Origin of the sequence: Streptococcus sp. 22.1, from assembly GCF_016648645.1 — a bacterium.
Lineage (GTDB): Bacteria > Bacillota > Bacilli > Lactobacillales > Streptococcaceae > Streptococcus.
The window spans coordinates 57,672-115,342 of sequence record NZ_JACLQK010000001.1 but is presented as its reverse complement, the minus strand read 5'-3'; the positions used below and the strand labels follow the sequence as shown (position 1 = coordinate 115,342).

The following is a 57,671-nucleotide window of genomic DNA, read 5'->3' as shown; positions in this document are numbered from 1 at the left end:
TTTTGGTCTGTAAAAAATGTCTTTTGGACTCCCCTCTTCGATGACATGACCACCATCCATGAAAACGACATGATTAGCTACATCTCGTGCAAACCCCATTTCATGAGTAACAACCACCATTGTTGTTCCTTCATGAGCAAGTTGTTTCATGACATCCAGAACATCCCCAACTAGTTCTGGATCAAGTGCCGATGTTGGTTCATCTAACAAGATAACCTCCGGCTTAACTGCTATAGCCCTGGCTAAACCAATACGTTGTTGTTGTCCACCTGAAAGTTGTGATGGGTAGTAATCTTTAAAATCCAGAAGACCAACTTTTTTAAGTGCTTCTTCAGCAATCTGTTGCGCTTCACTTTTAGGAACTTTCCTAGCAATCACTAAACCTTCCAAGATATTCTCGATGGCAGTCTTGTTTGCAAATAAATTGTAGTGTTGGAATACAAAAGCTGTCTTCTTTCGGATATCTAAAATATCTTTCTTTGATAACTTATCCAAAGAGTAGTCCTTACCCGAAATTGTTAATTGACCTCCATCTGCTTTCTCCAAGTGATTTAGGCAACGTAAGAAAGTTGTTTTTCCTGAACCTGATGGTCCCAAGATGACAACCACATCTCCCTGTTTCACTTGTAGATTAACATCAACAAGAACCTGACGATTTCCAAATGTTTTTGATATATGTTTAGCTTCTAGCATAGTGACTCCCTCTATGTAAATTGCAATTTTCTTTCTCCAAGGTTAAAGAGAACTTGAATGATACCACAAATGATTAAATATAAAATGAAGATGACAAAATAAGATTCAAAATATTGATATCCATATGCTGCTTCAACTCGTGCAATTGCGGTAATATCTTTTATCGTCATAACAAAGACAAGTGACGTTCCTTTCACAATATTGATAACTAAGTTACACAAATTGGGAAGAGCAGACTTAAGTGCCTGAGGAAAAACGATTCTCAGATAAGCTTGTCTTGTTGTTAAACCTATGGCTTGTGCAGCTTCTAGTTGACCTTTATCAACAGTTTGTAATGCTGATCGAATGATTTCCGATAAACTTCCTGTCGTCATCAAGCTATAGATAATAAAAGCATAGTAAAGCGGATTAACTTTGAAGACATCTATGTGACTCCCAATTCCTTTAAAAAATTGATTTAACAAACTAGGGAACAAACTATAAAAAAATAAAATTAACAGAATTGGAGGTGTTGCACGAATAAATGCAAGATAAACAATTGAAAAAGTCTTGACACCTCTCAACTTATAAATCTGCCCTAAAGCGAGAAATAAAGCAGGTAGAAAACTCAATAAAATTGCCACAACCATGATTCCCAGAGTTACCGGAACACCATATAAAGCCTTGATAAAGGTATCTATTATAAAAGTAATATTCATTATTTACCTCTCTTTTACACTCAATTGTTGTTCTGTTATCCTAGAAATCAACGATAGAATTAACGCTATTCCCCAATAAACAAGGGCAACAGCTGTATAAGTCTCCAAAGAATAATTTCCTAAATGGCGACTAATCAAAAGATTCCCTTTGCCCATAACATCAATAAAACCAATTGTATAAGCCAAAGCTGCATCGCGCATAAGATTAAGTATAGCTGTTGTAATATTTGGTAAAGCAACCTTAAATGCTTGAGGGGCAATAATTCTTACAAAGGTTTGTTCAGAAGTAAGCCCAATACTAAGCCCAGCTTCTAATTGACCTTTAGGAATTGCTTGATAAGCCGCTTTAAACACTTCTGATATCATTGCTGAGAATAGGAGAACCATGGTCACAAGAACGAATATCAATTTGGACCAATTATTAATATCTAATCCTAACCACCAATTAAGAAATTCTGGAACTCCGTAAAATACCAAGAATAATAGCACAATAGGTGGGGTACAGCGTAAGATAAAAACATATCCCTCAGCTAAATTCTCCAAAGCTTTATCCTTGGAAAGGCTTGCCCAAGCAATTAATCCTCCTAATAACGACCCAAGTAAAGTCGTTAATATGATAACCAATAATGTCATTGGTAAGCCCTTTATGACTTCAGGTAATGCTCCAAAAACTTTTGAAATGTCATAATTGACCATATTTTCTCCTAACTAAACTCACTTCAGAAGCTTATCAAAACATCATACTTTTACGACGTTACAATTTACTTATTTGTCTACGTATGAGAAGACATCCTCACCAAAGTATTTTTTAGATAACTTTTCAAGTGTACCGTCTTCTTTTAGTTCCTTGATAGCCTTAGTATATTCTTTTGAAAACTCTTCGTTCTTACTATCTCGATGGAAGAGTGGATAGGTTGGAATTCCTTTATAAGGGAACCAAGTCAATTTATCTGCATATTGATGATATGCACCATCTTTATCAGTTACAGCCTTTTCAAAAGATAATTTAATATCAAAGTAAGCATCATAACGATTTTCCAGAACCCATGCATAGGCATCTGAAACTTGGAAAGATTCCGCAGATGTTAACTCGATTGGTTGATCTTTATGCTCATCGTTGTAGTCTTTGATAACATTCCACTGAGCATTTTGTGGTGAGATTGGTACCAAGCGACCATTTTGTTTTGCAAAATCAGAGATATTTTTATATTTATCTTTATCATCCTTACGAATGGTAAATCCAATAATACTTGCTCCAATTGGATCTTTAGGAATAATAAATTTTTTAGCACGTTCATCTGTGTACCACGCACCCTTAGTACCAATGTCATATTTACCTGACTCTAAACCAATCAAAAGATCATCATCACTTGTTCCAGTATATTCAAATTTGTACTGTGGAAGCTTTTTATCAATTTCCTTTAATACAGCTACCTCATAGCCATCAGAATTACCATCCTTATCAACAAAATCATAAGGAACATAGTTTTGAGTATGGGCAACTTTTAATGTTGTTACCTTTCCAGAGTCTGATTTTGCTTTTTTATCTCCTGTTAAGCTACGTCCAATAACTGTAGCCCCAATAAGTGCTACAACAACAGCTCCACCAATAATCCATGTCTTTTTACTCATATTAATCTCTCCTTTTTCTTACAAAATTGCTGCTTCACGTACCCATTCAATACGCTCATGGTTAATATCACTTGGAATCGTGCAATCAGCACCAATGATTAACCCATGGATTCCAGTATCAGCAATAATCTCCCTAACCTTTTCTTGAATAGCTTTTTTAGTTCCAGTATATAGAAGACCGTCTTTTCCATTTTCAAATCCTCCAAGAACTGTGCGACCTCTAAAAATGTTAAGACCTTTTGCCAAACTAATTCCTTCAGGACCGACCGCCCAATTAACTACCTGAGCAGGATAATCTTTAAAGAGTTCGATGTTATTACGGGCTCCTTCGTAACCGCAAATATGTAGAATATTATGTCCTTTGGCTCCATTAGCTGCTTCTAAAACCTTTAATTCACTTGGAGCAATGATTTCTTTATAAATTTCAGCGCTAACTCGCTCATCTTGAATACTTTGAACACTTAGGTAAATACCATCAGCACCTGCTTCTTCAATCACCCTCTGACTAAGACTCGCAATGTCTTCGCCAATAACATCTAAAACATGCTTCAAAGCTTTTCGGTTTTCCACAATGTAATCTGCGATAAGATCATCGCCACCTGAAACTTTTCCAACTAACCATTTTAAATAAGTAACCGGAGCGAAGATATTGTAAATTGCAACAATATCTTCAGGAAAATCAGCAATCAGACTTTTTACAAGTTCGACTTGTGCAGAAATCCAAGGATGATTTGCACCTAAAGGTTCAATCGTTTGCAAATCACTGATTGACTTAAAATCTTTAAAAGCAGGTTGTGGGTATGCGAAGAAACCATCACTCATCAATTTAACAAAATCAGGTTTGACTTCTTCAATAAATTTTTTATGACCAGCTTTATTTTTATCAATAATTTCTGGATTTTCAAAACCATGTAACCACTCGTCTTCAGTAGTAAAATGATGCCAAAATCCTACTGGGACACGATCAACACTTTCTCCACGAAATGCTTTCAAAACTAACTCTCTTTTTTCTGACATAAGAAACTCCTTTTCTTTCATCCTAAAATCAACAACTCAATGAATTCACCTAAAATACTATAATCTCTTATTATCATTGGTTGCTTCAAAACTGAATGACATTATCTTATCAGAGATTATCACATCCGAAAAATAAAGAAATGTTATCCCTAGCCATAAATAAAATTTATGATATAGTAATCTAAATCACGTTAGATCCTATTGTTTCCTCTTTTAAGCATATATCCCTACATAGTATTATTGCCATCAGCTATAAGTAATTCTTAACACCAAGATAGAGAATTACTATCACAAACATAATTTAGTCTCTAGTCTTCCTGGAAAATCACTTCTCTGACTAACTTTGCTATAATAGTCTCAACTAAACCAAAGGAGATTTCCTATGACAACCTTATACGATTTTACAGTTTCAAATCAAGCTGACCAACCCGTGTCTCTCCAGGACTATAAGGGCAAGGTGTCTTAATCGTCAATACAGCAACAGGCTGTGGTTTGACGCCACAGTATCAGGGCTTGCAGGAACTCTATGATAAATACAAAGACCAAGGATTCGAGATTCTTGATTTTCCTTGTAATCAGTTTATGGGACAGGCACCTGGTAGTGCTGAAGAAATCAATACCTTCTGCACCCTCAATTATCATACAACCTTCCCTCGGTTTGCCAAAATCAAGGTCAATGGTAAGGAAGCAGAGCCACTTTTTGATTGGCTAAAACAAGAAAAATCTGGACCGCTTGGGGCTAGAATTGAATGGAACTTTGCTAAGTTTCTGATTAACCGTGAAGGTAAAGTCGTAGAACGCTTTTCTTCCAAAACTGATCCACTAAAAATGGAAGATGCTATCAAAGTTCTTCTTAATAACTAAAAATAAAACGAGAGTAAAACTAGAACGACAATCTCTGACTGTCGCTAGTTCTGCTCTCGTTTTCTGCGTTAAGAAAAATAGCATAAAAAGAAATTTCGCTTTATTTTAGAACAAAGCTGTCAATGCTGTAATCAATCCAAAGATGATACCTGGCGCATTTGCAGCAGCAAGGGGAAGGTCACGTTCTTTTTTAAAGAGACCATAGTAAACCCAAAGGCTACAGTTGATAGCCGCTACCAAAGGTTGGATAAAGTTTCCTTTATGACCAGACAAATTGTCCATGATTTGTGGTACGTAAGATACGTACATCATCACTGACATAAAGGTTGCTACCCAACCAAGGGTTTTCATTTGTTTATCTGACATTCGAGACTCCTCTTTTATAAATTTTTTCCTTGTACATCTTAAAAAATATTACAAGGCATGTTTTAATGCACTAGAATTAAAACAGTGTCTATCTTACGCTTTTACAATAGAGAATTCAAGAATTTTGGGGCAATGTTAATAAGATGTAAACTATCACAAGATTGTGATTGGTCATAATCTTGTGATAGTGAATTTAGTCTCTTATGTAGAGTTTTCATAATACTATCTTTTGCTCCTTAGAATAATTGACTCTTTATGATTGATAGTAACGAAATCATTCTGCTAAGAGTACTTCTTTGATGGTTTGTTTTTGGAGTTTTCTGTTGGATAGATAAAAGAGGCTTTCATAAACCACAGCAAAACCGAGCAGGGTCCAGAAGCAAACGTTCCAATCAAAGTTATGCTCAATCTTTTCAGGAACGGTGTCTTTGATCACACCAATCAAAATTTCCATGATGCCGTATTGATAAGCCGTCCCAAGGGCAAATCCTAGATAAGCCCAGAAACGATAAGGAGCGAGAATATGACCTTGGCATTCCCGATCAGTGTAGCCAAAAGCCTTCATAAGAGCCAAGGTTTCGCGACTTTCTGAGACCACAATTCCCAATGACAAAAAGAGAATGGAAAAAGACAAGATCAAGCCAATCATGATCATCATGGTTTGGATGATATCATCTGTGTAATCCCTTAGGCCAAAGGACAATTGAATCATGGCCGCAAAACACATGGAACCAAAGAACACAAAAAACAGGATCGATTTTCTTCCCCAAATCAGCGACGAGGACAGCTCTTTTAGGAAGGATTTCTCTTTCTTAGGAGCCCTTTTTCTCCTTTTGACTTTATTCGGTGTTGGAGATTTTTTCAATAAGCGAAGGGCCGGCGTTTGTAGTTGTCTTCTAGCATAGCCAATCGCAAGGACCATAAAGAAAGTCGTTGGCAGTATCACCAAAGCAACCAAGAGCTGCCAGTGAAAATGAATGGTAATGTCTGGCAAAATCCCCTTCTCATTGCGAAAGTCATAAAAATGACCCATCATAAGAAAAGAAGCGAAATAGCCAAGAAGTGCTCCAACTCCAAAACTGAGTCCAAAAGCCCAAAATCGTTTCGCCAACTGGCCATTGCTATAGCCCAAAGCCTTTAAAATCCCTAATTGTTCCTTGTGGTCATCGACAAATTGTTTGATATAAAAACACATGAGAAGGATCGACGTCAAGGACAAGACAACTCCACTGACCATGGCCACCATCCAAGATAGCGAAACCTGGGCATCATAGTAGGTCGTAATCATCGGATTGGTTTTAGAAATCTCCATCTGCTCGATATCCATGTAAAAATTCAAGAAGAGATTGGCCACAAAGACTGCACAAGCCCCAATGATACTGACGACAACTAATTTTCGAATATCTTTTACTGAAAACATGGCTTACCATCCAATCTCATAAGCAGTCTGAGGCTGATCATTGGTCACAACTTGGGTGATCTTGCCACTATTGACACGAATGATGGTTCTGGCCATATCCGCAATATTTTGGTTGTGCGTCACCATAATTAAGGTAAAGCCCAACTTTTCCTTTAACTTCCAGATATAGTCGAGAATCTTGCGCCCTGTTTCTTCATCCAGGGCTCCCGTCGGCTCATCTAAGAAAAGAATCTCTGGCTTTTTGGCCAAGGCACGAGCAATGGAGACTCTCTGCTGTTCTCCACCAGACAATTCACTTGGATACTTGTCCAGCTTATCGCCAAGCCCCAAATCCTCGATGATCTGCAAAAAATCATGATTGTTTGCTAGGTCAGCTCCCATCTTTACATTCTGTCTAACCGTCAGATTAGGCAATAGATAATACTGCTGGAAAATAAAGGCAATCTTCTCACGTCTAAAGGCCGTCAATTGAGCATCCATGAGTTGAGACAAATCCTTCCCTTGAATGAGGATATGCCCCTCGTCCACCTTCTCTAATCCGGATAATACGTTTAAGAGAGTGGACTTTCCTGATCCAGAAGGACCTAGGATAACCACATCATCCTGGTCTTGAATCTGCAAATCAATCCCTTTTAAAACCTTGGTTTGGCCATAACTTTTGTGAACATTTTCTAGTTGAATCATTTCTTTCCTACCATTTCTTTGATGAGAGATTGACAAACTTCTGTCAATAAACCAATCAGTTCTTCCATGCTGAACTGATAAATACCAGAAGCAACCATAGAGGCCATTCCGTGTGAGTAGATAAATAAATGCTGGTACAAGCGACTAGCCTCCTCTAACGTCAACGGATAGTCTGCGACAATCGACTCCAGAACCAATTGGTAGCTATGATCCTTCATGGGAAGAAAATCTTGAAAGCGACGAATCGGATCTTTGCTAGGATTTTGGAAAAGCAATTGAAAGAGTTGGGGCTCTTTTGAGGCGAAAAGGATATAAGCAACCCCGACAGATCGAAAAGGCTTCTCATCTTCTAAAGCCTTTCGTATATATTCCACCACTACCATTTCCGCAGCAACAATAACCTCTGCTTGTAACTCAGCCATATTTGCAAATTGCCCAAAAATGACCCTTGGCGTGGCTCCCAGTTTCTCCGCTAATGCTCGAGCCGTCAAACTAGCCATGCCCTCTTCTCTCACCAATTGTAAAGCTGTCCCAATCATAGCTTCTTTACTAAATTTAACCTTTGGTGGCATAAGACTCCTTTCGCGCAACGATTGTTGCGCAACAGTTGTTTCCTAAAATAGTACCATAATAAAGAAAGACTTGTCAAGAAAAATCTATAAAGCATAAAACAAAAAAAACAGCCCACTAATACAAGTGAGAGCTGGTCTACTAACAACTATTCTAAGGCAAATCATTACCTGCAGCCAAGTAGATTTGGTACCATTCCTTGCGCGTTAGGGTAACGGTTACTGCTTTCCCCGCTTCAAGGACATGCTGGAGTTTGGTCGTTCCGATGACGGCCTGCATCTTACCTGGATAACGGAGGACCCAAGCTAGGGCAATGGCTGTCGGAGTGACTTGGTATTTCTTCGCCAAGTCATTGAGGACCTGATTGAGGGCTACAAACTCTTCCTTGCCGACAAAGTTCCCTTTGAAATAGCCATGCTGAAGGACAGACCAGGCTTGAATCACCGTATCGGTTAAGCGACAATACTCAAAGACACTGCCATCTCGCACGGCTGCTTTTGGCCCTTCCATGTTGACATGAAAACCAGCTTCAAAGCTCGGTGTAAAGGCGGCACTCAACTGCAACTGGTTGACCTTGAGGGGTTGTTTGACAGCTGTTTTGAGCAATTCCATCATCATAGGATTTTGATTGGACACCCCAAAATGACGGACCTTGCCAGCTTGCTCCAAGTAATCAAAAGCTGCTGCCACTTCTTCAGGCTCCATGAGGGCATCCGGTCGGTGAAGGAGGAGACTATCTAAGCGCTCGATCTGGAGGCGCTCGAGGATGCCATCGACAGAGTCCAAAATATAGTCCTTAGAAAAATCAAAATAAGTAAAACCATCTTTGCGAATCCCACACTTGGACTGGATCCACATCTGATTCCGAAGATCCGGACGGCGCTTGAGAACCTTACCCAGCAGGACCTCACACTGGCCATCGCCATAGATATCTGCCAGATCAAAAGTGTTAATGCCAATTGACAAGGCTGCCTCCACCAAGGCCTCCACCTCATCTTCACTCATCTGACTGATCCGCATCATCCCAAGGACAATGGTTGATAAACGCTCATTTTCAGCAAAATCAATATACTTCATCTCTGCCTCCTTTTCTGTATCTCTATTGTAGTGAAAAGGGTTTCAAAAATCAATTGAGAAATAAAAGACCCTCAGCATCAACTGAGGGCTTAGATAATAAACGAAAGCTAAGGGAAAGTTTGATAATCTCCCATAATCCCTAAGATTCAAGACCGATAGTACACCCATTGATGGTAATGGAAGATAAGATATTCAATAAGAAGGGCTCTCTATCACTTCCAAAAGCTTTTACAGATTTCTAACATGGATGATACATTTACTCTTTATAATAACGTTTGGTAATCTTGTATTGTGAAATAAGGATATAAATATAGATGATGGATACAACAATCAAAGCTAAAAGGATATCCGTCTGGAAGGCAATTCCAATAATTAAGAGAACAAGGAGAAGGCTCGGCAAGATATAATTGCTTAACTTGACAACCACTTCGAAATTTTCCTCGTAGCTAATCTGCTTTTCTGCTTCATCCATCATACTCATCATGAATATACGCACTTCCTTGGCATTGGCATTGCGGGGAATTGGTTTTCCATAAAGCTGATGAAAGGTCTTTCGATAGAAGGAATCCACTAGGAAAAATAGGACAATCAAGGCAAGAAAAAGATAGAGCATGGTAAAGTCTCCAAAGATAAAAGCCAAGTTCCCTGTGCCAGGTCTATCCATAGACATCAATTGACAATAAAAGATGATGACTAAAAAATATGACAAGATCATGATGCCTTTAAAAATGGTCGCTAAACCATACAGTTTATTCTTTTGAATGTCATAGTGATAGGCCTCATCTTCGTCATCTATTTGGAGCATTTTTTGATGGACTTTTCTCGCATGAATCAACAAGGCCATCGTGAGTATAAATACGATCAGAAATAAAACTGCTGAGTCCAAAAAGAGTACTTCTTTACTAAAGAAGGTTTGGATTTCAAGTGGCTTTTCTGATCCAAACATGCCTGTCAAAACTCCGATGACTCCTCCGATCAAACCAGAAACTGTAATGATCCCTACATTTCTCCAAAAACGGTAACGTGGAGATCGTTCTTGTTGTTGCTTTTTCATAATCATTCCTCTTCCTCTACAAGACTAAAAACATTTTCCACAGGCTCTTTAAAAACCTGGGCGATGGTGATGGCAATAATTACAGAAGGGGTATATTCCCCTCGCTCCAAGAGACTGATGGACTGACGTGAGACCCCTGCTAACTTGGCTAGCTCAGATTGGTTGAGCCCATCACGCGCCCTCAGCTCTTTCAGTCGATTTTTTAAGATCATTATGGCTACCTCAATTGTTGAATTAATTCAACATCTTCAATACGAACTAATTTTGTCACTCTATGTTGCTTAATCACACGGCTTAATTTGACCCAATCTTCATCAAAATCAACAATTTTCCAATTACTTCCAAAACCATTTAGTCTAACACTGACCGTTTGCCCTTTCAATTCTTCTAAAAGTCGAGACATTTCTTTATTTCCTTTCAATTGTTTTTCCAACCCTTTGATACGTCTGTTCAATCCTTTTATCTTCTTTTCTGAGCTTGCATAAAATATAACTATAAAAGGGATAAAAAGAATCCATATGGCTCCCATAAGAATACCTCTCCTTCTTTCGTCTAAAACTATTGTAACGCTTCTTTTTATTTTTGACAAGCATCTTTGTCAAAAATAAAAAGAATATTATCAAAATAATTGGAAATATGATATAAATAACACAACTTTTCTAACATCTTATATCACTTCTTCTTCAAAAAAATGACTTAGAATAATTGATGTGCAAGATGCCGTTACGCAAGCGCCCGAAACCAAATAGTTTCAGATACTCGGAAGTTGGGAGAATTGTCTTAGCCCGAGCCTAAAAATTTAAAATCGAGGATTCAAACTTTACTCATAGAATTTCTTAGAAGGCCGCTGACATTTGCTATCACCTAAGGGAAGTTTTAAAATTCAAGCTATAACTTTCCTTGGGTATTACTATTTTTAAGATAAAAAAATAACAGGATTTCTCAACCCTGCTACTTTTTTGTCTTATCATTATGATTTTGTTCAGTCATTGCCAAGCCGACTGACTAAATTAAAGTGATTATTTGTCGCCAAAAACTTTGAAACGACCTTCTGTTTGGATGTCTTTATCTCCTGCTGGTGCAACGATTTGACCAAATGGTGCTTGAGCACGGAGTTTCCAGTTAGCTGGAATGTCGTATTTTTCAGCCAATTGGGCATCAACAAGTGGATTGTAGTGTTGTACGTTCATGCCGATATTCTTCTCAGCCAAAGCCAACCACGTTGCATAAAGAGCGATTCCGTGACCTTGCTCTGACCAAATTGGGAAGTTTTCAACGTAAAGTGGGAATTGCTCTTGAAGGCCTTTCACTACATCTTGATCTTCGTAGAAGAGGATTGTTCCCTTAGCTTGGGCAAAACCTGCCAAACGTTCTTTTGTTGCCTCAAAAGCTTCTGCTGGCGTTACTTTTTCAAGCTCTGAATAAGCGATTTCATTCCAGAAAGCATCTGATTCTTCATCCAGCAAAATCACCACACGTGATGTTTGTGAGTTAAAGGCTGTCGGAGTGTTAAGAACAGCCCCTTGAACGGTTTCAATCAATTCTTGGTTAGAGAGCTCAAGGTCTTTTCCTAATGCGTAGATAGAACGGCGCTTTGTTTGTAAGTCTGTAAAGTAGGTCATAGTTATTCCCTCTTTCTTTGTGATGAATGTTAATTGTTAAAATTGTTAAGTTTATTTGTAACAACTTTGATTACAATAACCATTATAGACCTTTCAAATGTAATGTCAATAGTTACGACTTGAAAATCACTAATTATTAATATTTTTTCTCACTCGTGTCAAAATACCATCATTATCCTCGAAGATTAACGCATTAGAAGATAACCATTTGACCTCTGCTCCACGATTCTTAGCACGTTCTGCTATGGTAATCAAATCTTCTTTGTCTTCTACTTCAAGGACGTAGTAGGCAAGACCAATCATCCCTTTTTCACGTTTGGCTAAGTTTTTGCCACCCCATTCATTGACAGCCAAGTGGTGATGGTAATCACCTGAAGCAATCCAACTAGCACTTGGAATGGTATACTTATCTGCCAGCTCCAAAACATCCTGATAGAAAGCCGTTGCTAGCTGACTATCTTTGACCGATAAATGAATATGCCCCATACGAGTATCCTTAGCTATCACAAATGGCTCAACCTTGCGTCCCATCTCGTAAATTTCTTGAGCTGATAGTTCTTCTGTTACACCAACGATGCGACCATCCTCACGAATATCCCATTCAGCAACAGGCTTGTCTCTATAGAGCTCAATACCATTGCCTTCAAGGTCTTCCAAATAAAGGGCTTCACTATAACCGTGGTCAGCTGCACCGACAAATGGATAATCTAGCTCAGCAATATGTTTGAAAACATCTGCCAAATCCTCGCGAGATGGCAACAAAATTGCCATATGGTAGAGACCATAACTAGACTTGACCGCTTCCTCACGATTGGTTTCAATCAAGTGAACTAGCGGCTTGTTTCCAGCACCCAAAACAATTTCTGTTGCAGTTTGAGATAGGATTTCAAGTCCTATAACCTGTGTATAAAAGGCTGTCTGACGTGCCAAGTCCTTCACATTGAGTACCGTCTCCGCGAGGTAAATCTTACTATTGTAGTCGTATGTCATATGATTTTCTCCTGTGTTGTAATTATATGAATTACATTATAACTTTTTATATTGTCACGTCAATCATTACAACTTGGGAATTAAAAAAGAAACCGAAAAACTTTCGATTTCTTATAGTTTAAAATCTAAAAATCAAGCTCCAGCTTCTTTCCAGTTGGCCTTAGCATCCTTTAAAATACCAGCCAAAGTTTTCTTTTCGAGTTCCTTTTCCATTGCCATTTGAACGTCTTCTAGGCTCTGATCCAAAATCCCATGGATATTACGTCCTACTGGACACGCTGGATTAGGATTGTCATGAAAACTAAAGAGTTTGCCACTTGGACCGATGCTATCCACCGCACGATAAACCTGCAAAAGGTTAATCTCCTCTGGTACCTTGGCTAATGTGGCTCCTCCACTTCCCCTTTGAACTGAAATCAAGTCTGCTTTCTTCAGTTGCGACAAGGTTTTGCGGATAATAACTGGATTAACCCCCACACTACCTGCCATTAAATCACTGGTTAGCTTAGTTTCATTTCCCTTATTTTGTGCTATAAGGGTCAAAATATGAACAGCAATGGTAAAGCGACTTGGTATTTGCATATCAGAACCTCTCATTCATCTTTTTCTTTTCAATCAATTATAACAAAACCAACGTTGTAAAACAAGGGGTTACAACAACTTAAAGAGTCAGTCTTACACTAAAAAAATAGAGCCATCGTAGACTCTATTCTTTTGTATTTGATAATAACTAACTAGACTAATAATACATAGTATTATAGCCTATTGAGGTTCTAGATTGGTCTTTTGCTTCTTACGAACACCTTGTCCCTCGATATGTTGTTTGATTAGTTCCACTACTTCATCATTGGTTGGTAAATCCGAGTGTTGGGCATCTTCACCTGTAACAGTGATTTCAGTATAACTTTTTGCCTGATTCTGATAGATATATTTCCCAGCGGACACGCTAGCATCTGGAACCAGCTCGTCCGAATCATAGGTGATGGTTCCCGCTACCGAATAGACATGTAGGGTAGACGGAATATTCTCCTTAGCAGCTATAAAGTCTGCTAGCATGACCGATTTATTTTTAATATTGGTTTCAGTGAAATTATAGGGCGTTCCGATAGTCATCAAAGAATTTATCTTGACATTGTAGTCGCTAAGATAATTTTCAATAAAAGCCGTATAAATCAAGCCACCATTTGAATGCCCCAACCCTTTAAAATTATTGAAATTGTATTTATTCTGCAAGGCTTCAAATGCCTGATTCATCATCTTGGTTTGTTTCTTGATATTGTTATAGCCATCTTTGTTATTCTCAAATCCAATAACAATGACTGGCTCGTTATCCTTATCCTTGATTTTACCCTCAAAGGTAATCCGTCCATTGTTCCAGACCTTGACTTTGAGAAGGCTATGCTTGACACCACGACGGTCTTGATTGAGCTTACGTACTAGGCCGTCGAATCTATTTTCCGTAGCGGAGCTCCCTGGAATCATGATAATGGGAGACAATTTTGAATTATAGAAAGTCTCTATTTCCTTGACATTTTTCCTGGTCCAACTATAGGATGGGACGGCTAACCCAATGAGAAAGAAAGCAACAAGGATAAAGACCAACTTAGTTTTTTTATTTAGTTTCAATGCTTTCTCCTTCCTCTTTCAAACCGTGTTGCACCTTATTAGACAGACGCACAAATGGAATAAAGATAACAATGTCGACTGCAAAACAGAGCAGACTGACAGCAAGAGCTCGTAAACTACCCCCAGTTCCGATAAAGGCGAAAAGAAGACTTGGTGTACCATCTGGAACTGGATAAACCGCAGCTGGCATAAGATGAATAGCCAAGGCCACCGCAGCAATGCCCATATTGATTATAGGTGCCAGTAGGAAAGGAACCAAATAAACTAAATTAAGCAAGACTGGTATCCCCACCATAAATGGAGCACCATTGTTAAAGAGACTAGGAAAGACACTTAGAAGACTCACCTTCTTATCCTTATAACTGGTTGATGCTAAAAGCAGAGCCACCAAGAGGGCTAGCCCTGAGCCAATGCCAGCAACCAAGCCATAACTATGATAAAGATTTGTTAGTGTGTAAAGGTGGGGAAGCCCAGTCGTCGTATGATGGGAAACAGCATAGGTCAAATTTTCCAAGGCAAAACTATCCTCGGCAATTGAATTTAGGGCAAAAGCCTGACTATTTCCAATCCAAGCAGAAAAAGTGTTCAAAAGTCCCATCATAAAGGTTGAGAACAGGTGATTATCAGTTACAGTAAAGGTAGAGGTAACCTGCCTAATCGTCAGAAAAACATTATCTTGCTCTCCAATCACAAAGAGAATGTTAAGTCCAATAGCTAAAATGAGTGACAAAAAAATGGGACGGACGGTCTTTGGTTGATAAATATAGTCCTTGTCCACAATCTGATCATCACTAGCTCTTGAAAAGCGAAAAATCTGGCCAACCAGATAGCCCACAAAGATAGCCAACATAATGTTGATTGAAGCCGGTAAATTGATGCGAGTCAAAACACCATCGTTTAGCGGTGACAGCAACAGCTCCTGCGATCCTATAATTAAGCTAACCAAAAGGGATGTCACACCAGCTGTACCAGTACTTCTACCATAGTGACCAGCTGTGTATTTTCCTGCAAAGTAGGTTGATAAGGGCCCAGCTAAGCCACCAAGAAAGTTGGAAAGATTAATGAGCACCTGCCCAGTTATCTTAAAGGCCGGTAACCAGTCAGAAACTGAAAACAATTGATTAATATAACCAAGCTCCGAAAAGACAGATAGTGAAATCACCCGAATAATTCCTGAAAATAGGAAAAAGGGAAAGAGCGAAACCAAAGTTTTCTGCGTAATTTGGACGAAGCCTCGCTCACGAAACCAGAGAAACCTCTGGACCAAATAGTTTGTCATAAAAGACTCCTAGTAAAAGGCAAAATAAACTTTACATTCAACGTTTTTCTTCATTATAACACAAAGGAAAAGGACTTACCTTAATCATGGGTTAAAGCAACTACCTAATCTTACTAAAAACACTTAGCTATCTTTTAATACAAAAAACCGTAAGCCTCCACTTCCGAGACTTACGGTCAATTATTTATTAAGCAAAAGTCGTCACATCAGAAGCATCCAGACGAACAGACTCAAAGCCTTCTTCATTGGCTTTCCCAAGAGCAATGAGCAAAACTGGTACATGACGGTCTTCATCAAGTCCAAAGGCTTTGGCAAGCCCATCTTTTTTATAACCACCGATAGCGTTGGTATCATAACCATAAGAACGAGCGACCAACATCAACTGCATGGCAGCAAGGCTAGCATCGATGTGGACAATTTCATTCATCATTTCGCGAGGAGCATTTTCATACATTAGTACAATGCTTGACAGTTGCTTTTCTTTGACCTCTTCAGGCATTTTTCCTTGAGCAACAGCCTTACCGTAGATATCTTCAGCTCTTTCTTGGCTCTTCAAATCGGCAAAAATAAGGACCATGGCTGATGATGTTTCATTTTGCACACCATTGTAGCTGACAAAAGGTGTCAATTTTTCCTTACCCTCTTCGCTATCAACGACGACAAAACGCCAAGGTTGCATGTTGACTGATGATGGTGCTGTGACAGTTTTATCTAGGATTTCCAACAGTTCTTCTCGCGGAATCTTAACAGATGGATCAAAGTTACGAATGGAACGACGGTTATAAACGATATCCGAAAAATCATTGCTTACTACAGGCATCTTATGTCTCCTTTTTTTGATTAAATGAAAATAATATAATCAAAATTATAACACAAGACAATTGTTATCAAAAATATTTGCTACAGACGACTAAAGATTAGTTTCCTTGAGCCCTAGCCGTTTCACTTCAGATGAATAGTAAACCATGATGGTAATAAGACTGAGTGTGATTACCCAGATTGACTTAAGATGCACAAAATGCATCAGAACGGCTGAGACGATAGCACCAACGACAAAGCTCCCTACGATAAAGCTATAATTGACAGCCTGACGACGATATTCTCTCTGATCACAACTTCCCTGAATGGCATAATAGAGGGCCGTTAACATCCTTCGATAATTTCCTGAGGTCATAAATATCACGAAGGGATGATTCTCAATCTGACTGCCAGTAAAAGTCTTCATCATGATACCTGCAGAAAAAGCGATAATCGGGAGCTCAATCAAGGCATTTGAAGGTAGAAAAGGCAGGATAGCTGTCATCACACAAAGTGGAAGAAGACCATAAACTCGCCAATAGGCATTCTTACGCTGGTCTTTAAACCACATGCCAAAAAGAAAGCCTAAAGAAAAGAATAAGATTGAAAAGCAACGCAACAAGTTATAGTACATACTACTGTTCTGCCAGTCAGCGACCAAGAGAAGGATATTCCCAGTCTGTGTAGCAACCAAACTATGATAGTACATATGACAAAAGACATCCAAAGCCCCTCCTGAGAAACTCAACAAATTAGCCATCAGACGCGTATTTTGAGGAAGAAGGTTCCGCGATTCCATAACATAACTTCCCTTCTAATAGTAATTGATAGGATAACTTTATTATAGCAAATTCGGGAACACACAGTAGAAAAAAACAACCCTCACGAGTTGCTTCTATCCTATTAAAAATTAACGGAACCTAGGATATTCTATGTGTTGATGCTAATAGATATCACGTCTATGACCGACTTCGAGGGCAAGTATGATTAGTTCATTGTCCTGAATATTGACAATAACACGATAGGCACCAATACGATAGCGCCATTGTCCAGTGCGATTGGCAACAAAGGCCTTACCCTTGGCTCTTGGATTATCTGTGACACGATTGAGATAAGACTTAATTTGTTTTCTGACGAAAGAATCCAACTTTTTAAAATTTTTGGCAAATTTAGGGGTGGGTACTATCTTATAGGTCATCCCAATTTAGCACCTCCCCACCGTTTTCAAGATAGTCTTCATATTCTGCCAAAGCCAAATCGGCTACTCTAGCGTCGTATTCATCCTCAATAGCGTCTAAAGTCTTGGTACGAATTAATTCTGACAAGGATACGCCTTCGAATTTCGCAATTGCCTGCATGAACTTCTTATCTGCTTCTGAAACCTTCAATGTAATTGTTGTCATATCCTTAACCTCGTTCTCTTTTGTAACACCATTGTATTACCACTCCTCCTTTTTGTCAATTTTGATAATAGGTTCATACTTTTATTCGTAAAACAATAGAAAAAGCAACCCTTACGAGTTGCTTGCAGTCCTATTAAAAATTAACTGTATCAGGATCATCCTGAGTTTTAATGCCTTGAATCTTATCCAATACTGCCATATCTTCCTCTGACAAATCAAAGTCAAAGATATCCAAGTTGGCTTCGATATTTTTTGCTGTCACTGACTTAGGTAGTGGCAAGAAACCTTTTTGAAGGCTCCAACGTAAGGCAACTTGAGCAACAGATTTTCCGTTACGTTCAGCCACTGCTTCTACGTCTTCATTTCCAAAAATGCTACCAGTACCTAGTGGACTGTAGGCTTCAAGAAGAATGTCACGCTCTTGGCAATAGGCAACCAAATCTTCTTGGGCACAACCTGGAGCCAAGAGAATTTGGTTAACATGTGGCACAATTTCAGCCGTTTCAAGGAGAGCATCAAGGTGATGCTGCATAAAGTTAGACACACCGATAGCACGCACCTTACCATCTTTGTAGGCTTCTTCCATTGCCTTCCAAGCACCTGCATTGCCAACCTTCCAAGCATCATTCTCACGAAGAGCCTTTGGATTAGGCCAGTGGATGAGCAAAAGATCCAAATAATCCACACCTAGTCTTTCAAGAGACTCGTCGATAGAGGCCTTAGCCAAATCGTAATCGTGCTTGTCATTCCAGAGTTTAGTCGTTAGGAAAATATCCTCACGCGCCACATCACTATCTGCAATCGCCTTACCTACAGAAACCTCGTTACCGTAGATTTGCGCCGTATCAATATGTGTGTAACCCGCCTTAAGTGCTAAACTAACGCTGTTATAAGCTTCTTCCCCTTCTGGAATCTGCCAAGTCCCAAAACCAATTTTAGGAATCGTAACGCCATTTGAAAGTGTATATGTTTCCATCCTGTTCTCCTTTTCAAGTTGTAACAGAATTATCTTAAAGGATATCAGATAAAATTGCAAAGATTAGCTACGGCTTGTTTGATGAATAGTTCCTTACTTCTTTTTCCGCTTCTTTTTAAAGACAACACCATTTTCTTTAAGGATTTCCATGCTCACCTTTCCAACTCCTCTAATCGCTGCTACTTCCTCTTCCGTTTTCTTTTTAAAATCTTTAAATTCTATTAAGCCATGTTTACGAAGTATACGCTCCACACTTATTGAAAGACCTTGGAGGGCTTTGCTTGGTTCTATACTTTTCACCAATTCTCTAATTAGTTTGTGCAATTCTGGATTTTTCTTTTTCGCAACATGTCTTTGTGGACGTTTTGCACGATATTTTTCGATTAACCAAGTAAAATAATATTCTGACTGGGACAGATCAACGACTTGATTAAAAACCATCAAAAGACTTTGCATACTATTCGCTTCAAATAAGATAGGGTTGACTTTAAGCGTTTCGGCAACTAGACGCTCGTCATCACCTTGTTCAATCATTTTTAAATAATTTTCGAACTCTGGATTTTTTGCATAGAGAAGATCAAAATAGAAATCCGCATCCTCAATATGTCCCGTCATTAGAGAGACCGTCATCATTGGTACTATCATCAAATCTTCTTCGTGATATTCCATTTGCTCACATTCGAAAAAGTTTTTAGCCTTATCAAAATCCTCCAGATTACAATAGGTAGCCATCAATTCGTAACGGACTCCCATGTGATCTTGAACATCTATCTCTAGAATCTCTTCAAATTCCTTAATAGCAAACCGCTTCATACTGTTGCTTAAATAAAATTTAGCAAGATTATACTTCAAAGACAAATAAGGACGCTCGTCAAGATTAGCCCAGCCCATTTTTGGACCTTGATCCCACTTGGACCTTTGCTCTTTTTCTAAAGCAATTAGGCCTTTTAGATGTTCAAGAGGACTTTGAAAAGTCAAGAGCATCTGCTTAGCATCAAGATTTTCAGGATCTAGTTTTAAAGCTTCTGTCAAAAATTCCTGACTTCTTGAAGGATCGTCCTCATAATAATGATAAGCCTCTTCAATAAGTTTCCAGGCTCTCTCCTGCTTTGAATCAGGGGAAGTAATCTCATCAAAAAGCCCTTGGTTGTATTGTCTTGCAAAATCTTCAAGAGCCATGTCCACACTGAGATACTCTGTAATATGTTCTTCTAAGAATGCTTCTGCTTTTTCTGTGAAGTCTTCAAAAGATGGTGTCATCAATCTACTCCAATCTATGTTTTATTCTCTAATTGCTATTGTACACGTTTTCATAGAACATTACTATAGTCTCAGTGAAATCAACAACCTCCTAAATTTTTATTGACAAGAATAGTCGCCAATCACAATACAGATAAGAATCCATAGAGTCTTATTTTGGGACATCTAAACTCAAAGTTGTATACTTATATTAGATAGAGTGCCATTGGACGATTAACGTCAAGGCATAATCTTCAAGTTTCATTTAAAGCTACAAAAAATCATTAACGCCTTGGGAGTGGTTTAGTCCCTTCTCTATATCAATAACTTTAACTCACTTTTTCATAATTTTACTTGACCACTCCCATTTTTAAGGGAATTGAAAACTGAGTTATATTTTAAAAGGAAACAGAGGTCTGTTTCCTTTTTTCTTACTTCAAACCATGACAAAAGGAAACCCTTTCGAGTTTCCTTTATCAAATATATCGTTGGAGGCAAAGTCCAATAATACTTTAGTTGAGTGGTTCAATCACGAAGCTCAATTGATAGCTATCTGCTGAGTTAACCAAGAATTCGTCATGAACTGGAGCACCCCATGAGTCGTCACCACCGACACCCATTTGAGCAGCAAGAACTTTAATCCATGTAGCATCAGATTGTTGCAATTCATATTGATGACGAGCATTTTCAATTTGTTCAGTACTGTTACGCAAAGCACTGAATTCGAATGCCTTATTAAGTGCGGTGAATTTAAGACCATTATGGTTATCATCAGATACTGTAAATTCACGAGTACCATAGTGATTACCAGATTCTTGTGGCATTAGATATGGAGCAAATGTCTTTTCAACAGATGTTTCATATCGACCAAGATAGGCACCAGGAAGTTTATCAAGGTAGCTTTCTTCTGCACCGTATCCATAATAGCTTAGGTTTGTAAATTGTGAACCGATAGCAAATTCTAGACCAAATTCAGGGAAGTTTGGCAAACCTGCTTTACCATCATAGTTTGCAGTAACAAAGATTCGACCCTTGTAATCAACTTGATAAGTTACCTTAACTTCGACATCAGAAAAACCAGGCAATTCATGAACATAAGTCACTTTAACAGAGTCATCTTCAATTTGAATTTGAGTATCTGTAACCTTACTATAGTTTCCAGCAACTTTCCAGCCTGCCATTTCGAATGGATATCCAGCACCACGATCGTTGTCAGTGTAAGCACGAGTAAAGTTAAGTTTAGGACCTTTCTCAATGAATTCAACACCATTATACTTAGCAGATACTAGCGTATTTTGTGCACGTGAAAGCAAGATAGAGAAGTTTTGTCCGTGGATTCCGATGTTGAAGTCGCCTTCAACAACATTCAAAGGTGCCTTAACTGGTGTTTCAGTGCTAATCTTTTCAGCAACATATTGACCACGAACAATTTCATGTCCTTTTGGAGCCCATTCAGTTGCTTCATTCTGAACACAAGCAACTTCGTAAATTCGTTCAGCATTTGAAGATCCAACAGCGAATTCTACTGGGAATGTTGCTTCTTCACCTGGTTTAACATCAAAGTGATATTCACTTTCGCTAATTTTTCTACCATCTTCGTAAACTCTAGCTAGGAAAGTATAAGCAGAAAGATCTTCAAAGACATTATCATTCTTGATAGTTACTGATTTTTCATCAACAGCAATCTTAATATTAGAGTAAAGATGTTTAACTGTTTGAAGTTTTGGAGTTAGGGTACGATCTGCGAAGACAATACCATTTCCACAAAATTCGTAGTCAGAAGGTCTATCATGCCAGTCACCACCATATGATAGAAATTCGCTACCATTTGGAAGTGGTTTGTAAATAGCTTGGTCAATGAAGTCCCAAATAAATCCACCTTGGTATTCTGGATATTTCTCTAAGTCAGTGTAGAGTTTCAATCCACCACCAGAGTTACCCATTGTGTGCATGTATTCACATGAAATATAAGGTTTTTGAGGATTGTTAGTGAGGTATTCTTCAATATCAGCTGGTTTCGCATACATACGACTTTCGATGTCTGTAATGTAATCAAATTCACGACACCATGTAACACCTTCATAGTGAACTGGACGAGTATTGTCAACACTACGGAAGTAATCAGCCATGTCAGCAATATCTTTACCAGCATATGATTCATTACCACAAGACCAAATGATAACACTAGCATGGTTCTTATCACGTTGGAACATGTTATTGGCACGATCCAAACAAGCAGGCAACCATTCTGGTTCACTAGCTGGGATATTCCATGAAGGTTCGCTTAGACCAAGTTTTTGCCATGTACCGTGTGTTTCAAGGTTGGCTTCATCGATAACATAAAGTCCATATTCATCACACAATTCATACCAACGTGTTTGGTTCGGATAGTGAGAAGTACGAACAGCATTGATGTTATGTTGTTTCATCACTTTGATATCCCAAAGCATATCTTCTTCAGTGATACAACGTCCTGTTCTAGCGTTAAATTCGTGTCTGTTAACCCCTTTAAAGACAATTCTCTTACCATTCAAAAGCATGAGTGTATCTTTAATTTCAAAGTGTCTAAATCCAACCTTAACTGGAACGACTTCAACAACTTGGCCATCATCCAAAACATGAAGGGTCAAATTGTAAAGTTTAGGACTTTCAGCACTCCAAGGTTTGATTTGCAAATCTTCAAGACTTACAGATAGTTCACCGTCAGCATTAACAGATGCATCACCTTCTGTAACGATGCCTTCATGATCTGAAAGAACATATTTAATTTTCTTATCTTCGTAATCACCAACAGTCTTCAAATCAATATCCAATTGACCTGCTTTTGTTTGGTAATCATAATCTCCCTTAACAAAGAGATCTTGAACGTGAACTTTTGGAATAGCGTACAAGTAAACATCTCTGAAAATACCGTAAAGTCTCCAGAAGTCTTGGTCTTCCAACCAGCTTGCTGTAGAGTAACGATAAACAGCTACCGCCAACTTGTTATCACCTTCAACAAGGTAATCACTGATTTCAAATTCACTAGGTGTAAATGAATCTTCACTGTATCCTACGAAGTTACCATTGACCCATACAAAGATGGAAGTGGCAACCCCTTGGAATGAGATAAATACTTTTTTATCTTTTAAAGCATCATTCAAGGTAAAATGTTTAACGTATGATGCAACAGCATTTGATTCTTGAGGAACTTGAGGTGGACGAAGGAATTCTTTACCATCCCAAGGATATTGGGTATTCACATATTGTGGAGAACCAAAACCTTGAAGTTCCAAATGACCTGGTACATTGATGAAATTCAAATCAGTTTCATCAAATTCTGTTTTATAAAAGTCTTTTAAAACTTGATTTGTATTCTGAGCATAGTGAATTTTCCATTTTCCATTAAGAGATTGTCTTAACTTCATCTCCCCTTCAGAAAATTCTGCAAGAGATTCAAAATACTTATGATCTGAGTGAGCGTCAACAGTATTAACGCTAACAATCTTTGGATCGTTTAAGTAAGTTTGAATTTTTTCAGTCGTGTTCATAGATTATTCTCCTTTTTTGAAGGTAATAACTTCAGACAAAGCTTCTACCTTTTCTCCAACTTCTTGTTCAAGATGGAAAGCACTGAATTTTTCTGAATTGGTTACAGTGACAAGTACTGTGTCATCAAGACCGTTTTTCTCAATAATTGGTGACCAGAACTCAAGAAGTTTTTGTCCAACTTCAACACGATCACCTTGTTCTACGTAACTAATGAATCCTTCACCTTTAAGTTTAACTGTTCCGATACCAACGTGGATAAGAACAATGACACCATCTTCACTTTCAATACCAACTGCATGGCGAGTAGGAAGAACTTGACGAATGGTACCACTAATTGGTGCAAAGACAGCTCCATCAGTAGGTTTAATGGCGAAACCTTTACCCATGCTACCTGAAGCAAAGTGTTCATCATTAACACTTGAGAGGTCAACCAAATGGCCAGTTGTAGGGTTTACAAGAGATACGACGTTAGCTTTAACTTCATTTTCAGAAGTTGCTACGCTAAAGCGATGTTCCAATTCTTCAACAATTTCAGCGTGACGTGCTTCAGTCAAAGTGATTTTACGAGCAATAATGAAGGCTCCGATAAGCATTGCTGCTGCTGGGAAACCAAACATGCTAAGCTTAAAGATAGACTGTTGATGTGTTGTAATTGTTGATGCTGAGGCACCTGTTGTCATACCAGCAGCTACGGCAATTGTAGAAACAAGCCAGTTTGACATCGCACCACCAAGTTTATCAACAAGTGGACGAACTGACAAAGTAAGTGATTCATCACGGTGTCCCAATTTCCATTGACCATATTCTACTGAGTCAGAGATAATCATGAGGATAACAAGGAACACAAGAGGTTGTGGAATAAAGAAAAGTTCAGCAGCAGTCAAGATCATTGGAAGTGATGTTCCTGCAATACTAAAGATTCCGATACCACCGAGCATTACTGCAATACATCCATAGAACAAACGTTTACGGTTGAATTTACCAGCTAGGCTAGGGAAGAGTGAAACTGAAACCAAACCAACAACTGTATTCAATCCGTAAAGGATTGAATATTTCCCTGGATCACCAAGGATAAATGTGAAGTAAAAAAGTTGAAGAGCATTAAGTGTATTAATACCAAGACCATAGAACCAATATCCGAGAGACAACCACATCAATTGGTCGTTTTTACCAAGAACTTTAAAGACTTGTTTAAGGCTAGTTTTTTCTTTGTTATCACGAAGTTTTGACTCAACTTCACGTGTACCAATACCAACAGCAATTGATGTAATCACACCAATGAGAGCAACGATAAATGCAAACCAGAACCATCCAGATTTATCTCCAGAGCCACTACTGTTCGTCATAGAGAAGAACAAAACGATTGGCATGATGGCAACACCTACAATATTGGCACCAATCGTAGAACCAATACGGGCAAAAGTTGCCATTTTTTCACGTTCATGACTGTCAAGAGACAAGGCAGGAATCATTGACCAGAAACCGATATCTTTAATTGAGTAGAAGACATCCATTACAAGGTAGATAATTCCGAAAAGTACAAGGTACAAGAAAGGATTTGTTTTATTCAAACCACCTAAATCGGTGAAGAGAAGCAACAAGGCGATAGAACTGATGATACCACCACCAACTACCCATGGTTTGAATTTACCATACTTAGTATGAGTGTTATCAATCATGTTACCGATCAATGGATCGATAAATACTTCCAAGATACGCAAAATAGCGATGATGTTAGTAATTAATAGTACGTAGTGACTATTTTGCTTTGGATCACCTGTGTTAAACAAGTGAGTTGTCACAAACATGATAAAGTATGTTGACAACGTTGCATAGAAGACGTCGTTACCAAAAGCACCAGCTGAATAGGATAGACGAGACTTCATTTGACCTTTAGATTTTCCCATTACGAAAACCTCCTGTTAGTTGTTTTTTGAATACGCTTACATTATATAAGTATTAGTTTAAATCGTCAATAGTTTTAGTGATTTTTTACTAAACTTTTACTAAAACATGATTATTTTGATGAATTAAAATATTGGAAACCGATTTCATAGCTTACACTATGACCCTCCTCCAAGATGATATCTCCAAAATCTGTATGATTAACGGCATCTGGGAGTGTTTGAGCTTCCATAGCTATAGCTTCTCGTCCTTTTGCAATTGTTCCTCGATCTCTCGCAAAGTAAATATTATCCTCTATAATATCCATAGTATAAATAACTAAACCATTTCTGTTTGAGAAGATTTCGATACCATCTCCACTCTCTTTATCATGGAGAACAGCTACTTCTTTCACATGATCACAAGTTTCCCCTCCAACTACAAAGGCATCATCAAAACCATTATTTGCTTCAATTCGAGGTAGCAAGTCAGTTGTCTTTCTGAAATCATAATTCGTTCCATCTACATTAATTTTTTGTCCTGTTGGAATTAACTCAGAATCCAACTCTAAACGATAGTCTGAATAGATTTGTAACTCATGACTTGATAAATCCTGTTTGTCGCTAAGATTAAAGTAAACATGGTTTGTCGGATTAAAGACTGTTGACTCTGTAACATCGAAGGCTTCAAAGAGTATTGTTAAGCGGTTATTATTGTTAAGTCTATAACTAATAGAGACTGTAACATCACCAGGAAAGCCATCTACACTTGAATAAAGTCTTCTAATAAATTTTGTCTCAACATATTCATCATTCAGGTTTGTGACATAGTTCCAATTTTGAACCTGCATTCCTTTTGGACCGCCATGTAAACAGTTTTCTCCCTCATTCTTAGGAAGGCTATAAAGAACCATATTATGAGTATACGAAGCTTTCCCAATTCTTCCAGCCACCCTACCAATAGACTGGCAGGCACATAAATTATTCTTATAGTAATCCTCGTAATCACTGAAACCAAGTACTATATTTTTAAGAGCACCAGTTTCTGTTGGAACCAAAAACTCCTGAAGTGTAGCACCTGTTGTGAGTGTGGAAATGACAACACCATTATTATTTTCCATTGAAATTTTACTGACATCGCCTGAATCAACTTTTCCAATAATTTCGCAGTTTATTTTCATACTATTTCCTCAAAAAACAAAGAGTACAATAATTATATATACTCTTTGACCCTTTTTTTTATTATTTTAATTATCCTCGATCATCGTACCCTTTTGGATGGCTAGAATGCCATGCCCAAGCACTTGCGATGATTTTTTCGATGTTATCAAATTGTGGTTTCCATCCAAGAACTGTACGTGCTTTTTCAGATGAAGCAATCAATGTATCAGGATCACCAGGACGACGATCAGCTTTCTCAGCTGGGATTTCTTTACCAGTTACCTTACGAGCGGCTTCAAGAATTTGAAGGTTTGAGAATCCCGTTGATGAACCTAAGTTAAAGGCTGTAGATTCATTACCTTTACGAAGATATTCAACAGCAAGGAGGTGAGCATCAGCCAAGTCAAATGGGTGAACATAGTCACGAACATTTGTACCATCAGGAGTGTTGTAGTCATCACCAAAAATCATGATTTTTTCACGAACACCTTGAGCTACTTGAAGGATAATTGGGAGAAGGTGAGTTTCTGGACCATGGTCTTCACCGATAGATCCATCAGGTTTTGCACCAGCAACGTTGAAGTAACGAAGTGGCACATATTTAATACCATAAGCTTTATCAGACCACTTCATGATAGTTTCCATCATCAACTTACTTTCACCATATGGGTTGATAGGATTTTGTGGTGTTGTTTCAAGAATTGGAATTTCTTCTGGGATACCGTAAGTTGCTGCTGTTGATGAGAAGACAATGTATTTAACACCGCATTCGTTCATAACTTCAAGCAATTTAACCATTCCAGCTGTATTGTTATCAAAATATTTGAGTGGTTTTTCCATTGATTCACCAACCAATGAATAGGCCGCAAAGTGAATAACGGCATCAACATCAGGATTTTCTTTGAAGACCTTTCTCATAAAATCTTGATCAGAGAGATCGCCTTGGTAGAAAATAGCATCTGGATGTACGGCAGCACGGTGACCGGTTACCAAACTATCTACTACTACTACTTTTTCTTGACCTTTTTCAACTAAGCGATCAACCATGTGAGAACCGATATAACCAGCTCCACCTAATACTAAAATTGCCATTTCTTATCTCCTTTCTTCAGAAAAAACAATTAATCAGCTAAATTTACAAAATCTACAAATGCTTTAAACTGATCTAAGCCTTCACTATTAGTCTTATAAACACCAGCATCTTCCAACACACGAGCGAAAATATCAGCAACTGATTGGCGAACAACTTTCTTCGCATCATCAGCTGTCACATTTGGATTTTCGGCCTTAAGTTTATCCGCCCATTCTTGGTGCATTGGAGCAACTTGGTTACCTTGACCTAATAGATAATCTTCAACATCTTTAAGTTCTGTTTTCAAACGAGGAGGAAGAATGGCCAATCCCATAACTTCAATCAAACCAATGTTTTCTTTTTTAATATGTTGAACATCTTTATGTGGGTGGTAGATACCGTCTGGATGTTCTTCAGAAGTTTGATTGTCACGAAGAACCAAATCTAATTCAAATTTACCGTCTTTTCTACGAGCAATTGGGGTAATGGTGTGGTGAGGTTGTCCATCAGACTCAGCCAAGACACCAACTTTTTCGTCTGAATAACCACGCCAACAATTTAAAATTTTGGTTGCAAGAGCAATAAGTCTTTCCTTGTCTTCACTTCTAAGACGAAGAACAGACATAGGCCAATTAACGATACCAGTCTCAACATCAGAGTATCCATCAAAGCTAACTTTTTCTTTAATGCCTGCTACTTCCATTGGGAAGGTGTGGCGACCACCTTGATAGTGTTCGTGTGTAAGAATTGAACCACCTACAATTGGAAGATCGGCATTTGAACCTGCAAAGTAACCAGGAAATGCTTCAACAATTGATAGGAGACGACCAAATGTCAATGGACTGATGTGCATTGGTTCGTGCTTACCATAAAAGAAGATAGAATGTTCATTAAAGTAAGCATATGGTGAATATTGGAAGCCCCAATCATTTCCTTCCATTTGGAAACGAATAACACGGTGATTACTACGAGCTGGGTGATTGATGCGACCAAGATAACCTTCATTTTCCATACAAAGTTGGCATTTTGGATAATCAGAAGCTACCGCATTTTTAGCTGCAGCGATGGCTTTTGGATCTTTTTCAGGTTTTGAAAGGTTAATCGTAATTTCCAAGTCACCGTATTTAGTAGGTGCTTTATAAGCAATATTTTGTGCAATGGCTTTGACTTTCACATAATCATTGCGTTTACTTTGTGCATAAAAGTCAGCAATTGCTTGCTCTGGGGCAGATTTATAAGTATCCCAGAAGTTACGATTGACAGCACTAGGGCTTGGTGTAATCAAGTCCATGAGTTGAGCTCCAATGATATCTTGCTCTTCATTAAGATCACCTACAGAACCAGCTTTAACACCTGCTTGAAGCAACTGGTCTTTAAGGTCAATCAATTCAGAGCTATCTGTTTCAACATCAGCAACTCCTTCTCCAACCAAAGCAAAAACTTTGTTTGTCAAATAGATACGGTCCAATTCCTCATAATCACTATTTTCAATAACCAGAGTTACAAAAGTGTTTACTAAATTTTCAGCCATAATCTCTACTTCTTTCTCATTAATCAAGTACTCGTGAACCGCCAGCTACTTCAGCAATATAGAAGCTTGGTGCATAACCAACGACTTCTTCATAACGTTGACCAACTGCTTTTTTGAAATCTTCAACTTTATCTTTGTTTACAAGTGCGATGGCACATCCACCAAAGCCCGCTCCTGTCATACGAGCTCCAAGAACACCTTCTTGTTCCCATGCTGTGTGTGCCAAAGTATCAAGTTCAAGACCTGTAACTTCGTAATCATGTTCCAATGACACGTGAGAAGCATTCATAAGACGACCAAAGCCTTCCAAATCTCCTGATTCAAGAGCTTTACGGGCTTGAAGTGTACGTTGATTTTCAAGAACTGCGTGACGGGCACGTTTGATACGGTTTTCGTCTTTAATCAAGTAGCTGTATGCATCGAATGTCCAGAGGTCCAATTCACCAAGTGTTTGGATATCAAGTTTTTCTTGGAGTTCAGATACTGCTGTTTCACATTCCGCACGACGTTCATTGTATTTAGAATCTGCCAATTCACGACGTTTGTTAGTGTTCATGATAACTACAACATTGTCTTTAAGGTCAAGCGGCACCAAGTCATACTCTAAAGTATTGGTATCCAAGTAAATCGCACGTTGTTCAGCTCCCATACCAATAGCGAATTGGTCCATGATACCAGAGTTAACGCCGATAAAGTCATTTTCCGTTTGCTTACCGATTTTAACCAAGTCAAGGCGTTCCAATTTAAGGTCATAAAGTTTTTCAGCAATAACACCAATCAACAATTCCAAAGATGATGATGATGACAAGCCTGATCCATTTGGAATGTTACCATAGATGTAAATATCCATACCTGAATCAATCGTATGACCAGCTTCTTGCAAGAAATGAAGAACACCTTTTGGATAGTTTGTCCAGTTGTGTTCTTTTTCAAAACGAAGATTTTCAAGTGGTACTTCGATGATTCCCTTATCTTCAAAGTTACCTGAGAAGAAACGCAAAACTTTGTCATCACGTTTACGGGCCGCTCCGTAAGTACCTAAGGTAATAGCTGCTGGGAACACATGTCCACCGTTGTAGTCAGTGTGTTCACCAATCAAATTAATACGACCTGGAGAAAAGAAAGTATGTTCTGCTTCTACACCAAAAACTTCTTTAAACTTTTCTCTTAACTGTGATGTCTTCATAGGATGTACCTCGCTTATTCTTTTTTACACTAACAGTGTAACCCCTTTCACAAGGAAAATCAATATTTTTACTGTTTTTTTAGTAAAAAATAGGTAAAATTTTAGAATTTATGATATACTTTGGATGAAAGGAGAACAATATGGCTACATTAAAAGATATCGCAAAATTGGCTGATGTATCAATCGCAACTGTTTCACGTGTTCTCAACCAAGATGAAAACCTCTCCGTTACTGAAGAAACCAGGCACCGTATTTTAACTGCGGCAGATGAAATCGGATATACCAAACATAAGAAAATCGGAAACTTGAAAAAAGAAAAACATCAAGTGGCAATTATCCAATGGGTAAGTGAGGAAGACGAATTAGATGACATCTACTATTATAATATTCGACTCGGCATTGAAAAAAGGGCTCAGGAACTCGACTACGAGATTCTACGATATTTTAACGATATCCCCTTTAACCTGGCTGAGGAAGTTATAGGGGTAATCTGTATCGGAAAATTCAGTAAATCTCAAATTTCTGATTTTGAAGCACTGGGGAAACCCCTTGTATTTGTGGATAGCGATACCTTAACCCAGGGACACCCTTGTATCACGACCGATTTTGAAAATGCTGTTCAGTCTGCCCTCCGATATTTAAAAAACCAAGGGTGTCAATCAATCGGACTTTTAACAGGTGAGGAGAAGACAACCGACTTTCAAGAAATTATTCCTGATTCACGTCGGCGAGCCTATCGCAATTTTTGTATTGAAGAGGGAATTTACGACGCTAACCTCATATTGATAGGAAACTTTAGTGCACTATCTGGTTATGAACTTATCAAAGCTAAACTAGAGACAGAGGAGAAACTTCCAGATGCCTTTTTTGCCGCAAGTGATAGCCTAGCTATTGGGGCACTCAGAGCTTTTCAAGAAGCTGGCCTCATTGTTCCAGATCAGATTCAAATCATTTCCTTTAATGATACAATCATGGCAAGACAGGTATTTCCACCCTTATCCTGTGTCACTGTCTACACCGAAGAAATGGGGCGAACTGCCATGGACGTCCTCAATAAACAAGTCTTGGCTCCAAGAGAAATCCCGACACTTACTATGTTAGGCACTAAACTGACTCTGAGAGAAAGTACGAAATAACAACTATTTAATAGAAAAATGTGGTCGCCAACAGTTAGTTGACAACCACTTTTCTTTTTATTTCACTTTCACACAAATAGCATCCCAGGCTTGGAGTTTGCCTTGGTCTGTAATTGGCTCTAATTCGGTATTTGCAATGACAACTTCTGCTCTTTCGAAATCATAATAGAAGTCTTGTTCTTGGTCTGATAGGTTGACTACAACCAGATAACTGCTATCTTTGGTTTTCCGAATATAAGCAAAGACTTTGTCAGTTGTCTCCAAGAGTTCAAAGTCAGCATCCACCAACCAATCTTGAGTCTTACGAAGCTCTACGAGCTTCTGATATGTATAGAAAATTGATTCTGGATTGGCAAGGGCTGATTCAACATTTATGTCCTTATAGTTTGGATTAATAGGTAACCAAGTCTTATCCGATATGCTAAATCCAGCATTTTTAGACGTATCCCATTGCATTGGTGTTCGGGCATTATCACGTCCAACATGACGAATCTGGTCCATAATCACTTCCAGTGGTGTCCCTTTTTCAAGGGCTTCTTTGGCATAGTTGAGAGATTCAATGTCATTCAATTCTTCCAAAGTTCTAAAAGGATAATTGGTCATGCCGATTTCTTCACCTTGATAAATGTAAGGTGTTCCTCTCATCAGATGAAGGAGGATAGCCAAGGCCTTGGCTGACTTCTCACGATAGACACCAGTATCCCCCCACATTGAGAGAATACGAGGCAGATCATGATTATTCCAAAAAAGTGAGTTCCACCCTTGTCCCAACTCTAACTCGGTTTGCCATTTATTAAAAATAGTCTTAAGTGCTAAAACATCCAACTCCTTCTCATATTCCCATTTAGGGCTATCTGGCTTATGCTGAAGTCCAATATGTTCAAACTGGAAAACCATGGAAAGTTCTTGATTATCTGGATTTGAATACTGTTTAGCAATTTCAGGTGTTGCTCCCCAGGTTTCACCAACGGTTAGAAGGTCGTGCTTTCCAAAGCTTGCCTGGTTCATCTCCTTGATGTAATCGTGAAGTTTTGGACCGTTTGTATCAATCAGTTGATCTGGGATCTTACCAATCATATCAATCACATCCATGCGGAAACCACCGATTCCCTTATCAATCCAGAAATTCATCATGTCATGAATTTTCTGGCGCAACTGTGGATTTTCCCAGTTGAGGTCTGGCTGTTTCCTACTAAAGAAATGCAGATAATATTGACCTGAGGTCTCATCATATTCCCAAGCAGATCCACTAAAGATAGAGACTAACTCATTAGGTTTGTCTCGCCAGATGTAGAAATCTCGTTCAAGACTTTCTGGATTTTCACGCGCTTCGATGAACCATGCATGCTCATCAGACGTATGGTTAACCACCAAGTCCATAACAATTTGAATATCACGCTTCTTGGCTTCCGCCAAAAGCTCATCCATGTCACTCATATCCCCAAAAATATCCGCAATAGCCTCATAGTTAGCAATATCATAACCATTGTCGTCCATCGGGCTATCATAAACAGGAGAAAGCCAAAGAGCTGTAATTCCTAGCTTTTGAAGATAGTCTAACTTACTTGTAATCCCCTTGAGGTCACCGATGCCATCACCGTTGGAATCCATGAACGACTTGGGGTAAATTTGATAAATTGTAGCTTTATGCCACCAGTATTTTTGCATAATTCTACTCCTCGTAGTTATTATTATCGTGAGTCTGATAGTTCTATTTTACGTTTTTCTAGAAGTTATGCAAGCGTTTTTTTTGTTGTTTAAAACATTTCAATGATCTATACTCCAGACTCCTTAAACTTTTGGTAATATTAAAAAATAATAGAGTTGAAATGTAAGGTCAGCCTTTGCTTATTTAACAATACAAAAAAAACGATGGTTAATACCTTAACCATCGCTTTTTACTTTTTGGGCAAGACCATAACAAAGCGCCTCCCCGTAGAACTTTCTTCAAATCTATAGCTAAGTTCCTCATGCTCTAAAAGGTATTTGACCACAAAAAGGCCTAATCCTCCTTCTTTCTTAGACTGAGCTTTAGTTGAAATATTTTCTTTAGATACACTCGTATTTTCAATGACAAAATCAGTTCCTTCATTTTCTAAAGCTATTCGAATCACTCCACCCTTATCAGAATGCTTGACTGCATTACTGATGATATTTGAGAGAACCAATTTCAAAATAGGTAAATTCATGAAAATACTAGTTGCCGGAAGATAATTGTCAATTGATAGGGAGCGATTCTCAACCAACACTTGATTTTGAGTGAGTATGCGATTTACCACATCATCTAACTGAATCCCCTCCTTATCACCAGCCAATTCCTGGACAGAGGACAGGGACAGGATTTCTAGGACGATCTGATTCATCTCATCGACGATATCGAGGGAGACCGCCAGGTAGCGGTCCCGATCCTTGTAGCGACCAATTTTATCTCGCATATTTTCTAGGATAATCTTCAAGCTGGCCAGAGGCGTCTTGAGCTCATGCGAGGCCCCCCGTAGGAATTCCACCTTCATCTGCTCCAACTTCAGATTTTCCTGTTTCTGCTGCTCTAGATTGTCGATCACCTCTAGGAGATGGTGATAGAGGTCGTTGATCTGTTGCTTAAGGACACCGATTTCATCCTGCGAGTGAATAGGAAGACTGGCTGTCCGATCCAGTCGCTTCATCCGCTTGGTCATCTGCTTGATCTCAAGGATCGGAGCAGAAATCATGCGGGCATAGAGATAGGAGGCAATCAGCGATAGAACAAAGGAAGCAAGGAGACTATAGGGAAGAAAGCCCAGACTGATGTCCCGCGCTTCCTTTTGCGAATCAACAGTTGCTAAGAATTGCAAGGTTAAGTCTTTCCCTTCCTTGGTCTGAATCTTTCGCTCTTCAATCACCAGGGAATTATTCTGGCTGTCAGGGTTCACGAGCAGGTCATCCTTGACCTCTAGGGCATTTTGTTTTTCCTTGCCCTTGATAGAGACCTTGATATCATTGGTCTTGGAATAAAGGTCGATGACCGACTCAATGGTCCCTTCTTCCTGATCCTGGAAACTCTTAGCCAGGGCTTGCGATTTCTTCAAAATCGTCTGTCGCTGAGACTCGATATAGGACGATGGAAAAATAAAGTAAACCGAAGCATGTAGAAGGATGACTAAGCTACTAAAAAGGGCAAAGGTGATCAGAAAGATCTTTGCAAAGATACTCCGTTTGGTCATGGTCTCTCCAATTTATAGCCGACATTGCGTACCGTAACGATACAGTCCAGCTCTAGTTTTTTTCGTAGTTCCTTGATATAGACATCAATCACCCGGTCAAAAGGAATCTCCTCCGTCTCCTTCCAGACGGCATCGAGGATTTGAGAGCGGGTCCGGGCCTTGCCTTCATGCTGGAGCAAGTACTCCAAGATTTCCAACTCCTTGGCATTCATGGAAATGGCTTGGCCTGCTAGGCTGGCTGTGTAGCTCTCAAAATCCACCCGTGCCTCTCCATAGGTGAAGACCCGGGAAGGCTGGAGCTTTTTAAAAATAGCTTCGATACGGACCTTCAAGAGGGACAAGGAGAAGGGTTTTTCCAGGTAGCCATCTGCCAACTCACCAAAGGCCGTCAACTTATAGTCCTCATCATGGAAGGCCGTTAGCATCAGGACAGGTACTGAGCTGGTCTTCCGAATAGTCTTGAGGACTTCCAAGCCATTGAGGATAGGGAGCTGGATATCCAGCAAGACCAGATCCGGCGCTTCTCTTTGAAAGAGGTCCAGGGCCTCCTGCCCATCGCCTGCTTCAAAGACTTCATAGCCACATTCCATGAGATAGTCGCTCATCCCTTCTCGAATCAGGACTTCATCTTCTACGATTAGTATCTTCATACATTATCCTTTTCATCTATATATAGTCGCTTTCTTTCATTATACCGTTTTTTATAGGTGCAGCAAACTTATCATTCAACATCAACTAAGAGGTCTTTGGGTTTCTTGTGAAGAAGCCAGCGAGAAGAAATCAAGGATACCAAGCTTAAGATAAAGCCACCGACTAGAATGACTACCAAAAGTTGCTTAGGTTGGACTGTCATGTGAATCTGAGTTAGGGTCTTACTGAAGCTTTCTGCCTCAGCCCCTCCACCAAGATTTGCAGCTAGAGATTCTTTGGTCATTTGCTTATTGATACCTTCTGTTACATTGGAAAGGACTGTATTACCAACTTTTTCGGCAAAGAAACTAGCTAAACCATATGACAAAAGAAAGGCTGGTAAGGCAATCATCAGCAATTCTATTAAAAATTGACCCGCAACCTGTGTCTTTTTAAGTCCCAAGGCCAAAAAGATACCAACTTCTCTACGACGAGCATTTAACCATAAAATTAACAGAAGGGTTAGCAATAAACTTGTAAAAATGAGACTTCCAATAAACATACGGTTTGCCACACGATACATCCCAAGAATAGATTCCTGTAAAGCAGGGTAGTTTGATGAACTCTTAACAAGATCGTAGAGGGTCCAGTTAATGTCCAACTTTTGAATCTTTGCTATCAAGGAATCAATATTTTGATCACCTTTAGCAAAGAAAGTGGCATCCTCATAAGTGGCAGTTTCTACGGTATTACCATAGAGTTTTGCAGCTGTGTCTAGATCAGTGATGAGGGTGTTTTCATACAACTCCTGAGCATAGGTAACGGCAGCTTGATTTTGACCAGAAAATAAACCTTTGATAGTCACTTCTACTGTTTCATCAGCCCTTTTTTCGTTATCAGCATCATAAAGATTAGATTTAAGCTTGACTTTATCTCCTACATTAAGACCATTCTTTTTAGCTAAACCTTCGTGCATCAAGATTTGATTATGGTCCTTATCGGTTAGATGTTCTCCTTCAACTAGTTTATAAGCACCTGAAACAAATTTATCTTCTTTTGATGAGTCATTGACTCCTGTCAACATCAAGGTAGACTTAAAATTTTTAGCACGTTCTGGCGACTGATTTTGTAGCGTTTGCTCTGTTTCGATAATCTCATAATCTAGTAAATCACCAATACCATTTATCCGTTTTATAGTCGAAACAATCCCTTTAGTCTCACTAATCTTTTTAATATCTTCTCCCTTAAGATTTCCAGCCCCTCTAGGAGTTCCAGGATTCGTGTTACGATTAATCTGCATTGAAAAACTATTGGTAATTGACCCTAGACTCTTGGATGCAGCTTCTTGGGTTGCACTTCGCATAGCAAGTCCTAACAAACTAAGAGTACTCATCAAAAGAATAATAATTAACAGTAATAGTGACTTTGACCATTTTCGTGTAATATATGCAAAAGCGTTTCGAAACATAAGAGTCCTTTCTTTATTTTTTCTTTTCTATGAGTTGTTTCTTCTTCAACTCTAAAACCACATCAGATGCCTGAGCAACTTCCTTACTGTGCGTAACAACTATGACACATTTTTGGCGATCTAAGGCCATTCTTTTAAGGATAGCAATAATATCCTTGGCAGTTTCCTCGTCTAGATTTCCTGTCGGTTCATCTGCCAAGATAATCGGAGCCTCTGAAACCAAAGCTCGCGCAATAGCTACACGTTGTTGTTGCCCACCTGAAAGTTGCAGGACATTTCGATTAATTTGTTTTTCATCTAATCCCAATTCAGAAAGTATCTTCCTATCGGCATTTTTATTAACAAGTCGTACATTTTCTAAAGGTGTAAGATAATCAATGAGATTGTAATTTTGAAAAACAAGCGCAACATGGTGTCTACGATGATAACTAGAGCCTTTTTTCTTGATATTTTCTCCATTAAACAAGACCTGCCCCTTCTTTGGATAATCAAGACCTGCCAAAAGGGAAAGTAAGGTCGATTTTCCCGCTCCAGATTGCCCAATAATACTATAAAATTTACCTTTCTCGAAACGATAATTCACCTTCGAGAGGATAGCTTCACTTTTATTTTGATAACTATACGTAACATCTTTGAGTTCTAACATAGTGTTCCTTTCTCCTTAACTCATATTAGATAAGATTTCTTTTGGAGTTTTGCGCCAAATGAGACCTGTTGTCACACCGAGCGATAATATTACCAAGACTAGAAGACATAGATAAGATAGCCCTAAGGGTAGTCCCTGAGGAATTTGATCTAATAACTGAAGAGCCTGCTGCTGTCCTTGCTGTCCTATAAATTCTTGCAAAAACAGTCGACTTAGTAGTCGTCCAATAGCAAGGGCTGGTAACAAAGACATAAGGGACACCAACAATATCTCCATAAGAAATTGAGCAAAAATGCGTCCCTTGCTCTTCCCAATTGCTAAAAGAATACCTATCTCATGATTTCTCTCACGCGTCCATAGTGCCATTAAAAACGAGAGGATACCTGCTCCTGTAACAATTAAACTAATCATCATCGTTCTGACTATTTCTTGTAGCGCTTGAGACGATTCCTTCAAGGAGTCAAAAGCCTTTCGGTCCTGGTCCAAACGTAGACGATACCAATCGATATCTAATTGTTCCACTTGTTTAATGACTTGGTCGATTCTATCTGGATTCTTAATACCAAAGGATAATTTTGTCACTAACTTATCAGTCAAATTAAGCAGCTGGCTAGAGTCCTCATAATGGAGGAAGACTTGATTTTCACTTAAATCTGAGGACATTCCAGTAAATGTCTCCTCCTTCTTGCCAGAAAAAATACCAACGATATCAAAGCCCATTTCCCTAGCTCCACTTTCAGTCATCTGGAAATTGGACAAGGTCAGCTTATCTCCGACGCTTAGCTTATTTTTCCTAGCAAGCGATTCATGAATCATAATTTGACCTTTAGCAGATATGTGCTTCCCCTTAAGGAGTTGAAAAGCACCACTCCTAAAATCAACACTTTGGCCTGTTTCCTTAGTAAAAGTGGCTCCCAAGGCTTGATTAGCCTCATTATCAAGATCATCACGTTCCACCGTTTGTTTTCCTGTAACGATCTTCTTATCGATTAGTCGTACTGGGCTTATATATTCAGGTATCGTTGTCATCACATCAGATAGATGACTAATCTTTTCCCCCTCTTTCCAGGAAAATGCACTGCCTCTTTCTTTACTTACCAGAGCAAAACTTGCCCCACTTGACTTCCTGATTTGTGCTTTCATTCCTCCACCAACTTGCATAAGAGAGAAACAAAAATACAAGCAAGATAATATCAAAAACAAAATGAGAAAAAGGATAATATTCCGCGTTTTTTTGCGAAAAATATAAGCAACTGCCTGTTGTAAGAGAACCATCTTCCACCTCCATTTAAGACATTAGCCCTCAGCTACACCAAAGATAGGTGAGGACGCTTTCATTTTCTTATCCTAATTATAGACGACAAATGTGAAACCTTTATGAAATTAAATATTCTAATCATGATTGACTTTAAACTCTTTTTCTCCAACAAATCGACTTTCGCTAATAGCATTTACCTCAGGCATTTGATATAATTTTCCTCAGAGGTATTTTTATTTATGAAGAAACAAGCTTTTAGTTCTGAACAGTATTTGAATCTGCAACGCGACCATATTTTGGAGCGTATTAACCAGTTTGACGGGAAACTCTACTTGGAGTTTGGTGGTAAAATGTTGGAGGATTTCCACGCTGCTCGTGTCCTTCCTGGTTATGAGCCTGACAATAAAATCAAGCTCCTTCAAGAGCTTAAAGATCAGGTTGAAGTGGTTATCGCCATCAATGCTAGCAATATCGAGCACTCTAAGGCTCGTGGTGACCTTGGCATTTCCTACGACCAAGAGGTCCTTCGTCTGATTGATAAATTCAACGAGCTCAATATCTATGTGGGTTCTGTTGTTATTACGCAGTATTCAGGTCAACCTGCGGCTGATGCCTTCCGTAACCAACTGGAAAAAAATGGCATCACGTCTTACATCCATTACCCTATCAAGGGCTATCCAACGGATATGAACCATATCATTTCTCCTGAAGGTATGGGAAAAAATGACTATATCAAGACTAGCCGTAACCTTATCGTCGTTACTGCTCCTGGTCCTGGTTCTGGTAAATTGGCGACATGTATGTCTAACATGTACCACGACCAAATCAATGGCATCAAATCAGGTTATGCAAAATTTGAAACCTTCCCAGTTTGGAATTTGCCACTTCATCACCCAGTCAACTTGGCCTATGAAGCTGCCACTGCCGACCTTGATGATGTCAATATGATTGACCCATTCCACTTGGAAACTTATGGCAAAACTACGGTAAACTACAACCGTGACATCGAGATTTTCCCAGTCCTCAAACGTATGCTTGAGCGCATCCTTGGTGAGTCACCTTACGCTTCACCTACGGATATGGGTGTTAACATGGTTGGTTTTGCCATTACGGATGATGAGGCAGCCAAAGAAGCTTCTAAACAAGAAATCATCCGTCGCTACTATCAAACCGTCCTTGATTTCAAAAATGAACGTGTTCCTGAGACTGCTGTCAAGAAGATTGAGTTGCTCATGAATGACCTTGGTATTACTCCTGAAGATCGCCAAGTGGTTGTTGCAGCACGCACTAAGGCTGAAGAAACAGGTGGTTCTGCTCTTGCCCTCGAATTGCCAAATGGTCAAATCGTCACTGGTAAGAATTCAGAACTCTTTGGTCCAACTGCAGCTGCTTTGATTAATGCTATCAAGACTTCTGCAGGTATTGATAAGGATACTAAACTTATCGAGCCTGAAGTGGTTAAACCTATCCAAGGTCTGAAAATTGACCATCTGGGTAGCCGTAATCCTCGTCTCCACTCCAACGAAATCCTTATCGCCTTGGCCATTACAGCTGCCAACAATGCGGATGCGGCGCGTGCCATGGAGGAACTTGGTAACCTCAAAGGTTCTGAAGCTCACTCAACAATCATTCTTACCGATGAAGACAAAAATGTTCTTCGTAAGCTCGGTATCAATGTGACCTTCGATCCTTACTATCAATACGACAAATTGTACCGTAAGTAATTCATGATTTAAAACAAGAAAGACCTCCGTTTTACTAACTGGGGTCTTTTCGAAATCACTTTAGCTGGAGAAAGAAAAAAGGGAAACTCTATCGAGTTCCCTTTTTGATAACCCACTCTTTCGTCTCGACCCGTTCCCAATGAAAAGGGAGTGGCCTAGCATTATTATGAAAAAGTGAGTTAAAGGTATCAAACAGAGGGCTAAGCCACTCCCGATTCTAATCAGCCTACGATTTCTATCTTGAGAAAAGGTAAGCTAAAAAGCAAAATTATAGTAGATAGGACAGCAACAAGTGGGAGATAACGACCTCCAACAAGATAAAGTAACAATGGCGCTATCGCTATAAAGCGATTTAGAAAATTGCTAGTAACACGGACAATTTGCCCATCCTCCACCGTAATAGTGTTAGACTTGTAACCCAATTTTCCGACACTCAAACGAGCTTTTGACGATGGTAGGGAAACGCTCACGTCTTCCACTCCAGAAACTGTCCCCACAAGACTACTGTCTACGCGAATAGGACTCTTTCTAGCTACCTTGCTCGCTTCTATTGTAATACTAGCCACTAGTCATCTCCTTTTCCTATCTTTTCATTTATAGTATACACCTTTTGAAACGCTTACACAAGGGAAATGACTGTTAAATCAAGATTTCTTGAAAATGTTTTATGTTTTCAAAAGTTCTTAAACCGCTTTGAGGGACTTTGGAAATATTGGTTTTTAAATAGTAAAAAGGGCTCAGTCCTATCTAATACAGAACTGAACCCTTTCCTATAACAATTTGTCTATCCTGTTGGGATAAGTGCCTGAGGGGGATAATATTCCTATACGGGAATGGTGGCACTTTCCCTACAAAAGACCAAATTTACTTAGGCTAATCCATGAACATAAGCATCTACAGCAACGATGGCTTGCGCAATATCAGATGCTTTCACTTCAAATGGCATTTGATGGATAGTTTCTCCTTCAATTGTTGCTTGTTGACCAACCTTGAGGAGATCTTCATAGCTTGCATTTTCAAGATGCATTTCTTTAAGAGTAGTTGGCATGCCAATTTGTTGATAGAAGCGAATGTATTTATCCAAAACTTCTTTTGGACGATTTTCTAAGAACAATTGCACAAGAGTTCCGTAGGCTACTTTTTCACCATGAGTCAAATGGTGAATATCGCCAGTGAGAGCTGTGAAACCATTATGGATGGCATGAGCAGCAGCCAAACCACCACTTTCAAATCCAATACCACTAAGAAGGGTATTAGCTTCAATAATATTTTCCAGGGCAGGCGTTACCACTTTAGCTTCACAAGCGGCCATGGCTTGTAGACCATCTGCAAAAAGAATCTCTTCACAGCGTTCAGCAATGGCAACCCCTGCTAGAGTTTGGTGTTTACCTAGCATAGTTTTTCCGTTGGCTTGCATAACTGCTCGAGCTTCTACCCAAGTTGCTAAGCCATCTGCAATACCAGATGCTAACAAACGTTTTGGTGCTTGAGAGATCACTTTACTATCCACCAAAACCAACTCTGGGTTCTTAGAATAGAAGATATAGCGCTCAAAGGCACCCTCGTCAGTATAGATAACAGACAAAGCTGAAACTGGAGCATCTGTAGATGCGATAGTTGGGGCAATAACAACTGACGATTGTAGAAGGTCTGCAATAGCTTTAGCACTATCGATAGTCTTACCGCCACCGAGTCCAATAACTAAATCACAGCCTTCTTCTTTGGCTAGGCTGACCACACGATTAATTTCATTATCCGATGCTTCTCCATTAAAGAAGACTGGTACAACTGTGAGTCCATTTTGAACAAGGTATTCTTCGAAACGTTTACCTACAATATCATAAACTACTGAGTCACATAGTAAAACAGGATGAGTTCCCAATTCTGAAATGGCTTTTGCATTTTCAAATAAGGCATTTTCACCTTGAATGTAACGTGACGGACTTGCAAAATTTCTCATGTCTTTCTCCTTTGACATAAATGTATTTATATAGAATCGGTTAAATAGACCTATTCCTATCTTATGCAGGGCTAAATCCTTTTAAGAGACTGTCTATCTTTTGTAGTCAGTACATTATACTGGTCTTGTTTATCATCTAATCGCTACTCTTCTTCTGGGTAGACCAAGCCCCAATCTTTGCGGAGTTGAGTCATAAGTTCCATGACATCTCGGCTGTAATTGAGGTAGGTATGATCATCCTCGCCTGCAACAGCTGCTTCCATGTCTAGGACCTCATACTGGAGGGCTTTGGCGGTTTCTCCGGCCTCGATGACTTCTTGTGAGCCATCTTCTGTATAGGTGATGACTGCCTTTTGCCCACGTGGGTACTCGTAAAGTTCGATATAGCCCTTGTCATAAGAGATAGTGCCACGTTTAGGTTGTTTGGCATGAAGACTCAATGTCACCGTTGCCATTTCCCCTTCTGCATTGGTAAGGAGAATACCCGCTTGCTCATCAACGCCAGTCGGAGCTAATTTGACCTGTGAAACCATCTCTGTCGGTTGTGAGGTCATAAACCAACGCACGAAGGATAGGGCATAGACACCGATATCAAGTAGGGCACCACCAGCTAGATTACGATTGAAAAAGCGGTTGGTTATGTCATATTCTTTGTAAGAACCGAAGTTCATCTGGATGACCTTGAGAGGCCCTAGCTTACCACTTTCCACGATTTCAGATAGTTTTCGATAGATAGGCATATGGAAAATAGTCATGGCTTCTGCCAGTTTGACATGATTTTCTTCGGCGAGCTGGATAGCTTCTGCCAATTCCTCACTATTTAAGGTGATAGATTTTTCACAGAGGACGTGTTTACCTGCTGCGAGTGCCTTGCGAAGAAAATTGATATGCGTATTGTGAGGCGTTGAAATGTAGATAATATCCACTTCAGGATCTTTAAACACTTCATCAATCTCTTGATAAACCTTTTCAATGCCGTATTTTTCAGCGAAGGCAACACCCTTATCATAGGTGCGATTGGCAACGGAATAGAGTTTACCACCTAGAGCCTCTAAAGCCTGTGCCAACTCATTGGCAATAACACCAGTTCCAAGACTAGCCCATTTATACTTAATTTGATTTGTCATAGTTTTCCTTTATTCTATTTTTGAATGGTTAATTCATTTATCTGTGATAAGATTTCAACTTCACTCGCTCCTGCCTGAAGCAAGGCTGATGCCGCATAGGCCCCCTCAATGAGAGGTACCTGCTGAATAAGGATTTCCTTGTCTGAAAATTCTTCAACCATCTCCAAATTCATACGAGCACTGCCCAAGTCGTAAAAAGCCAAGAGACGGTTAGCAGGCTGACTATCCACAGCCACTTGCACATGGTCAAAACTAGATCCCAGTCCACCATCTTCAAGACCGCCTGTAGCCGTTAAAGGAATATCTGGTGCAACTTCACGAATCAGACTCACCAAACCTTTAGCAATATCAGCGGAGTGGGATACAATCACAATTCCAAGTTCTGGCATGTCCTATTCCTCCGCTTCTAGTAAGGCTTTGAAGAGTAAGCCAGACGAATACGAGCCTGGGTCAATGTGACCAATTGAACGCTCACCGACATAAGAGGCACGCCCCTTTGTAGCCGCAACTTCCTTGGTTGAAAGAACAGCTTGGTCAATGACATCATTGGTTAGTTGACCTTGTTTGACAGCTTCAACAACCGGATGCCAAACATCAACCATGGTTTTTTCACCAGCTTGTGCATGACCACGTTTTTTAATCATCTCGAGACCTGCCTCAAGCACTCCTGCCAAATCTTGACCAGCTTGTTCAGCCTTCATCATGCCCATAAAGGCAGACCCATAAAGTGGACCTGAGGCACCACCAACCTTACTAATCAAGGCCATTGAAACCGCCTTAAAAACTTCTGCTGCACTTTGGGGTTCAGTACTGTTAATAGCCTCAATGGCTGCTGCCATACCACGCGCCAAGTTAGCACCATGATCACCATCTCCAATAGGACCGTCTAATTCAGACAAGTGGTCTTTTTCTGTTTCAACTTTTTGGTCAAAGTCTTGCATCCATTTTACTGCAACTGTTTTATCCATAATATACCTAATTTCTAGTTCTCACGTCAGACTACCAAGCAATAGTCTTAACTGGACTCTCCAAAGCCTCAAGCCAAGCCTCATCTTCAATCTTCATCAGAGTCAATGAGAGGCCTGCCATATCAATAGAGGTCATGTAATTCCCTAATTTTTTATATGCCATATCTAGTCCGGCATCTCCAAGAATACTTGCTACATCATTAGCAAAGACATACTGCTCCATGAGTGGTGTCGCACCCATACCATTGATGAGAAGGGCATAGCGTTCACCTGACTTAGCCTCAAAGGCTTCAAGGAGCTTACCAGTCAATTCTTCTGCTAACAGGCGAGAAGGTTGCATAGACTCCTTGCGATAGCCTGGTTCACCATGGATACCAATACCGTACTCTATTTCATCCTCTGCTAGGACAAAACCAGGTTTACCAACCTCAGGAACTGTCGCACCGCTAAGGGCCAAACCAATAGTGTGGATATTAGTAACAATCTTGTCAGCCAAGTCTTTGATTTCAGCCAGAGACTTACCTTCGCGAGCCGCATGACCTAGAATCTTATGTACGAAAATGGTACCTGCAACCCCACGACGGCCTTGAGTATAGAGGCTATTTTCCACAGCAATATCGTCGTCCACAACGACACTGGCAACCTCGATACCTTCCATTTCAGCCAATTCTTGAGCCATCTCAAAATTCATGATGTCCCCAGAATAATTTTTAACAACCATGAAGACACCAGCCCCTTGATCTGCTTCCTTGATAGCTTCCAAAATTTGATCAGGCGTTGGTGACGTAAATACTGCACCTGCGATGGCTGCTGAAAGCATACCATCACCTACAAAACCAGCGTGAGCTGGCTCATGACCACTTCCGCCACCAGAAATGAGACCAACTTGACCAGCAGCCTGCTCATTTCTTACAATGATGTCAAAGCCGTCAACACGATGCACCAAATCACTGTGAACATAAGCCAAACCATCTAGCATCTCTGTCACAACATTTTCAGGTTTATTGATAATTTTTTTCATGGAATTGTCTCCTTTTCAAAGGTATCATCTATTTGCACTTACATTTGTTCCCTTCTTTAATTGCTAAGCCCCCTATAAATAAAGGACTGCAAGGCTTTTTAGGAAAGGTATCGTAAAAATATGTAAACGCATACATTTTATAATTTAATTGTAGCATTTGCCTCTACCAATAGCAAGGCAAAAGGCAAGCCCTCCATTTTCCTGCCCCCAATCATTAAGTAGAAGAAAAATCTCATAGAAAGTTCTATTTTAGTCGTCAAAGCTATTGAAAAACCACCATTCAAGCCTTATAATGGAATGACGAATTAAGCGATAAGGAGGTTCAAATGACCATCGATTTTCCAAGAGAGACAGAAATAGAAACCAAAAATGAAATGGATGCCGTCCTTCAGGCAGGCCGTGTCCTTATGGAGAGCGGTGCCGAGATTTACCGTATCGAAGACACCATGGGACACATGGCCAAGTCTCTTGGTATCAGAGACTTCTCCACTTATGTGGTCAATCGAGGAGTCATGATTTCTGGACTCAACCGCTCAGGTCTTAAAGAGTCTCGTGTCCTAGCTACCTCAGTCCCGTCTATCCATCTAGGTAAACTAGAGGAAGTAAACCGCCTGTCTCGAGAACTGGCAGAACAGCCAAATCAGCCTGTATCTAGCATTTTCCAAAAGCTGAAAACCATTGAGCAGAAGACTTTCTATCGTCCTTTAGAGGATATTATAGCCTGTGTCATTGGTGCAGGGAGCTTCTCGCTAGCCCTTGGAAGTAGCTGGATTGATGGGACTGCTGCGGCTATATCGGGAGTTTTTGTAGGGATTGGCATGCAACTCTTTTCCCGTTTTATTCATACCAGTTTCTTGCAGATTATCCTTTCTAGTGCCATTGCCGCTTTATCAGCTAACATTCTCTATTATTTGGGTATCGGGCAACATCGTAGCGTGATTATTCTGGGCACCTTGATGATTTTGATTCCTGGGGCTTACTTTGTAAATGCCATTCGAGAATTCACCCAGAACAACTACTATAGCGGTCTAGCCCTGATGTTGTCAGGGGTCTCCACTTGTCTATCTATCTCTGTCGGTGTTCTTGCCATGATTTCCATTCTTCCCTTTGCGGAACAGTTATCAGGCATGTTCTCAACACCGTCAACCTCATGGCTGGGGGTCTCGATTCAGACCTTCATGGCAGGACTAGGGACAGCAGCCTTCTCCGTGCTTTACCGAGTGCCTAAGAAATACTTCTTAGACCTTGGGACCCTAGGTGCCGGCTCATGGCTCCTCTACCTCTTGATTTGGAATAATACCCATCACGAGGTCCTCGCCATCCTCTTCCCAGCCCTATTAGTCACTATCACCTCACGCTTTTTGGCCCACTACCGTAGATGTCCAGCTACAGTCTTCCTAGCCTCAAGCATGTTCCCACTCATCCCAGGGATGAGCTTCTACCGTGCGGTCTACTTCCTCTTGATTGGAAATGCAGACCTCGGCCTCAGCTTCCTACGAGCTTGTTTCCTGGCCTCCTTTACCATCGCCATCGCTGTCAGTTTGACACAACAAATCCCTAGCCGCTATTTTGTACTAGGGAAGAAGAAATAGATTGTTAAAAGCCATTGGTTTTATATGCCAGTGGCTTTTTTGGTGGCGTTCTAAAATCAGTGAATAGCATATTATGAATATCAAAAATACCCTACTCAAGGATCTATCCGCTGCTAACTTAAAGCAAATACATCATTAACTCTCTTTAATGAAAGTTTATCATTCATATACTATCAGTTTTGTTTAGAGTAGAGTTGGAAAGAGTTTATACAAAAAATAAAAACGCTTACACAATTCTTTGATTTTATTAAAATGTGATGATAAACTTGATATGTAAGCAATAGAACTATAATACTAACTTAATTTTACTCATGAGTTAACCATATCCTTGCTAACATTGTTCAGTTTAATGAAAGGAGCATTATCATGGAAAAGAAAGTATACTTTAAACTTCACAAAGTAAAAAAGCAATGGGTAACCATTGCAGTAACTGGTCTAGCTCTAGGACTTAGTTTTGCAAGCTTGGGCTATGTGTCCGCAGCTGAACAGACTCACCCCACCTCAGAACCAACTGTTGAAAACAGCATCCAAGAAAACGCAATTGATGTCGTAAGCTCGTCAACTAATGAAGTTATTACTAAACCAGAAGAAAACAAATCTTTCGACGCCCCCAATACAAGAGAAAACATCACTGAAACTACTTCTACTGAATCTGACCTAAGTACCACTGAAGCAACTGTTCCAGAAACAAGTACTTCTGAAATTAACTCTCAACAAGCTCTTCGTTCGGAAGTCTCTACTGTTACTAGCAGTGAAGTCGTAAGCTCTGAAACATCACATTCTGAAACAAATACAGCCCATGAAGTAGAAGAAAGTCCCGTAATATCCGGCGGTCATTACACTAGCGATGATCAGGGCAACTGGTACTATATTAAGGATGGGAAAGCACTTACTGGTATGCAAAATATTGATAATGTGAATGTCTACTTCGATGCCGATGGTAAGCAAGTCAAAGGAGACACCCGTCATGTTAATGGAGCAACATATCACTTTGAGAAAGATAGTGGACGACTTACCCGTAATGCTTTTGCATCTGATAAGAATGGAAATTGGTACTATTTAGGCCACGATGGGAAAGCACTTACTGGTAGCCAAGTTATTGACAATTTTCCACTCTACTTTTACCCTAATGGTGTTCAAGCTAAAGATGCCTTTGTCATCCTAGATGGAAATTCCTATTATTTTCAAAAAGATACTGGCCAATTGGTTCGTGACCGTTTTTGGTCGGATGACGACGGCAACTGGTACTATAGTGATAAAGAAGGGAAACTTCTAACAGGCGAACAGACTATAGATGGCTTCGACATGTATTTCTACCCAGACGGTGTTCAGGCCAAGGGTGAAATCGTTACAATAGGTATCGAACCCTATTACTTTGATAAGGATAGTGGTCATAAGGTTATAAATACCGACATCACTATTAATGGAAAAACTTACCACGCAGAAGCTAATGGACTTTTGATTGAAACTGAGCAGAAACTTCCACAACTTCCACTTGTTTCTGGTGGCCATTTCCAAGAGGATTCCTCAGGGAACTGGTATTATTACACCGCAACAGGAGAGAAACTAAGAGGATGGCAAAATGTAGATGGAGTAACTCTTTACTTTGATGAAGAAGGTCGTCAAGCGAAAGATGGCGAAAGAATCATAGACGGCTTCCATTACTATTTTAGTCACTATTCAGGTGCTGTAAAAACCAACTATTGGCATACTTGGTCTATTGAAATCAGAAGATGGGAACCATTTGCAAAAACGTATAACATCTATTATGGTTCTGATGGTCGACGTTACTATGGATGGCATCGAGTTGGCGATCAACTTTATTATTTTGATCATACTGGTCGAGTTGAAAATGCTCTTACTACCTTCAAAGGACAAGACTACCTCTTTGATAATCATGGAAAATTGGTAAAAGATGCCTTTTATATTCAGTCATTACGTGTCTTTGCTGGAACTTTAAATACTAGTTATCGCTCCAATAAATTTGGTCAAGTACTAACCGGAGAACATCATATTAATGGTGATGACTACTATTTTTCAAATTCTGGTTCAGCAGTCACTGCTATTGTCACAAAAGGTGGCAAGGATTATTATTATTTTGAAGGTAAACTTCTGAAAAACTATCTCGGACCTTTACTCGTACGTCAGTATATGGATGATTATACTTACTACCATGGCATCGTAGGTACAGATAAGGATGGGAGGGTACTTACTGGTGTTAGCACTGCAAATAATGGTAAACTCTATTATTTTGAAAATAAAGGAGATATTTACCATGAAAGATATATCCCCCAAATGGTTACAGTTACAACACCTACATGGAAAACGATTGATGGTAAGCTATACCACTTAGAACCTAGCATAAACAGAACTTACAAATCTGGAAGAAGCCGAACCTATACCGTCAGAGAAGAAGTAGACATTATTAACCACGGAGTACGAACAAAGACCGATAAGATTAAACGTATTATTGATGATGATTTTGGTAATCTATACTATCTTGATGAAAACAATGATTTTTACATCGGACATCTACTTCCAGAAAACACAGATTTAACCAAGATTGAAGAAACTGTAATTCAAAGTGACAATAAATTCTATGCTTTCAATAGAACAAGTTCGCTTTCCGAAACTTCCCCTCTTACAGTTTCCAAGACCTTAGTTTACAATAAAAAAGCCTACCTCATTGATGATAAAGGAGTAGCGACCGAAACTAAACTAACAAATCGTTTCGAACACGATGATGCATGGAATTGGTACTACTTTGATAACGAGGGAAAAGCTGTCACCGGACTCCATTCAATAGATAATGTCACTCTATACTTTGATAAAGAGGGCAAACAAGCTAAGGGACGACTTGTCGAAATTGACGGTCAAACACATTATTTCGATAGAGACAGCGGAGCTATGTGGACTAACCGAACACTTGAACTTAATGGTATTCGTTATGTCATTGACCAAAATGGTTATGTAACGATGAACAAACCTGGACAATTTATTCAAGATAAAGATGGTGATTGGGCTTATATTAAAGAAAATGGACAGTTAGCCACTGGACTTCAAATTATTAATCATCAAAAATACTACTTTGATCCAACTGGAAAACAAGCCAAAGGAAAACGACTTCTGCTTGATGGAAAGTACTATTTCTTCGATAACGATACTGGTGCTATGTTCGTAAATAAATTCCATGAAACAGGCGATTACTTTTCTAAAAAATATACTTATTTTGGCGAGGATGGAAGCCAGATATTTGGTTGGGCAACTATTGACGGTAAACGTGTTTATTTTAAAGAAGATGGCTACCAAGTTCGAAATGATACATACAAGATAGGTGGTTTCGATTATTTCTTCAAAAAAGACGGTAGTATGCTTGCTAATGATATTGACGGCAACTACAAATACTATTATGCTGATAAGGACGGTCATCTACAGTTCGGGTGGGTTAATCACAATAATGAAACCTACTATATTAGCCCACCATGGGGAGCTGAAGACCGAACATATCTAAAAACTATCAATGAAAAGACCTATCTTTTGGGCCCTAAAGGACGACTTCTAAGGAATACAGCTACAGACACCTCGACCTCTTGGAATGGTTTCTGTATCTCTGATGAAAATGGAGTTGTAAAAACAGGTGTCATTCGGTTAGAAGATAATAGGCTTTATTATTTCAACCCTGAAATTTATATGACTACTCCTTTTAGTGGCGAATGGGCAGAGTTTGATGGTAAACTTTATCATTTTGAAATGCCGATATCAGTTAGTCCATACTCAAAAGGTTCTCCAATTACCACTAACACTACGCTTGAAAAAGATGGAAAAACCTATATTATTGACGAAAATGGCGTAGCTACAGAGAAAAAGGATTAATATCAAACTAACAACTGTAAGCATTTAAAAATACCTCATTTTTGCCAAAATGTATTCAAAAACACCAGAAATCATTTTTTCTGGTGTTTTCTTTTTGTCTAAAACCTAGTAAGGCTACCGGCAAAATCTCTATCATCAATCTACTTCAAGTCAAAATATTTCTTGACATCTTTAGCATAGCCATACTGTTGATTTAAACGCTCGAGCAAGTTTTTATTATGGCCTGGATAATTGTCATTTCTTCGTAATTCTTGATAAAGCTCGATATAAGGCAACTGTTTGTCTTTGGCTAACTGCAACTCTGCTTCATAAGCATAGGCAATCTTTCGAAATTGGAGATTAGTAACACCATCTTCTTCGACATCGATTATGGCATACTGAGCCCTATGATTTTGCAGGGGTGACCAATCAAAATAGGGCATCCCAATCGTACCAGGATTAAGAATCTGTTGCCCCTTACTACCATAACGAAGCAATTGCTTATGCACATGACCGTAAATCGCCATATCTGTTTGATCATCTAATAACTGATCAAAATGACTGGTATCATTAGCTGGACGTAACTCACCTCCGTAGTTCTTCTCCGGTAAGTGATGCGTCAAAGAAAAACGAATCCCATTGATTTCCTTCTTCAAAACCAGAGGCAGAGAACGTATCCAATCAACATATTCAGTATCCAATTCTTCCATCAAGTACTGGGTAAGTCGCAAGAGCTGAACTTCTTGTGGATTCTCCAGACCATATTCCCCATCTAAAGCCTCCAAAACACAATCATCCCAATTTCCTCGAACGGTAGCTGTTATCGGGATAGAAGACAGAAGCTCAAAGAGTTCATTTCTTCCTGGTCCAGGTAATATAATATCCCCCATTAACCAATATTCTGTTGCACCCAACTCTTGTGCATCCTTAATAACTGCTTCAAGAGCTGTTGTATTCCCATGAATATCTGACAAAATTGCAATACGATGTTTCATCTATACTCCTTTACTGATGGTCTACTAAGTTAAAACTAATATAAGAACAACTATTCTTCCTCACCATCACCCTCATACAAACATGCCACCAAACGTTCAAAGGGCTCTATATACTCCCAATACTCAAAAGGGAGATTTGAAATCTTACTTAGATCATTATCATCAAAATGATACACGAGATGGCGTAGTATTTGATTTTCAATATAATGGATATCTCTCAGCTCCTCGAGACTGATTGTATCCAGTTCTATGATGTAGTGACACAAATCATCAAGTGCTTTTACGTCAAATTTTTTCTCCTCGTGTAGGAAGTAGAGAAAGCTCTGATTCTCACCTCTTTTATTATCTTCTATCAGATTCCTTTTATGCATCATTCTTGAATCCTTTCCTTAATAGTAACATTATAACACTAGAAAATGATTCTCCAAAGTGACAACATAAAAAGAGAACCTGGGATGTTTCCATTCCAAATTCTCTTCTTGTTGATTTACAAAATATCAACACATCTTACCACAAACTAATGCGTTTGCTTGGTGCTAGATACATGGCGTCTCCTTCCTTAATCTGAGGGTAGGCCTCATAAAACTCAGGAAGGTTTTTAAGTTGTTGGTTTACACGCAACTCATTTGGTGCGTGGACGTCTTGTACCATGGTATATTTATTGTACTGTAGGCTGGCCTTTTGTTTCCAGATATCTGCGTAGTTCTCAAAGTAATCCTTGAGGTTAGGTTTTGTCATATCTGTTTTGAGAACTTGTAGTGTGGATGAGAGACCGCCAGCATCTGCGACATTCTCAGTGACTGTGAGTTTTCCATTTACCTTAGTCCCGTAAATTTCCAAACCATTCCACTGGTCTTCAAAGGCTTTGATTCTCTTGTCAAAAGCTTTGCTATCAGCTTTTGTCCACCAATTGTGCATGTCGCCGTTCTCATCATAGTCGGCACCATTGGAGTCAAAGGCATGGGTAATTTCATGTCCAATCACGACACCGATACCACCATAGTTCTTTTCAGTACTTTGGTTCTTGTCATAAAACGGCGCTTGCAAAATACCAGCCGGGAAGTTGATACTATTGCTTTCTGGGTTGTAATAGGCATTGATATCAAAAGCTGATCCAGACCATTTATTCTTATCAATAGGCTCATCAAAATGATCAATGGTATAACGTTTTCCGAACTGGGCAATGTCTTCTGACAGTTCAAAGAAGGACTTGTTTGGGTCAAGATGTAGTTCCTTAGTACCAGGATCGACATCTTCCTGATAACCTACGAAAACCTTCATTTTATCCAACTTTTCGATAGCCTTGTTGCGTGTGCCTTCCGTCAACCAATTATTCTTTTGGAGACGGCCACGATAGACATTTTTGATTCTATCAATCATGCCTGTCACATCAGTCTTTGCTTCCTCACCAAAGTATTTACGTCCATAATAGACACTCATGACATCACTAAACAGATGGACACTCATCTCGTAAACCGAATCTTCCTTAGAAACTGGCTTCTGTGTGCCCATAATAGCCATGCTAATCGATTCAAAATTCAAGCGATAATCTTCTGTCAGAGAATTTGACGCTGCCATAGCTTCTTGCACCAACATCCATGATTTGATTTTAGAAAAATTGTCCTGATTAACGACCTTACTATAATTCTCAAAATACTTGGTATTAGGGACATTGATGGTTTCTAAATCACGTCCCATAATGCCTTTGATGACATCATATAATTTGAAGGAACCAGAGTAGGCATTAATCTCTTCTGCCGTTTTAGGATGAACCAAATTCTTACTCTCAGACATCTCTTCATTACTGAGACTGTACTTAGCAATTATTTCGTCGAACTCCAGTGCTTCTTTGACAATGCGTTTACTATTTTTTTCACTATATCCAAGCATTTCCAAGGCTTTTTGCGTGGCTGTCTCGATTGGAGTCAAATATTGTTTCTTGCTGGCCTCGTCTTTATAAATAGACACATCTGGCAATAAAATACTTGGAGGACTCAATTGGATTTGTTTTTGGCTGGTATTCTCTGCGTTAGTTCCTACGTCATAACCAAATGGAAGAGGAATCCCTTTATCAGTCAAGCTAGCAGATTTACTGGCCAAATCATTCAGATCCTTGATATCCTCAATTTCTTTTAGATAAGGTTTGAGAGGTTCAAGGCCATCCTTCTCACGCTGCTTGTAATCACTAGCAGCCTTGTAGAAAGTGATAAACTCAGACATCCCTGTAATATCTGACGTTTCCTTGCCCTCCCCTAAATTTTTGATATCCTTCTTTAGCTTTCCTTTGATATCTTCATCTAAAGTATAAAAATTATCAATGCTTGGAGAATCAGCAGGAATTTTGGTTTTTAGCAGCCAGTCCTTGTTAACAGCTTGGTAAAAATTTGAGGCTACCGTAGCATTCTTGTCAATCGGTGTCTCTTGAGGGACAAAGGTTTTATAGGCCCAAAAACCACCTCCTGCAAGAGCCAAGGCCAAGGCTCCCGTTATGGAACTAAGAATAATTTTCTTACGCTTTTTCATAGATACTCCTTAGAAAATTAGATTAATACACTTGTATTATATCATTAGAACACTGGTTTTAGCAAGATGTTTTTGGGAGACAAAAAGAAGTAATCAGTCGATTACTCCTCTTTATTTTCTTAAATAGCGAAAATTGGGTAACAAGATACTCAAGATAAGAACAATAAAAGATCAACTAAATCCAACTTAGCAGGTTGAATTCAGTTGATCTTTTTGGTCATTTTACTAATCATCACAAGCAGATAAATCATTTAAAAGACAAACTGCCGAGTGATGTTAATCCTCTTGCTAGATTAATGTTACGCTCTGATTTTTCTTGGAATTCTGTGAGCGTCTTACTCAAGTCACTCACTCCAGAACTCAGAGAAATCCCTTTAGAAAGATTGCTGACTGCTAGAGCCTGAATAGCTCTACATAATTCTGCTAGAAGTTCGTCATTATCCTTCTTTCCAACTTCTATTTCATTTTTAAACGTTACGAGCAACTCTCTCTCATTTTCAGTTGTTTCTGGATTTATAATAAGATTGTAGATATTGTTTAAGATATCCGTAATTTGGTTGTTGTTACTTTTTGTCATCTAGATTACCTCCTATAACCTGTAGCAAGATTAGGTCGAGCAAGTGAATTAAATTGGTTAATTGTTTGTGTTGTCATGAGCAACGACCTCTTTTAATAGTTCGCTGTGACATCATTATACACATCTAGCATATCAAATTCAAGAACAAAAATATCCTTCTGCCACAAATAATCCAAATTTAGCACCAACAGACAAAAAGAAGTAAGCAAACGATTACTTTCTTAAACTGCGAAAATTGGGTAACAAGACACTCCAGATGAGAACAACAAAAACACCTAAAATAATAATTGTAATATAGGGGTTAAAGTATAGGCTGATTAGTAGGACAAGACTCATCGCAACCATTAGGTAACCTAACTTTCTCGCTACTGAGTTACTGCTCTCACTGTGATTTTTAGTAGCTAGACCAATACTTTTAGGAAGATAATTTCCTATTACTAGAAAAATGAGTGCTACTAACCAAATGACAGTCAATCGAACTTGGACATGTCCGCCCATGGCAACAGTCAATACGAGACCTTGAATGATAACTGCAGAAATCGGAATAAGCCATAACATAAACTCTTTTAAGAATGAAATGGTTATTTGTTTAAAATATGAAAATAAGAGATTATAAATGGCAAGAGCAATAAAAGGAAGGACAACTATTGCTAGATTGCGATTCATAAAACCATTGGCTTGTTCTTCCACATTAAAGTGGATAGCCACCCGATTTGGGAGTTGATTGTAAAAGACTAGTCCGACAATAACCGGTGTGAGTATTACTAGATTGCCAATGACTCTTTGCATATTATTTTTCATCTTCTTTTCCTCCAAGTGACTGAATCCACGTTAAAATTTCTTCAAAAACGGTTAAGTTCAAACTATAGTAAATAAAATTCTTCTGCTTTTCTTCTTCAATAAGTCCTGCTTTTCTCAAGGTAGACAAATGATGAGAAACTGTTGCGGGAGCCAAGTCAAACTGCTGGCTAATTTCACCTGCTGACTTGGGCCCAGACTTTAGATAGTCTAAAATTTCTCTCCTCACGGGGGCAGAGATGGCTTTTAAGGTTTCAGATAAGCCCATGAGTTTCCTCCTTTTTCCAAATTTGGCGTGTCACAAGTCCGACACCTAGCACATAAATAGCTAACATGACTTCGATTAATAAGATATTTCTGACTATCCCTTGTTGATAAGCACCTGCCAAAAAATCGATGGTAGCATGAAGTAATATCGCCCATAAATAGAATGAAAGCTTATGCTTAGTGACTGCTAAAAAATCCCAAGCTGTAAGCAAGACTTGTAGTAGCAATGCAACTAATCTTTCAAAAAGAGACATAACAACTGCAAATCCAGTTAGTTGGTTGACCTGACTCACAAGAAGTGACGGCAATTGACTGGTCTGACCTGAATGGATGGCCTGTAAAACAATGATGTAAGTGAGTAACCCCATCACTCCAAGCAAAATAAATTCACTAAGTCCATGTCCAAAACCGTAGGCAACAATATCAGATGTCATCAAACTTCTTTTCTTAGCAAGGACCTTAAACACCACATAACGTGTTGTTTCTTCGACAAGGCCAGCCATAAGTCCTCCATAAATAATGGTCAACCATTTAGAAGAGTGGACAAAGCCAGAAAAAACCACAGCATTGATAGGTCCTTCAATCATCATGACAGGTAAGGCAAAACCAATCAGACCTACTAAAAAGAGCTTGATTGAAAATTGCCATTTTTTCTTCAGAACGATAAAACTTATGATGGCGATAACTAACATGGCAAGAATTGTCATAAAAAGGAATGTTTCCATTTGATTTATTCTTTCATTGAGACGGGATAGGAATGCTATATTGGTAAGAACACCTATTTCTATATTTTTCGAAATAGATTATACGCTTTTCCTAAAGCACTGTCAAGACTATTTCGAAGAAAATCGAAATAGGAGTACAAAAAAAGACCGTTTTCACGATCTTTCTTCTTGAGAATTTTCCCTCATTCTCGACTGTGTGTTCTCTGGCCATTCACACGGGCTACTACTGCTTATCTTCCTGGGATATATTCGCCGGTGTTGGCATCGTAGTAACGGCGTTGGCCGTTGACTGTGACGTAGGCACCTTTAACTTGGCGACCTGATTGGTCAAAGTAAAGGTGTTGGCCATTGATGACTTGTTCGCCTGTTACGGCATAGCCATCAGCTCCGAAATAAGCCCAAACGTTTGGCTCGATTTGAGCAAAGCGGTTGGTTACAGGTTGACCGTCGTTTTCGTCATAGTACTTGTAACGACTACCGACCTTAACGGCTTTGCCCTTGTATTGGATACCATTTTGGTCAAAGTAGTATTCCTTGCCATTGATAGTCCACTTGCCTTTAAGGGCTTGGCCATCAGTATTGAAGTAAGACCATTGGTTTGGTGCAATCTCAGCAAAGCTGCTTGTGACAAGAGCTCCACTGTGGGCATCATAGTAATAAGTCTTACCATCTTCAACAATGGTTTTACCCTTGACTTGGATACCATTTTTATCAAAGTACTTAAGGTATCCATGATCAGCACGAACTTGGCCGATTGCCAGTGAACCGTCTTGTTTGAAGTACATCCACTGGTCATCACCTACTTGGAGGTAGCGTCCGCTAGCAAGAA

At 39.2% G+C, this 57,671-nt stretch carries 54 protein-coding genes and 1 pseudogene (2 of these 55 cut by a window edge); 5 read left to right on the top strand and 50 right to left on the bottom strand.

Annotated features, from left to right (window positions below; all coding sequences use genetic code 11):
- The 5 genes from H7U04_RS00410 to H7U04_RS00390 all read right to left on the bottom strand — a co-directional run.
- Positions 1-693: the 5' portion of an amino acid ABC transporter ATP-binding protein gene (locus tag H7U04_RS00410; RefSeq protein ID WP_201059214.1), read on the bottom strand. The gene continues 72 nt to the left of window position 1, outside the view; the window shows 693 of its 765 coding nt (coding positions 1-693); it begins with the start codon at positions 691-693; the stop codon falls past the left edge of the window.
- Between the two features lie 11 nt (positions 694-704).
- The gene (locus tag H7U04_RS00405) at positions 705-1,391 is read right to left on the bottom strand and encodes an amino acid ABC transporter permease (protein WP_104021142.1); all 687 of its coding nucleotides are present in this window, start codon (positions 1,389-1,391) and stop codon (positions 705-707) included.
- Positions 1,392-1,394: 3 nt separating this feature from the next.
- Positions 1,395-2,087, bottom strand: coding sequence for an amino acid ABC transporter permease (locus H7U04_RS00400; RefSeq protein ID WP_201059213.1), 693 nt, complete (start codon positions 2,085-2,087; stop codon positions 1,395-1,397).
- A 69-nt stretch (positions 2,088-2,156) separates the two neighbouring features.
- Positions 2,157-3,023, bottom strand: coding sequence for a transporter substrate-binding domain-containing protein (locus H7U04_RS00395; RefSeq protein ID WP_002885359.1), 867 nt, complete (start codon positions 3,021-3,023; stop codon positions 2,157-2,159).
- An 18-nt stretch (positions 3,024-3,041) separates the two neighbouring features.
- Positions 3,042-4,040, bottom strand: a complete 999-nt coding sequence (locus H7U04_RS00390) for a uroporphyrinogen decarboxylase family protein (protein WP_049553596.1) — start codon at positions 4,038-4,040, stop codon at positions 3,042-3,044.
- A 382-nt stretch (positions 4,041-4,422) separates the two neighbouring features.
- On the opposite strand from H7U04_RS00390, the pseudogene H7U04_RS00385 reads away from it, so the two are divergent.
- Positions 4,423-4,904, top strand: a pseudogene (locus H7U04_RS00385) (glutathione peroxidase).
- A 105-nt stretch (positions 4,905-5,009) separates the two neighbouring features.
- On the opposite strand, the gene H7U04_RS00380 reads toward H7U04_RS00385, so the two are convergent.
- The 25 genes from H7U04_RS00380 to H7U04_RS00260 form a co-directional block, all read right to left on the bottom strand.
- Positions 5,010-5,270 carry a SemiSWEET family transporter gene (locus H7U04_RS00380; RefSeq protein ID WP_002888017.1) on the bottom strand — a complete coding sequence of 87 codons (261 nt, stop codon included), beginning with the start codon at positions 5,268-5,270 and terminating at the stop codon, positions 5,010-5,012.
- A 274-nt stretch (positions 5,271-5,544) separates the two neighbouring features.
- Positions 5,545-6,690, bottom strand: a complete 1,146-nt coding sequence (locus H7U04_RS00375) for an FtsX-like permease family protein (protein WP_201059212.1) — start codon at positions 6,688-6,690, stop codon at positions 5,545-5,547.
- A 3-nt stretch (positions 6,691-6,693) separates the two neighbouring features.
- Positions 6,694-7,374, bottom strand: coding sequence for an ABC transporter ATP-binding protein (locus tag H7U04_RS00370; RefSeq protein WP_201059211.1), 681 nt, complete (start codon positions 7,372-7,374; stop codon positions 6,694-6,696).
- Entirely contained in the window at positions 7,371-7,946 is a 576-nt protein-coding gene (locus H7U04_RS00365; protein ID WP_201059210.1) for a TetR/AcrR family transcriptional regulator, read from the bottom strand. The genes H7U04_RS00370 and H7U04_RS00365 overlap by 4 nt, the downstream gene beginning before the upstream one ends.
- 151 nt (positions 7,947-8,097) lie before the next feature.
- The gene (locus H7U04_RS00360; protein WP_073687040.1) at positions 8,098-9,021 is read right to left on the bottom strand and encodes an aldo/keto reductase; all 924 of its coding nucleotides are present in this window, start codon (positions 9,019-9,021) and stop codon (positions 8,098-8,100) included.
- 256 nt (positions 9,022-9,277) lie between these two features.
- Positions 9,278-10,081: a DUF3169 family protein gene (locus H7U04_RS00355; protein ID WP_171963566.1), complete on the bottom strand. Its 804-nt coding sequence runs from the start codon at positions 10,079-10,081 to the stop codon at positions 9,278-9,280.
- Positions 10,078-10,287, bottom strand: a complete 210-nt coding sequence (locus tag H7U04_RS00350) for a helix-turn-helix transcriptional regulator (RefSeq protein WP_021143931.1) — start codon at positions 10,285-10,287, stop codon at positions 10,078-10,080. The genes H7U04_RS00355 and H7U04_RS00350 overlap by 4 nt, the downstream gene beginning before the upstream one ends.
- A 5-nt stretch (positions 10,288-10,292) precedes the next feature.
- Entirely contained in the window at positions 10,293-10,604 is a 312-nt protein-coding gene (locus H7U04_RS00345) for a hypothetical protein (protein WP_064525273.1), read from the bottom strand.
- 490 nt (positions 10,605-11,094) lie between these two features.
- The gene (locus H7U04_RS00340; protein ID WP_201059209.1) at positions 11,095-11,697 is read right to left on the bottom strand and encodes a nitroreductase family protein; all 603 of its coding nucleotides are present in this window, start codon (positions 11,695-11,697) and stop codon (positions 11,095-11,097) included.
- 129 nt (positions 11,698-11,826) lie between these two features.
- The gene (locus H7U04_RS00335; protein ID WP_037602211.1) at positions 11,827-12,687 is read right to left on the bottom strand and encodes a VOC family protein; all 861 of its coding nucleotides are present in this window, start codon (positions 12,685-12,687) and stop codon (positions 11,827-11,829) included.
- A 132-nt stretch (positions 12,688-12,819) separates the two neighbouring features.
- Positions 12,820-13,269, bottom strand: a complete 450-nt coding sequence (locus H7U04_RS00330) for an Rrf2 family transcriptional regulator (RefSeq protein ID WP_037602342.1) — start codon at positions 13,267-13,269, stop codon at positions 12,820-12,822.
- A gap of 180 nt (positions 13,270-13,449) precedes the next feature.
- A complete protein-coding gene (locus tag H7U04_RS00325; protein ID WP_201059208.1) occupies positions 13,450-14,313 on the bottom strand; it encodes an alpha/beta hydrolase in 864 nt (287 codons plus the stop codon).
- The gene (locus H7U04_RS00320) at positions 14,300-15,592 is read right to left on the bottom strand and encodes a PTS sugar transporter subunit IIC (protein WP_048675316.1); all 1,293 of its coding nucleotides are present in this window, start codon (positions 15,590-15,592) and stop codon (positions 14,300-14,302) included. The genes H7U04_RS00325 and H7U04_RS00320 overlap by 14 nt, the downstream gene beginning before the upstream one ends.
- A 187-nt stretch (positions 15,593-15,779) precedes the next feature.
- The gene (locus H7U04_RS00315; RefSeq protein ID WP_201042824.1) at positions 15,780-16,412 is read right to left on the bottom strand and encodes a nitroreductase family protein; all 633 of its coding nucleotides are present in this window, start codon (positions 16,410-16,412) and stop codon (positions 15,780-15,782) included.
- 90 nt (positions 16,413-16,502) lie between these two features.
- Positions 16,503-17,189 (bottom strand): YoaK family protein, encoded by a 687-nt coding sequence (locus H7U04_RS00310; RefSeq protein WP_148512585.1) that lies wholly within the window; start codon positions 17,187-17,189, stop codon positions 16,503-16,505.
- 144 nt (positions 17,190-17,333) lie between these two features.
- Positions 17,334-17,588, bottom strand: coding sequence for a type II toxin-antitoxin system RelE family toxin (locus H7U04_RS00305; RefSeq protein ID WP_070655918.1), 255 nt, complete (start codon positions 17,586-17,588; stop codon positions 17,334-17,336).
- Entirely contained in the window at positions 17,578-17,793 is a 216-nt protein-coding gene (relB, locus tag H7U04_RS00300; RefSeq protein WP_013990356.1) for a type II toxin-antitoxin system RelB family antitoxin, read from the bottom strand. The genes H7U04_RS00305 and relB overlap by 11 nt, the downstream gene beginning before the upstream one ends.
- Before the next feature lie 133 nt (positions 17,794-17,926).
- Positions 17,927-18,769 carry an aldo/keto reductase gene (locus H7U04_RS00295; protein WP_201042826.1) on the bottom strand — a complete coding sequence of 281 codons (843 nt, stop codon included), beginning with the start codon at positions 18,767-18,769 and terminating at the stop codon, positions 17,927-17,929.
- Positions 18,770-18,862: 93 nt separating this feature from the next.
- Positions 18,863-20,029 carry a hypothetical protein gene (locus H7U04_RS00290; protein WP_241672406.1) on the bottom strand — a complete coding sequence of 389 codons (1,167 nt, stop codon included), beginning with the start codon at positions 20,027-20,029 and terminating at the stop codon, positions 18,863-18,865.
- Between the two features lie 491 nt (positions 20,030-20,520).
- The gene (locus H7U04_RS00285; RefSeq protein WP_155197969.1) at positions 20,521-23,538 is read right to left on the bottom strand and encodes a glycoside hydrolase family 2 TIM barrel-domain containing protein; all 3,018 of its coding nucleotides are present in this window, start codon (positions 23,536-23,538) and stop codon (positions 20,521-20,523) included.
- Between the two features lie 3 nt (positions 23,539-23,541).
- Positions 23,542-25,446 carry a PTS sugar transporter subunit IIA gene (locus tag H7U04_RS00280; RefSeq protein ID WP_014632923.1) on the bottom strand — a complete coding sequence of 635 codons (1,905 nt, stop codon included), beginning with the start codon at positions 25,444-25,446 and terminating at the stop codon, positions 23,542-23,544.
- Positions 25,447-25,556: 110 nt separating this feature from the next.
- Entirely contained in the window at positions 25,557-26,603 is a 1,047-nt protein-coding gene (locus H7U04_RS00275) for a galactose mutarotase (RefSeq protein ID WP_014634731.1), read from the bottom strand.
- A gap of 70 nt (positions 26,604-26,673) precedes the next feature.
- Positions 26,674-27,675, bottom strand: a complete 1,002-nt coding sequence (galE, locus tag H7U04_RS00270; protein ID WP_002888050.1) for a UDP-glucose 4-epimerase GalE — start codon at positions 27,673-27,675, stop codon at positions 26,674-26,676.
- A gap of 29 nt (positions 27,676-27,704) precedes the next feature.
- On the bottom strand, positions 27,705-29,186 hold the full coding sequence (gene galT / locus H7U04_RS00265; RefSeq protein WP_201059207.1) for a UDP-glucose--hexose-1-phosphate uridylyltransferase: 1,482 nt from the start codon (positions 29,184-29,186) through the stop codon (positions 27,705-27,707).
- Positions 29,187-29,205: 19 nt separating this feature from the next.
- On the bottom strand, positions 29,206-30,372 hold the full coding sequence (locus H7U04_RS00260) for a galactokinase (protein ID WP_013990347.1): 1,167 nt from the start codon (positions 30,370-30,372) through the stop codon (positions 29,206-29,208).
- A gap of 140 nt (positions 30,373-30,512) precedes the next feature.
- On the opposite strand from H7U04_RS00260, the gene H7U04_RS00255 reads away from it, so the two are divergent.
- Entirely contained in the window at positions 30,513-31,508 is a 996-nt protein-coding gene (locus H7U04_RS00255) for a LacI family DNA-binding transcriptional regulator (protein WP_073689677.1), read from the top strand.
- 57 nt (positions 31,509-31,565) lie between these two features.
- Here H7U04_RS00255 and dexB read toward each other — a convergent pair whose 3' ends face one another.
- From dexB to H7U04_RS00225, 6 genes are all read right to left on the bottom strand, one after another.
- Positions 31,566-33,176 carry a glucan 1,6-alpha-glucosidase DexB gene (dexB, locus tag H7U04_RS00250; protein ID WP_201059206.1) on the bottom strand — a complete coding sequence of 537 codons (1,611 nt, stop codon included), beginning with the start codon at positions 33,174-33,176 and terminating at the stop codon, positions 31,566-31,568.
- A 230-nt stretch (positions 33,177-33,406) separates the two neighbouring features.
- Positions 33,407-34,711 (bottom strand): sensor histidine kinase, encoded by a 1,305-nt coding sequence (locus H7U04_RS00245; RefSeq protein WP_201059205.1) that lies wholly within the window; start codon positions 34,709-34,711, stop codon positions 33,407-33,409.
- Positions 34,708-35,361, bottom strand: coding sequence for a response regulator transcription factor (locus H7U04_RS00240; protein WP_014632916.1), 654 nt, complete (start codon positions 35,359-35,361; stop codon positions 34,708-34,710). Before H7U04_RS00240 ends, H7U04_RS00245 begins: the two co-directional genes overlap by 4 nt.
- Positions 35,362-35,432: 71 nt before the next feature.
- Positions 35,433-36,809, bottom strand: a complete 1,377-nt coding sequence (locus H7U04_RS00235; RefSeq protein ID WP_201059204.1) for an ABC transporter permease — start codon at positions 36,807-36,809, stop codon at positions 35,433-35,435.
- Between the two features lie 13 nt (positions 36,810-36,822).
- Positions 36,823-37,455 (bottom strand): ABC transporter ATP-binding protein, encoded by a 633-nt coding sequence (locus H7U04_RS00230; protein WP_002885283.1) that lies wholly within the window; start codon positions 37,453-37,455, stop codon positions 36,823-36,825.
- A gap of 15 nt (positions 37,456-37,470) precedes the next feature.
- Positions 37,471-38,730: an ABC transporter permease gene (locus H7U04_RS00225; protein ID WP_201059203.1), complete on the bottom strand. Its 1,260-nt coding sequence runs from the start codon at positions 38,728-38,730 to the stop codon at positions 37,471-37,473.
- A 222-nt stretch (positions 38,731-38,952) separates the two neighbouring features.
- On the opposite strand from H7U04_RS00225, the gene H7U04_RS00220 reads away from it, so the two are divergent.
- Positions 38,953-40,437: a DUF1846 domain-containing protein gene (locus H7U04_RS00220; protein ID WP_037602244.1), complete on the top strand. Its 1,485-nt coding sequence runs from the start codon at positions 38,953-38,955 to the stop codon at positions 40,435-40,437.
- Positions 40,438-40,658: 221 nt separating this feature from the next.
- Here H7U04_RS00220 and H7U04_RS00215 read toward each other — a convergent pair whose 3' ends face one another.
- The 6 genes from H7U04_RS00215 to dhaK all read right to left on the bottom strand — a co-directional run bounded on the left by H7U04_RS00215 (position 40,659) and on the right by dhaK (position 45,513).
- Positions 40,659-41,003 (bottom strand): hypothetical protein, encoded by a 345-nt coding sequence (locus H7U04_RS00215; RefSeq protein ID WP_037601098.1) that lies wholly within the window; start codon positions 41,001-41,003, stop codon positions 40,659-40,661.
- A 302-nt stretch (positions 41,004-41,305) separates the two neighbouring features.
- Complete coding sequence (locus H7U04_RS00210) at positions 41,306-42,397, bottom strand: glycerol dehydrogenase (protein WP_037601104.1); 1,092 nt, start codon at positions 42,395-42,397, stop codon at positions 41,306-41,308.
- A 143-nt stretch (positions 42,398-42,540) separates the two neighbouring features.
- A complete protein-coding gene (locus H7U04_RS00205; RefSeq protein ID WP_201059202.1) occupies positions 42,541-43,524 on the bottom strand; it encodes a Gfo/Idh/MocA family protein in 984 nt (327 codons plus the stop codon).
- Between the two features lie 14 nt (positions 43,525-43,538).
- On the bottom strand, positions 43,539-43,913 hold the full coding sequence (dhaM, locus tag H7U04_RS00200) for a dihydroxyacetone kinase phosphoryl donor subunit DhaM (protein ID WP_013990335.1): 375 nt from the start codon (positions 43,911-43,913) through the stop codon (positions 43,539-43,541).
- Between the two features lie 3 nt (positions 43,914-43,916).
- Positions 43,917-44,492: a dihydroxyacetone kinase subunit DhaL gene (dhaL, locus tag H7U04_RS00195; protein ID WP_118185407.1), complete on the bottom strand. Its 576-nt coding sequence runs from the start codon at positions 44,490-44,492 to the stop codon at positions 43,917-43,919.
- Positions 44,493-44,523: 31 nt separating this feature from the next.
- Positions 44,524-45,513, bottom strand: coding sequence for a dihydroxyacetone kinase subunit DhaK (gene dhaK, locus H7U04_RS00190; RefSeq protein ID WP_201059201.1), 990 nt, complete (start codon positions 45,511-45,513; stop codon positions 44,524-44,526).
- Between the two features lie 326 nt (positions 45,514-45,839).
- On the opposite strand from dhaK, the gene H7U04_RS00185 reads away from it, so the two are divergent.
- Positions 45,840-47,105 carry a threonine/serine ThrE exporter family protein gene (locus tag H7U04_RS00185; protein WP_118057959.1) on the top strand — a complete coding sequence of 422 codons (1,266 nt, stop codon included), beginning with the start codon at positions 45,840-45,842 and terminating at the stop codon, positions 47,103-47,105.
- Between the two features lie 366 nt (positions 47,106-47,471).
- Positions 47,472-50,978, top strand: coding sequence for a KxYKxGKxW signal peptide domain-containing protein (locus tag H7U04_RS00180; RefSeq protein WP_201059200.1), 3,507 nt, complete (start codon positions 47,472-47,474; stop codon positions 50,976-50,978).
- Between the two features lie 140 nt (positions 50,979-51,118).
- On the opposite strand, the gene H7U04_RS00175 is transcribed toward H7U04_RS00180, so the two are convergent.
- The 8 genes from H7U04_RS00175 to H7U04_RS00140 all read right to left on the bottom strand — a co-directional run.
- Positions 51,119-51,952, bottom strand: a complete 834-nt coding sequence (locus H7U04_RS00175; RefSeq protein ID WP_070577005.1) for a metallophosphoesterase family protein — start codon at positions 51,950-51,952, stop codon at positions 51,119-51,121.
- A 50-nt stretch (positions 51,953-52,002) separates the two neighbouring features.
- The gene (locus H7U04_RS00170; RefSeq protein ID WP_080978413.1) at positions 52,003-52,326 is read right to left on the bottom strand and encodes a hypothetical protein; all 324 of its coding nucleotides are present in this window, start codon (positions 52,324-52,326) and stop codon (positions 52,003-52,005) included.
- Between the two features lie 133 nt (positions 52,327-52,459).
- Positions 52,460-54,475 carry a M13 family metallopeptidase gene (locus H7U04_RS00165; protein ID WP_201059199.1) on the bottom strand — a complete coding sequence of 672 codons (2,016 nt, stop codon included), beginning with the start codon at positions 54,473-54,475 and terminating at the stop codon, positions 52,460-52,462.
- 247 nt (positions 54,476-54,722) lie between these two features.
- Positions 54,723-55,052: a bacteriocin immunity protein gene (locus H7U04_RS00160; protein WP_201042832.1), complete on the bottom strand. Its 330-nt coding sequence runs from the start codon at positions 55,050-55,052 to the stop codon at positions 54,723-54,725.
- 213 nt (positions 55,053-55,265) lie between these two features.
- Complete coding sequence (locus tag H7U04_RS00155) at positions 55,266-55,853, bottom strand: DUF1648 domain-containing protein (protein WP_064525405.1); 588 nt, start codon at positions 55,851-55,853, stop codon at positions 55,266-55,268.
- A complete protein-coding gene (locus H7U04_RS00150) occupies positions 55,843-56,118 on the bottom strand; it encodes an autorepressor SdpR family transcription factor (RefSeq protein ID WP_002891308.1) in 276 nt (91 codons plus the stop codon). The genes H7U04_RS00155 and H7U04_RS00150 overlap by 11 nt, the downstream gene beginning before the upstream one ends.
- A complete protein-coding gene (locus tag H7U04_RS00145; protein ID WP_110981509.1) occupies positions 56,105-56,842 on the bottom strand; it encodes a YhfC family glutamic-type intramembrane protease in 738 nt (245 codons plus the stop codon). The genes H7U04_RS00150 and H7U04_RS00145 overlap by 14 nt, the downstream gene beginning before the upstream one ends.
- A gap of 230 nt (positions 56,843-57,072) precedes the next feature.
- Positions 57,073-57,671, bottom strand: the end of a protein-coding gene (locus H7U04_RS00140; RefSeq protein ID WP_110981510.1) for a glycoside hydrolase family 70 protein. Its footprint extends 4,168 nt past the window's final position; only the last 599 of its 4,767 coding nucleotides appear in the window; the start codon falls outside the window, past its right edge; it ends in the stop codon at positions 57,073-57,075.

What these genes read in the sequence shown, in the direction of transcription:
- H7U04_RS00405 (WP_104021142.1), bottom strand. Translation starts at nt 1,391, where the DNA reads ATGAATATTACTTTTATAATAGATACCTTTATCAAGGCTTTATATGGT.
- H7U04_RS00400 (WP_201059213.1), bottom strand. Translation starts at nt 2,087, where the DNA reads ATGGTCAATTATGACATTTCAAAAGTTTTTGGAGCATTACCTGAAGTC.
- H7U04_RS00395 (WP_002885359.1), bottom strand. Translation starts at nt 3,023, where the DNA reads ATGAGTAAAAAGACATGGATTATTGGTGGAGCTGTTGTTGTAGCACTT.
- H7U04_RS00390 (WP_049553596.1), bottom strand. Translation starts at nt 4,040, where the DNA reads ATGTCAGAAAAAAGAGAGTTAGTTTTGAAAGCATTTCGTGGAGAAAGT.
- H7U04_RS00380 (WP_002888017.1), bottom strand. Translation starts at nt 5,270, where the DNA reads ATGTCAGATAAACAAATGAAAACCCTTGGTTGGGTAGCAACCTTTATG.
- H7U04_RS00375 (WP_201059212.1), bottom strand. Translation starts at nt 6,690, where the DNA reads ATGTTTTCAGTAAAAGATATTCGAAAATTAGTTGTCGTCAGTATCATT.
- H7U04_RS00370 (WP_201059211.1), bottom strand. Translation starts at nt 7,374, where the DNA reads ATGATTCAACTAGAAAATGTTCACAAAAGTTATGGCCAAACCAAGGTT.
- H7U04_RS00365 (WP_201059210.1), bottom strand. Translation starts at nt 7,946, where the DNA reads ATGCCACCAAAGGTTAAATTTAGTAAAGAAGCTATGATTGGGACAGCT.
- H7U04_RS00360 (WP_073687040.1), bottom strand. Translation starts at nt 9,021, where the DNA reads ATGAAGTATATTGATTTTGCTGAAAATGAGCGTTTATCAACCATTGTC.
- H7U04_RS00355 (WP_171963566.1), bottom strand. Translation starts at nt 10,081, where the DNA reads ATGATTATGAAAAAGCAACAACAAGAACGATCTCCACGTTACCGTTTT.
- H7U04_RS00350 (WP_021143931.1), bottom strand. Translation starts at nt 10,287, where the DNA reads ATGATCTTAAAAAATCGACTGAAAGAGCTGAGGGCGCGTGATGGGCTC.
- H7U04_RS00345 (WP_064525273.1), bottom strand. Translation starts at nt 10,604, where the DNA reads ATGGGAGCCATATGGATTCTTTTTATCCCTTTTATAGTTATATTTTAT.
- H7U04_RS00340 (WP_201059209.1), bottom strand. Translation starts at nt 11,697, where the DNA reads ATGACCTACTTTACAGACTTACAAACAAAGCGCCGTTCTATCTACGCA.
- H7U04_RS00335 (WP_037602211.1), bottom strand. Translation starts at nt 12,687, where the DNA reads ATGACATACGACTACAATAGTAAGATTTACCTCGCGGAGACGGTACTC.
- H7U04_RS00330 (WP_037602342.1), bottom strand. Translation starts at nt 13,269, where the DNA reads ATGCAAATACCAAGTCGCTTTACCATTGCTGTTCATATTTTGACCCTT.
- H7U04_RS00320 (WP_048675316.1), bottom strand. Translation starts at nt 15,592, where the DNA reads ATGACAAACTATTTGGTCCAGAGGTTTCTCTGGTTTCGTGAGCGAGGC.
- H7U04_RS00315 (WP_201042824.1), bottom strand. Translation starts at nt 16,412, where the DNA reads ATGCCTGTAGTAAGCAATGATTTTTCGGATATCGTTTATAACCGTCGT.
- H7U04_RS00310 (WP_148512585.1), bottom strand. Translation starts at nt 17,189, where the DNA reads ATGGAATCGCGGAACCTTCTTCCTCAAAATACGCGTCTGATGGCTAAT.
- H7U04_RS00305 (WP_070655918.1), bottom strand. Translation starts at nt 17,588, where the DNA reads ATGACCTATAAGATAGTACCCACCCCTAAATTTGCCAAAAATTTTAAA.
- relB (WP_013990356.1), bottom strand. Translation starts at nt 17,793, where the DNA reads ATGACAACAATTACATTGAAGGTTTCAGAAGCAGATAAGAAGTTCATG.
- H7U04_RS00295 (WP_201042826.1), bottom strand. Translation starts at nt 18,769, where the DNA reads ATGGAAACATATACACTTTCAAATGGCGTTACGATTCCTAAAATTGGT.
- H7U04_RS00290 (WP_241672406.1), bottom strand. Translation starts at nt 20,029, where the DNA reads ATGACACCATCTTTTGAAGACTTCACAGAAAAAGCAGAAGCATTCTTA.
- H7U04_RS00285 (WP_155197969.1), bottom strand. Translation starts at nt 23,538, where the DNA reads ATGAACACGACTGAAAAAATTCAAACTTACTTAAACGATCCAAAGATT.
- H7U04_RS00280 (WP_014632923.1), bottom strand. Translation starts at nt 25,446, where the DNA reads ATGGGAAAATCTAAAGGTCAAATGAAGTCTCGTCTATCCTATTCAGCT.
- H7U04_RS00275 (WP_014634731.1), bottom strand. Translation starts at nt 26,603, where the DNA reads ATGAAAATAAACTGCGAAATTATTGGAAAAGTTGATTCAGGCGATGTC.
- galE (WP_002888050.1), bottom strand. Translation starts at nt 27,675, where the DNA reads ATGGCAATTTTAGTATTAGGTGGAGCTGGTTATATCGGTTCTCACATG.
- galT (WP_201059207.1), bottom strand. Translation starts at nt 29,186, where the DNA reads ATGGCTGAAAATTTAGTAAACACTTTTGTAACTCTGGTTATTGAAAAT.
- H7U04_RS00260 (WP_013990347.1), bottom strand. Translation starts at nt 30,372, where the DNA reads ATGAAGACATCACAGTTAAGAGAAAAGTTTAAAGAAGTTTTTGGTGTA.
- H7U04_RS00255 (WP_073689677.1), top strand. Translation starts at nt 30,513, where the DNA reads ATGGCTACATTAAAAGATATCGCAAAATTGGCTGATGTATCAATCGCA.
- dexB (WP_201059206.1), bottom strand. Translation starts at nt 33,176, where the DNA reads ATGCAAAAATACTGGTGGCATAAAGCTACAATTTATCAAATTTACCCC.
- H7U04_RS00245 (WP_201059205.1), bottom strand. Translation starts at nt 34,711, where the DNA reads ATGACCAAACGGAGTATCTTTGCAAAGATCTTTCTGATCACCTTTGCC.
- H7U04_RS00240 (WP_014632916.1), bottom strand. Translation starts at nt 35,361, where the DNA reads ATGAAGATACTAATCGTAGAAGATGAAGTCCTGATTCGAGAAGGGATG.
- H7U04_RS00235 (WP_201059204.1), bottom strand. Translation starts at nt 36,809, where the DNA reads ATGTTTCGAAACGCTTTTGCATATATTACACGAAAATGGTCAAAGTCA.
- H7U04_RS00230 (WP_002885283.1), bottom strand. Translation starts at nt 37,455, where the DNA reads ATGTTAGAACTCAAAGATGTTACGTATAGTTATCAAAATAAAAGTGAA.
- H7U04_RS00225 (WP_201059203.1), bottom strand. Translation starts at nt 38,730, where the DNA reads ATGGTTCTCTTACAACAGGCAGTTGCTTATATTTTTCGCAAAAAAACG.
- H7U04_RS00220 (WP_037602244.1), top strand. Translation starts at nt 38,953, where the DNA reads ATGAAGAAACAAGCTTTTAGTTCTGAACAGTATTTGAATCTGCAACGC.
- H7U04_RS00210 (WP_037601104.1), bottom strand. Translation starts at nt 42,397, where the DNA reads ATGAGAAATTTTGCAAGTCCGTCACGTTACATTCAAGGTGAAAATGCC.
- H7U04_RS00205 (WP_201059202.1), bottom strand. Translation starts at nt 43,524, where the DNA reads ATGACAAATCAAATTAAGTATAAATGGGCTAGTCTTGGAACTGGTGTT.
- dhaM (WP_013990335.1), bottom strand. Translation starts at nt 43,913, where the DNA reads ATGCCAGAACTTGGAATTGTGATTGTATCCCACTCCGCTGATATTGCT.
- dhaL (WP_118185407.1), bottom strand. Translation starts at nt 44,492, where the DNA reads ATGGATAAAACAGTTGCAGTAAAATGGATGCAAGACTTTGACCAAAAA.
- dhaK (WP_201059201.1), bottom strand. Translation starts at nt 45,513, where the DNA reads ATGAAAAAAATTATCAATAAACCTGAAAATGTTGTGACAGAGATGCTA.
- H7U04_RS00185 (WP_118057959.1), top strand. Translation starts at nt 45,840, where the DNA reads ATGACCATCGATTTTCCAAGAGAGACAGAAATAGAAACCAAAAATGAA.
- H7U04_RS00180 (WP_201059200.1), top strand. Translation starts at nt 47,472, where the DNA reads ATGGAAAAGAAAGTATACTTTAAACTTCACAAAGTAAAAAAGCAATGG.
- H7U04_RS00175 (WP_070577005.1), bottom strand. Translation starts at nt 51,952, where the DNA reads ATGAAACATCGTATTGCAATTTTGTCAGATATTCATGGGAATACAACA.
- H7U04_RS00170 (WP_080978413.1), bottom strand. Translation starts at nt 52,326, where the DNA reads ATGATGCATAAAAGGAATCTGATAGAAGATAATAAAAGAGGTGAGAAT.
- H7U04_RS00165 (WP_201059199.1), bottom strand. Translation starts at nt 54,475, where the DNA reads ATGAAAAAGCGTAAGAAAATTATTCTTAGTTCCATAACGGGAGCCTTG.
- H7U04_RS00160 (WP_201042832.1), bottom strand. Translation starts at nt 55,052, where the DNA reads ATGACAAAAAGTAACAACAACCAAATTACGGATATCTTAAACAATATC.
- H7U04_RS00155 (WP_064525405.1), bottom strand. Translation starts at nt 55,853, where the DNA reads ATGAAAAATAATATGCAAAGAGTCATTGGCAATCTAGTAATACTCACA.
- H7U04_RS00150 (WP_002891308.1), bottom strand. Translation starts at nt 56,118, where the DNA reads ATGGGCTTATCTGAAACCTTAAAAGCCATCTCTGCCCCCGTGAGGAGA.
- H7U04_RS00145 (WP_110981509.1), bottom strand. Translation starts at nt 56,842, where the DNA reads ATGGAAACATTCCTTTTTATGACAATTCTTGCCATGTTAGTTATCGCC.